Origin of the sequence: Novosphingobium sp. B 225 (assembly GCF_002198665.1) — a bacterium.
Lineage (GTDB): Bacteria > Pseudomonadota > Alphaproteobacteria > Sphingomonadales > Sphingomonadaceae > Novosphingobium.
Map to the genome: position 1 here is coordinate 1 of NZ_MWLM01000002.1, position 50,008 is coordinate 50,008.

45 protein-coding genes, 1 tRNA gene and 1 pseudogene are annotated in these 50,008 nt (G+C 60.1%); 39 read left to right on the forward strand and 8 right to left on the reverse strand.

The window, feature by feature from the left end:
* Positions 1 to 1,800 (reverse strand): alkyl/aryl-sulfatase (locus MNBBLIKP_RS00025; RefSeq protein WP_088306465.1); only part of this gene is annotated, 1,800 nt, incomplete at its 3' end.
* 165 nt (positions 1,801 to 1,965) lie between these two features.
* On the opposite strand from MNBBLIKP_RS00025, the gene MNBBLIKP_RS00030 reads away from it, so the two are divergent.
* The 14 genes from MNBBLIKP_RS00030 to MNBBLIKP_RS00095 all read left to right on the forward strand — a co-directional run bounded on the left by MNBBLIKP_RS00030 (position 1,966) and on the right by MNBBLIKP_RS00095 (position 13,727).
* Positions 1,966 to 2,520 (forward strand): peroxiredoxin, encoded by a 555-nt coding sequence (locus MNBBLIKP_RS00030; protein WP_088306513.1) that lies wholly within the window; start codon positions 1,966 to 1,968, stop codon positions 2,518 to 2,520.
* A gap of 90 nt (positions 2,521 to 2,610) precedes the next feature.
* Positions 2,611 to 3,093: a 2'-5' RNA ligase family protein gene (locus MNBBLIKP_RS00035; RefSeq protein ID WP_254912850.1), complete on the forward strand. Its 483-nt coding sequence runs from the start codon at positions 2,611 to 2,613 to the stop codon at positions 3,091 to 3,093.
* A 67-nt stretch (positions 3,094 to 3,160) separates the two neighbouring features.
* Positions 3,161 to 3,237 (forward strand) — tRNA-Met (locus MNBBLIKP_RS00040).
* 355 nt (positions 3,238 to 3,592) lie between these two features.
* Entirely contained in the window at positions 3,593 to 3,886 is a 294-nt protein-coding gene (locus MNBBLIKP_RS00045) for a BufA1 family periplasmic bufferin-type metallophore (protein ID WP_088306466.1), read from the forward strand.
* A gap of 239 nt (positions 3,887 to 4,125) precedes the next feature.
* Positions 4,126 to 5,025, forward strand: coding sequence for an MNIO family bufferin maturase (gene bufB / locus MNBBLIKP_RS00050; protein ID WP_088306467.1), 900 nt, complete (start codon positions 4,126 to 4,128; stop codon positions 5,023 to 5,025).
* On the forward strand, positions 5,012 to 5,758 hold the full coding sequence (locus MNBBLIKP_RS00055; RefSeq protein WP_254912851.1) for an HvfC/BufC family peptide modification chaperone: 747 nt from the start codon (positions 5,012 to 5,014) through the stop codon (positions 5,756 to 5,758). Before bufB ends, MNBBLIKP_RS00055 begins: the two co-directional genes overlap by 14 nt.
* Complete coding sequence (locus MNBBLIKP_RS00060; RefSeq protein ID WP_088306468.1) at positions 5,759 to 6,217, forward strand: DoxX family protein; 459 nt, start codon at positions 5,759 to 5,761, stop codon at positions 6,215 to 6,217.
* Positions 6,214 to 6,738 (forward strand): sigma-70 family RNA polymerase sigma factor, encoded by a 525-nt coding sequence (locus MNBBLIKP_RS00065; protein ID WP_088306469.1) that lies wholly within the window; start codon positions 6,214 to 6,216, stop codon positions 6,736 to 6,738. Before MNBBLIKP_RS00060 ends, MNBBLIKP_RS00065 begins: the two co-directional genes overlap by 4 nt.
* Positions 6,739 to 6,743: 5 nt before the next feature.
* The gene (locus tag MNBBLIKP_RS00070; protein ID WP_088306516.1) at positions 6,744 to 7,388 is read left to right on the forward strand and encodes an NrsF family protein; all 645 of its coding nucleotides are present in this window, start codon (positions 6,744 to 6,746) and stop codon (positions 7,386 to 7,388) included.
* Between the two features lie 211 nt (positions 7,389 to 7,599).
* Positions 7,600 to 9,738, forward strand: coding sequence for an FAD-dependent oxidoreductase (locus MNBBLIKP_RS00075; protein WP_254912852.1), 2,139 nt, complete (start codon positions 7,600 to 7,602; stop codon positions 9,736 to 9,738).
* Complete coding sequence (locus tag MNBBLIKP_RS00080) at positions 9,738 to 11,009, forward strand: NupC/NupG family nucleoside CNT transporter (RefSeq protein WP_254912853.1); 1,272 nt, start codon at positions 9,738 to 9,740, stop codon at positions 11,007 to 11,009. The genes MNBBLIKP_RS00075 and MNBBLIKP_RS00080 overlap by 1 nt, the downstream gene beginning before the upstream one ends.
* Positions 11,010 to 11,012: 3 nt before the next feature.
* The gene (locus tag MNBBLIKP_RS00085; protein ID WP_088306472.1) at positions 11,013 to 11,618 is read left to right on the forward strand and encodes a CDP-alcohol phosphatidyltransferase family protein; all 606 of its coding nucleotides are present in this window, start codon (positions 11,013 to 11,015) and stop codon (positions 11,616 to 11,618) included.
* Positions 11,611 to 12,429 carry a sterol desaturase family protein gene (locus MNBBLIKP_RS00090; RefSeq protein ID WP_088306473.1) on the forward strand — a complete coding sequence of 273 codons (819 nt, stop codon included), beginning with the start codon at positions 11,611 to 11,613 and terminating at the stop codon, positions 12,427 to 12,429. Before MNBBLIKP_RS00085 ends, MNBBLIKP_RS00090 begins: the two co-directional genes overlap by 8 nt.
* A gap of 134 nt (positions 12,430 to 12,563) precedes the next feature.
* On the forward strand, positions 12,564 to 13,727 hold the full coding sequence (locus tag MNBBLIKP_RS00095; protein WP_254912854.1) for an XdhC family protein: 1,164 nt from the start codon (positions 12,564 to 12,566) through the stop codon (positions 13,725 to 13,727).
* A gap of 26 nt (positions 13,728 to 13,753) precedes the next feature.
* Here the strand turns inward: MNBBLIKP_RS00095 and MNBBLIKP_RS18185 are convergent.
* The 4 genes and pseudogenes from MNBBLIKP_RS18185 to MNBBLIKP_RS00115 form a co-directional block, all read right to left on the reverse strand.
* A pseudogene (locus MNBBLIKP_RS18185) lies at positions 13,754 to 14,257 on the reverse strand (nucleotidyltransferase family protein); the annotation flags it as partial.
* On the reverse strand, positions 14,254 to 16,506 hold the full coding sequence (locus MNBBLIKP_RS00105) for a xanthine dehydrogenase family protein molybdopterin-binding subunit (RefSeq protein WP_254912855.1): 2,253 nt from the start codon (positions 16,504 to 16,506) through the stop codon (positions 14,254 to 14,256). The pseudogene MNBBLIKP_RS18185 and the gene MNBBLIKP_RS00105, both read right to left, overlap by 4 nt.
* Positions 16,506 to 17,060 carry a (2Fe-2S)-binding protein gene (locus MNBBLIKP_RS00110; protein ID WP_303395816.1) on the reverse strand — a complete coding sequence of 185 codons (555 nt, stop codon included), beginning with the start codon at positions 17,058 to 17,060 and terminating at the stop codon, positions 16,506 to 16,508. The genes MNBBLIKP_RS00105 and MNBBLIKP_RS00110 overlap by 1 nt, the downstream gene beginning before the upstream one ends.
* Before the next feature lie 128 nt (positions 17,061 to 17,188).
* The gene (locus MNBBLIKP_RS00115; RefSeq protein ID WP_254912856.1) at positions 17,189 to 17,869 is read right to left on the reverse strand and encodes a glutathione S-transferase; all 681 of its coding nucleotides are present in this window, start codon (positions 17,867 to 17,869) and stop codon (positions 17,189 to 17,191) included.
* Between the two features lie 105 nt (positions 17,870 to 17,974).
* Between MNBBLIKP_RS00115 and MNBBLIKP_RS00120 the strand changes: the two genes are divergently transcribed.
* Positions 17,975 to 18,163 carry a hypothetical protein gene (locus tag MNBBLIKP_RS00120; protein WP_088306479.1) on the forward strand — a complete coding sequence of 63 codons (189 nt, stop codon included), beginning with the start codon at positions 17,975 to 17,977 and terminating at the stop codon, positions 18,161 to 18,163.
* 761 nt (positions 18,164 to 18,924) lie between these two features.
* On the opposite strand, the gene MNBBLIKP_RS00125 is transcribed toward MNBBLIKP_RS00120, so the two are convergent.
* Positions 18,925 to 20,205 (reverse strand): TetR/AcrR family transcriptional regulator, encoded by a 1,281-nt coding sequence (locus MNBBLIKP_RS00125; RefSeq protein WP_088306481.1) that lies wholly within the window; start codon positions 20,203 to 20,205, stop codon positions 18,925 to 18,927.
* Between the two features lie 256 nt (positions 20,206 to 20,461).
* On the opposite strand from MNBBLIKP_RS00125, the gene MNBBLIKP_RS00130 reads away from it, so the two are divergent.
* From MNBBLIKP_RS00130 to MNBBLIKP_RS00235, 22 genes are all read left to right on the forward strand, one after another.
* On the forward strand, positions 20,462 to 22,771 hold the full coding sequence (locus MNBBLIKP_RS00130; protein ID WP_088306482.1) for a TonB-dependent receptor: 2,310 nt from the start codon (positions 20,462 to 20,464) through the stop codon (positions 22,769 to 22,771).
* 21 nt (positions 22,772 to 22,792) lie between these two features.
* The gene (locus MNBBLIKP_RS00135; protein ID WP_140420473.1) at positions 22,793 to 24,118 is read left to right on the forward strand and encodes a serine hydrolase domain-containing protein; all 1,326 of its coding nucleotides are present in this window, start codon (positions 22,793 to 22,795) and stop codon (positions 24,116 to 24,118) included.
* Complete coding sequence (locus MNBBLIKP_RS00140; protein WP_217896634.1) at positions 24,115 to 25,449, forward strand: DUF1254 domain-containing protein; 1,335 nt, start codon at positions 24,115 to 24,117, stop codon at positions 25,447 to 25,449. The genes MNBBLIKP_RS00135 and MNBBLIKP_RS00140 overlap by 4 nt, the downstream gene beginning before the upstream one ends.
* 51 nt (positions 25,450 to 25,500) lie before the next feature.
* Positions 25,501 to 26,523 carry an alpha/beta hydrolase gene (locus MNBBLIKP_RS00145; protein ID WP_254912857.1) on the forward strand — a complete coding sequence of 341 codons (1,023 nt, stop codon included), beginning with the start codon at positions 25,501 to 25,503 and terminating at the stop codon, positions 26,521 to 26,523.
* Positions 26,524 to 26,573: 50 nt separating this feature from the next.
* Positions 26,574 to 27,182, forward strand: coding sequence for an alpha/beta fold hydrolase (locus MNBBLIKP_RS00150; protein WP_176399575.1), 609 nt, complete (start codon positions 26,574 to 26,576; stop codon positions 27,180 to 27,182).
* Between the two features lie 136 nt (positions 27,183 to 27,318).
* Positions 27,319 to 28,083 carry an SDR family NAD(P)-dependent oxidoreductase gene (locus tag MNBBLIKP_RS00155; RefSeq protein ID WP_088306489.1) on the forward strand — a complete coding sequence of 255 codons (765 nt, stop codon included), beginning with the start codon at positions 27,319 to 27,321 and terminating at the stop codon, positions 28,081 to 28,083.
* A 53-nt stretch (positions 28,084 to 28,136) separates the two neighbouring features.
* Positions 28,137 to 28,484, forward strand: coding sequence for a nuclear transport factor 2 family protein (locus tag MNBBLIKP_RS00160; RefSeq protein WP_088306490.1), 348 nt, complete (start codon positions 28,137 to 28,139; stop codon positions 28,482 to 28,484).
* Between the two features lie 167 nt (positions 28,485 to 28,651).
* Positions 28,652 to 29,593 (forward strand): LysR family transcriptional regulator, encoded by a 942-nt coding sequence (locus MNBBLIKP_RS00165; protein ID WP_088306491.1) that lies wholly within the window; start codon positions 28,652 to 28,654, stop codon positions 29,591 to 29,593.
* 212 nt (positions 29,594 to 29,805) lie between these two features.
* The gene (locus MNBBLIKP_RS00170) at positions 29,806 to 30,240 is read left to right on the forward strand and encodes a GlcG/HbpS family heme-binding protein (RefSeq protein WP_176399576.1); all 435 of its coding nucleotides are present in this window, start codon (positions 29,806 to 29,808) and stop codon (positions 30,238 to 30,240) included.
* Positions 30,241 to 30,245: 5 nt separating this feature from the next.
* Positions 30,246 to 32,009, forward strand: a complete 1,764-nt coding sequence (locus MNBBLIKP_RS00175; RefSeq protein WP_088306494.1) for a CocE/NonD family hydrolase — start codon at positions 30,246 to 30,248, stop codon at positions 32,007 to 32,009.
* Positions 32,009 to 33,160 (forward strand): acyl-CoA dehydrogenase family protein, encoded by a 1,152-nt coding sequence (locus MNBBLIKP_RS00180; RefSeq protein WP_088306495.1) that lies wholly within the window; start codon positions 32,009 to 32,011, stop codon positions 33,158 to 33,160. Before MNBBLIKP_RS00175 ends, MNBBLIKP_RS00180 begins: the two co-directional genes overlap by 1 nt.
* 26 nt (positions 33,161 to 33,186) lie before the next feature.
* Positions 33,187 to 34,689: a flavin-containing monooxygenase gene (locus MNBBLIKP_RS00185; RefSeq protein ID WP_088306496.1), complete on the forward strand. Its 1,503-nt coding sequence runs from the start codon at positions 33,187 to 33,189 to the stop codon at positions 34,687 to 34,689.
* On the forward strand, positions 34,686 to 35,447 hold the full coding sequence (locus MNBBLIKP_RS00190; protein WP_088306497.1) for an SDR family NAD(P)-dependent oxidoreductase: 762 nt from the start codon (positions 34,686 to 34,688) through the stop codon (positions 35,445 to 35,447). The genes MNBBLIKP_RS00185 and MNBBLIKP_RS00190 overlap by 4 nt, the downstream gene beginning before the upstream one ends.
* Before the next feature lie 25 nt (positions 35,448 to 35,472).
* Entirely contained in the window at positions 35,473 to 36,402 is a 930-nt protein-coding gene (locus tag MNBBLIKP_RS00195) for a VOC family protein (protein WP_176399577.1), read from the forward strand.
* A gap of 43 nt (positions 36,403 to 36,445) precedes the next feature.
* Entirely contained in the window at positions 36,446 to 37,288 is an 843-nt protein-coding gene (locus MNBBLIKP_RS00200; RefSeq protein WP_088306500.1) for a fumarylacetoacetate hydrolase family protein, read from the forward strand.
* A gap of 2 nt (positions 37,289 to 37,290) precedes the next feature.
* The gene (mhpA, locus tag MNBBLIKP_RS00205) at positions 37,291 to 38,766 is read left to right on the forward strand and encodes a bifunctional 3-(3-hydroxy-phenyl)propionate/3-hydroxycinnamic acid hydroxylase MhpA (protein ID WP_088306501.1); all 1,476 of its coding nucleotides are present in this window, start codon (positions 37,291 to 37,293) and stop codon (positions 38,764 to 38,766) included.
* A 41-nt stretch (positions 38,767 to 38,807) separates the two neighbouring features.
* A complete protein-coding gene (locus MNBBLIKP_RS00210; protein ID WP_217896635.1) occupies positions 38,808 to 39,749 on the forward strand; it encodes an SDR family oxidoreductase in 942 nt (313 codons plus the stop codon).
* A gap of 73 nt (positions 39,750 to 39,822) precedes the next feature.
* Positions 39,823 to 40,890 (forward strand): aromatic ring-hydroxylating dioxygenase subunit alpha, encoded by a 1,068-nt coding sequence (locus tag MNBBLIKP_RS00215; protein WP_088306503.1) that lies wholly within the window; start codon positions 39,823 to 39,825, stop codon positions 40,888 to 40,890.
* A 175-nt stretch (positions 40,891 to 41,065) separates the two neighbouring features.
* The gene (locus tag MNBBLIKP_RS00220) at positions 41,066 to 43,228 is read left to right on the forward strand and encodes a TonB-dependent receptor (RefSeq protein ID WP_088306504.1); all 2,163 of its coding nucleotides are present in this window, start codon (positions 41,066 to 41,068) and stop codon (positions 43,226 to 43,228) included.
* 106 nt (positions 43,229 to 43,334) lie between these two features.
* Positions 43,335 to 44,042 carry a CoA transferase subunit A gene (locus MNBBLIKP_RS00225; protein ID WP_088306505.1) on the forward strand — a complete coding sequence of 236 codons (708 nt, stop codon included), beginning with the start codon at positions 43,335 to 43,337 and terminating at the stop codon, positions 44,040 to 44,042.
* The gene (locus MNBBLIKP_RS00230; RefSeq protein ID WP_088306507.1) at positions 44,042 to 44,683 is read left to right on the forward strand and encodes a 3-oxoacid CoA-transferase subunit B; all 642 of its coding nucleotides are present in this window, start codon (positions 44,042 to 44,044) and stop codon (positions 44,681 to 44,683) included. Before MNBBLIKP_RS00225 ends, MNBBLIKP_RS00230 begins: the two co-directional genes overlap by 1 nt.
* A gap of 15 nt (positions 44,684 to 44,698) precedes the next feature.
* Positions 44,699 to 45,280, forward strand: a complete 582-nt coding sequence (locus MNBBLIKP_RS00235; protein WP_088306508.1) for a malonic semialdehyde reductase — start codon at positions 44,699 to 44,701, stop codon at positions 45,278 to 45,280.
* Between the two features lie 204 nt (positions 45,281 to 45,484).
* Here MNBBLIKP_RS00235 and MNBBLIKP_RS00240 read toward each other — a convergent pair whose 3' ends face one another.
* Complete coding sequence (locus MNBBLIKP_RS00240; protein ID WP_088306509.1) at positions 45,485 to 46,243, reverse strand: DUF6118 family protein; 759 nt, start codon at positions 46,241 to 46,243, stop codon at positions 45,485 to 45,487.
* A gap of 10 nt (positions 46,244 to 46,253) precedes the next feature.
* The gene (gene traA / locus MNBBLIKP_RS00245; protein WP_088306510.1) at positions 46,254 to 49,148 is read right to left on the reverse strand and encodes a Ti-type conjugative transfer relaxase TraA; all 2,895 of its coding nucleotides are present in this window, start codon (positions 49,146 to 49,148) and stop codon (positions 46,254 to 46,256) included.
* Positions 49,149 to 49,321: 173 nt separating this feature from the next.
* On the opposite strand from traA, the gene MNBBLIKP_RS00250 reads away from it, so the two are divergent.
* Positions 49,322 to 49,624 carry a conjugal transfer protein TraD gene (locus MNBBLIKP_RS00250; protein WP_088306511.1) on the forward strand — a complete coding sequence of 101 codons (303 nt, stop codon included), beginning with the start codon at positions 49,322 to 49,324 and terminating at the stop codon, positions 49,622 to 49,624.
* Positions 49,625 to 49,646: 22 nt separating this feature from the next.
* Positions 49,647 to 49,907: a conjugal transfer protein TraD gene (locus MNBBLIKP_RS00255; protein ID WP_088306512.1), complete on the forward strand. Its 261-nt coding sequence runs from the start codon at positions 49,647 to 49,649 to the stop codon at positions 49,905 to 49,907.
* Positions 49,908 to 50,008 lie beyond the last annotated feature (101 nt).

A 50,008-nucleotide genomic window follows, 5' to 3' on the forward strand; every position in this document is an offset into this window, starting at 1 on the left:
GGTGGGGAGGGGCTGCATGCGGTTGAACATCACCGTGCCGGTCAGTTCCACCCCGGCGCTTTCCTTGCGTTCGGGCATGACCAGGTTGATCCCCAGCTTGCGCCCGCCCAGCTTGGCCGGATCGAACCGTGTTGCCACCGTATCGAGCAGCAACTGCGTGGGGACCCCGGCGATCATGTCTGCACTGCCGGTCGCAAAGCCGCCCTTCAGCGGATCGCGCAGTTCCCGCGCGGCCTGCAGGAACTGGTTGCGCCAGATGCCGCTTTCGGCCTGATAGCCCTGTTGTTCAAAGCTGTCGGCCAGCAGCGCGCGCGCGGCCTTGTTGGCGGGATCGGCGAAGACCAGCTGGCTGAGCAGGTCGCTGGACCAGCGGTAGTCCCCGTCTGCCATCACCTTTCTGGCCAGCCCCAGCACTTTGGCCGCGCCGCCCATCGCCGCAACGCTGCGCTTGGCGCGTTCGGCCGGGGGCCAGGGGTTGAGGTTGGCCGGGTTGGCATCATACCAGCCAAGGTAAAACTGATAGACCGCTTTCGAATTGTGGCTGTAAGTGCCGTAATAGCCGTGGTTGTACCACTGTGCGGCCAGCTCGGCGGGCTGTTTCACCTGTTCGGCGATTTCCACCATCGTCTCGCCCTTGTTCATCAGGCGGACGGTCTGATCGTGGAGGTAGCGATAGTTGTCACGCTGGCTGGCGAGCATTTGCGTGACCTCACCCTGGCCAAAGCGCGGCCAGCAGTGGCTGGACAGGACTACATCGCTGCGCTGGCCGTAAAGCCGCAGCGCTTCGTCCAGAAAGCCCGCCCAGGCGTGGGTGTTGCGCACTTTGGCGCCGCGCGGGGTGAGGATGTTGTGGAGCGAGCAGGTGCTCATCTCTGCTGACAGGAACGCCTTTTGCGGGACGATATAGACGTTGAGCTCGCTCGGCGCCTCGCTGCCCGAGACGATCTGGAATTCCAGTGGCACGCCATCGACCGTGCGGGTCTCTCCGGTCTTGCTGATCGTATCGGTCGGCGCGATCAGCGTGGTTTCGCCGCCGGCCACGCCCATGCCGATCCCGCTGCCCATCTGGCCCTGCGGCCCGGGCTGGATTCCGCCGCCGAACTGGAACAGCGCACGCCGCCCCATTGCCGGGCCGGCCATGACGTTTTCGGATGCGGCTTCGGCCATGAAGTGTTCGGGGGCGATGATCGCCACTTTGCCAGCGGCCACGTCTGCCTCGTTCACCACGCCGCGCACGCCGCCGTAATGATCGGCATGGCTGTGGCTATAGATCACCGCGGTCACCGGGCGCGTGCCGAGCTGTTCGTTGACGAATTTGAGCGCGGCGGCGCCCGTCTCGCGGTCGGTCAGGGGATCGACCAGGATCCAGCCGGTCTGGCCCTGGATCACGGTCATGTTCGAAATATCGAACCCGCGCACCTGCCACACGCCGTCGGTCACCTTGAACAGGCCGTGTTTGGCCAGGTACTTCATCTCGCGCCACAGCGACGGGTGAACGCTGGGCGGGGCATCGCCCTTCATCCAGTCATAGGCGGCGATGTTCCACACCGGCTTGCCCTTGGCATCGCGGATCAGCGGATCGGCGGGAGTGGCGATGTAACCGCGCGTGGCAAAGTCCGCATCGCGCCCGTCATCGCCGGGCAGGGCGGAGGCCGCTGCCTGCTGCGCCGCCAGCGTTGCGGCAGAGGCGGGCTTGGGCTTTTCGCTGGCCGCGCCGGGTGCAGGCGCAGGCGCGGCGGCCATGACCAGCGGAGCCAGCGAAACCAGCGCCAGCAAGCGCGCGCGATAGGGGTGCAACATGATCCTCTCCTGCAACTGTTTTGCCACAGCTTGGGGCGAGGAGGACCCTTTTGGCAAGCAGGGATGTTAATCGAATATATCGATCAAACTAACCACATTCAATTGTTGGAGCGATTTGTTCGCGATGCCTATCTGATTTTCAAGCCAAGCAGTGGAGCAAGCGTCATGATCAATAGCACCATCCCCGATGTCACCTTGAAAACCCGCATCCGCGACGAATCGCTGGGCGGGCCCAATCCCTTCCGCTGGAAGGATATGCCCGTGCGCGAGGAGTTTTCAGGCAAGAAGGTGGTCGTCTTCTCGCTCCCGGGGGCGTTTACGCCCACTTGCAGCAACGAACAGTGCCCCAATTATGAACGCCTGTATGACCTCTTCAAGGCCGCGGGTGTGGACGAAGTCTATTGCCTGTCAGTCAACGATGCCTTCGTGATGTATCAGTGGGGCAAGAGCCTCGGGCTTGAAAAGGTCAAGCTGCTGCCCGATGGTTCGGGCCACTTCACGCGGCGGATGGGCATGTTGATCAACAAGGACCACCTGGGTTTCGGCATGCGCAGCTGGCGGTATGCGATGATCGTCGATGACAACACGGTGACTCACTGGTTCGAGGAGCCCGGCATCAACGATGGTGGCAGCGATGCCGACCCTTATGGCGAGACTGCCCCTGAAAAACTTCTGGCAGCGCTGACCGAAGACAGCCTGCTTCCCGCACAGGCGGCCTGAGCCGCCGTGGCGCAGGTGGCAGGGCCGTCTCCCCCTCTCCCCCCACAGGCCTCGCCGCCTGCGCCTTTTATCGTCACCGCCGAACTGCCAGTGGACATCTTTTCCTGGGCCAATGGTCTGCGCGCCGAACATTTTCCTCGGGACCGCAATCATCTGCAAGCCCACGTTACCCTGTTCCACTCTTTCGCACCCTCGCTCAGGGATGAACTGCCGCGCTTCCTGGCGCGAGTGGCGGGCGAATATGCAGCGCCGCGCGCGGACCTGTCCGGTTTGATGGACCTGGGACAGGGGACCGCGCTGGCGCTGCACAGCCCAGGCATGCTCGCGGTGCGCGATTTCATCGCCGGCCACTTCTGGCAAATGCTGACCCGCCAGGACCAGGGTGGCAAGCGGCTGCACATCACAATCCAGAACAAGGTTGCACGCGAAGCAGCGCTGAAGCTGCAGCGCGAACTGGCTCCGCGCCTCAAACTGCGGTATTTCGCCTTCACTGGCCTAGGTCTGCACATCTACCGCAACCCGCATTGGGAGGCGGTGGGGACCTGGCGCTTTCGCGGCAAACAGGGTAGTTGACCAATCGCCCCGCGCCCCCTATGTGCGCCGCCTGTCCAGCGCACCGGCGCTGTCAGATGCCTTTTGGGGCGGAGTAGCTCAGCTGGTTAGAGCAGCGGAATCATAATCCGCGTGTCGGGGGTTCGAGTCCCTCCTCCGCTACCACTAAAGCGATTTAAAAGATTTTTTGAAAAGTTAATTTTCGCGGATCAAATCGCGAGACGGCGTTCTTTGCAGCTTTCACGGTCGGCCATTTTTCTCAGCTGAATTGCTGATCATCGCTCCGCTGTGCTGCAACTGTGCGAAGCATCCGGCTGCCCTGTGCTGGCCTTCAAGCCTGCCGTTCAATCGGTTGACGCCTGATTGTTGTTCCGGAGGTCAGAGCGGACTTCGATTTGATCATATCCATGGCCGACGTCGAAACCAAGAATTTCGTTCCGCCTGTAACCAACCGCGCTGACCATTCGAACTGGACATTGTGAGAGCCGTAAGCCTCGCATCCCATTCGAAAGGAACTGCCATGAAGACCCCCAACGGTATCGCTGCCGCGGCTTCGCTTGCTGCCGCTGCCTTGCTTGCCGCTTCGCCTGCATCGGCCGCTGGCGAGCAGGCTGCGGCCAAAGAAAAGTGCTACGGCGTGGCGCTCAAGGCCAAGAACGATTGCGCTGCAGGACCTGGCACCAGCTGCGCCGGCACCTCGACTGTCGATTACCAGGGCAATGCCTGGAAGTTTGTTCCCGCTGGTACTTGCGTGAAGCAGGGCGGATCGCTGACTGCCCGGGCGGGCCATGCTAAGCCCGTTCCGCGCGCATAACTGACCCGGTTTGGGGGGTGATGCGATGAACGGCACCCAACTTCAGCTCTCGCGTATCGCCGCAGCACCTGTTGTTTGCGTTGTGCGACCAATGGCGGAAGCGAACGGGCAGGATGTTGAATTGGCTGCACGTGAAACGTTACTCCCAAAGGTTGGAACGATTGCAGGGCTGTCGCCCTGCAGCCGCTCCTTCCGCCGTCCAGCAGGGGTTTGGCCTTGGGGTCGGGGTGCTGGCTGACATGAAATCCCCGGCACAATTGCCCCCTTTGCCAGGAATTGGCCTGAAGCCCGAGCACTACGCGCAGGCTCTTCAGTCCGCGTCAGCCAGCATTTCCACTCCACTTGCCGCACCGGCCTGGCTCGAGGTTCATCCGCAGAACTATTTCGGCGCAGGCGGCCCGCCGCATCGTTGGCTTTCGGCGGCCTTCGAAGCCTATCCCATTAGCTTCCATTCGGTTGGCCTCTCGCTCGGCAGCGCCAGCGGGGGCGATACGACAGAACTCGATCAACTGGCACAGCTGTGTGCCCGTTATGAGCCAGCCATGGTTTCGGATCATCTCAGCTGGAGCGGCAGTGCGAGCAACCGCTATCCTGACCTGCTACCGGTGCCCTATACCGATCAGACGCTCGGCCATTTTGCCGCTCAGGTCGGGCGGGTCCAGGATCGCTTGAAACGCCGCATTCTGATCGAAAATCCATCGCGCTATCTCGCATTTGCCGGGGATGAAATGGACGAGGGCGATTTTCTGCACTTGCTGTGTGAGCGCGCAGGCTGCGGTTTGCTGCTCGACATCAACAACATCGAAGTTTCCGCAACCAACCTTGGATTCGATTCGGTGGCGATGATCGATGGAATTGATCCGGACCTGGTTGGCGAGGTGCATCTCGCCGGGCATGCCCGCGAAGACTTTGGCGATAGCATGCTGTTGATCGACGATCACGGTTCGGCAGTTTCCGAATTAACCTGGGCGCTGTTCGCGCGCTTCGTCAGGCGTGCCGGGCGGATCCCTGTTCTGATCGAATGGGACACCGCCGTGCCCGACTATGCGATCCTCCTTGCCGAAGCTGCCAAAGCCGAAGCAATCATGCGCGAACATGCGCACTTCGGGCCGCAGGACCAGGCTTATGCTTGCGCTTGAACAGCTTCAGATATCCATGATGCAGGCACTTGACCACGGGCCTGATTTCCTGCCGGAGCATTTGTTTGCAGGCTCCCAAGAGCGGATACTGGCTGGGATGAAGGTCCACGCCAACACGATTTCTCACGCACGGCTGGTCGCGCTTGAAGATACGTTTCCCCGTACCAGGGAATGGCTTGGGCATGGCCCTTTCAACGCACACTCCCGGCTGTACCTTGAGCAGCGGGGAGTGACCGGGCGGGCGCTGGCAGGCATTGGCGAGTTGTTTCCGGACCATCTGGCCGAGCACGGCGGGGATCTCTTGGCGATTGATCTGGCCCGGTTTGAATGGCTTTGGCTTGAAGCGTACCATGCCGCCGAGGCGCCATGGCTCCGTCTGGCCGATCTGGCCGGTATCGATCCGCAGGCGCTGGTGGAAATCGCGGTAACAGCGCATCCTGCGGCGTCGGCAGGCTGCTTCGCCCCGGCGGTAAGCCAACTGATCGGCGTGGAAGTGCCAGGTCTGGCCGATGCCCATGCGATCCTGCTCACCCGGCCCGACGGGGAAGTACTGGTCACTCCAGCAACTGCGGCAATGGATGCGATCCTTTCCGCGGCGAAAAATTCGGTATCCATCGGTAACCTTTTGGCTGGCCAAGGCGAACCTGACTGCAAGAACCAAATGGTGCCCGATGGTGTGATGTCGGCACTCATCGCGCTGCTTGAAGCGGGTGCCCTGCAACAGGTCGATTGAATGAAACAGATGTACGCATGGTATGACCGCGCCGTTGCATTGGCCAGCAATTGCATGATGCAGAATTTGACACTGCTCTTTACGCGTATTGTGCTCGCGGGCGTGTTCTGGCGATCGGGACGGACCAAAGTTGATGAAGGCAGCTGGTTTTCGATCAGCGAGAGCACGCACTTCCTGTTTCAGGAGGAATACAAGAACGTGCCGCTGCCGAGCTATCTTGCCGCTGTCATGGCTACAGTTTCAGAGCACTTGTTCCCGATCCTGCTGCTGTTTGGCCTGTTTACGAGGCTTTCCGCGCTGGCCCTGCTTGGCATGACGCTGGTTATCCAGATCTTTGTCTATCCCGAGGCCTGGTGGCAGGTCCATTCGTTGTGGGCGGCGCTTGCACTGGTGTTGATAGTGCGTGGCGGCGGAAGCGTTGCGCTTGATGCACCCTTGATGCGCCGACGGACCGCATGAAGGCGGACGAGCTTTCGCTGGCCCGCCTGATGGTGATGGCTCAGGCTGGCGACAAGCAGGCCTATTGCACATTACTGAACGAATGTCAGGTTTGGCTCCGGCGCTATTTCGGGCGGCGCGTGGCTCCGGGGCAGTTGGACGACCTTGTCCAGGACACTTTGTTTGCGCTTCATCACAAGCTCGCCACGTGGGATTCGACCCGCGCGTTCATGCCATGGCTAGCGGCGATCGCGCGGTATCGTTGGGTCGACCATCTGCGGAAAATATACCGTGCGGACGAAATCGAATTGGCCGTCGATCTGGCAGAAGTCGATGAAGAACCGGCAATTGCGGCCCGGATCAGTCTGGAACGGCTGTTCGCTCAATTGCCTGATGCCCAGGTCAGGGCGATCGAACTGGTCAAGATCGAGGGGCTGTCCGTGTCCGAGGCGTCAAGGGCCTGTGGGCAAAGCGAAAGCCTGATAAAAGTGAACATTCACCGGGGGCTCAAGCGGCTTACCGCGTTGATCGAGAAAGCGTGAAGAAGATGCCTCGAGATACCAATACCCTGATCGCCCAATTGGTCGCGGACCTCGATCCGGTTCGTCCGCTGCGCTTTTCAAGCGGGCTGGGTTCGGCGCTGGCCGGGCTTGGCATAACGCTGGCCGTGGTCGCCTTGCTGTTTGGTTTTCGCCATGATCTTGGCACTGCCAGTTCCGATCCGGTCTTTCTGCTGGCGGCCGGGTTGTTCCTGGTGCTTGGGCTGGCTTCGGCAATTACCGTGGTGATTATGTGTCGCCCCCGTGTGGGTAGCGATTATGACGGTTGGATCTGGGCAGCAGCCACGGCAGCGCTCTTGCCGATTGCTGCGGCGATCGTCTTGACTGGGAGAGGAGTTGGTTCGGTTTCGTCCGCAGCGACCGGGCATGGCCTGGCTTGTCTGGCTTCGGGCTGCGCACTTTCGATCCTGACTTTCGCAATCCTGGTCTGGTGGCTGCGACGCGGTGCCCCGACTTCGCCTGAACGGGCCGGGCTGTTGACAGGCATAGCGGCAGGCAGCTTTGGCATTTTCGCTTTCACGTTCCACTGCACCTTCAGCGATATTGTCCACATTGGGCTGTGGCACAGCGCAGTCGTAGTGGTCAGCGCCGCGATTGGCAGGCTGGCGGTGCCCAGGCTCGTTCGCTGGTAATACTTCCACTGCGCAAAGAGCGGACAAGGCATTTCTGGCTGCACTGGCGGCCGGTCACTGGCTGAACTGCCGTGACGCAGCTTTCCTGTTGTCGTAGAGCCGTGAGTGCATACTAATGCGCGCGGTACGTCTGAAATGGCGGTTGCATGTTGGAATGTGCGGGGCATTCTACGGCCCAGGATCGGCAACTATCTTGCCAGGGAGTAATCCGTTGAAACGCATCGTTATTGCTGGGTTGTTCCTGCTTGCTCTGGCCGGGTGGTTTCTGTTCGATCTGGGGCAGTACCTTACCCTCGATGCGCTCAAGACGCAGCAATCTGCGATCGATGGCTACTACCGCGCCAACCCGCTGCTGGTCGCGGCGGCATTTTTTGCCGTTTACGTGATCCTGACAGCCTTGTCCGTGCCGGGCGCTGCGATCCTTACTCTTGCGGCGGGCGCCATCTTTGGCGTGGCCACAGGGACGCTGATCGTTTCCTTTGCCTCCACTATCGGCGCGACATTGGCATTCCTGGCGTCGCGCTATCTGTTCCGCGATGGCGTCCAGGCGCGGTTTGGGGAACGGCTGCGCGGCGTGAACGATGGAGTGGCGAGAGACGGGGCCTTTTACCTTTTTTCGCTGCGGCTGGTGCCGGCATTCCCGTTCTTCCTGGTCAATCTGGCGATGGGGCTTACCCCGATCCGGACCTGGACCTATTACTGGGTGAGCCAGGTAGGCATGCTGCTGGGCACGGTTGTCTACGTCAATGCCGGAACCCAGCTGGCGCGGATCAAAGCCTTGTCCGACATTGCTTCGCCCGGCTTGCTGGCGTCGTTTGTCGCCCTGGGTTTGCTGCCCTGGGTGGGGAAGTGGATCATGGCGCTGATCAAGCGGCGGCGGGTCTATGCGCGCTGGTCAAGGCCCAAACGGTTCGACCGCAATCTGGTGGTGATCGGTGCAGGCGCGGCCGGGCTGGTTTCATCGCTGATCGGTGCGACCGTGAAGGCCAAAGTCACACTGGTCGAAGCGTCAAAGATGGGCGGCGATTGCCTAAACTATGGCTGTGTGCCGTCCAAGGCGCTGATCAAGTCGGCACGCATTGCCGAGGCGATCCGGCGTGCCGATCGTTATGGCCTGCGAGCGGGCGATCCGCGCTTCAGCTTCAAGGCTGTGATGCAGCGGGTTCACGATATCATCGCTGCAATCGAACCGCATGACAGCGTTGAACGCTACACCGGCCTGGGGGTCGATGTGGTTAAGGGCTATGCCAAGATCGTCGATCCCTGGACGGTCGAGATCGCACGCGAAGATGGCACCATTCAGCGGCTGACGACCCGCTCGATCGTGATCGCCGCCGGGGCTGAACCGTTGGTTCCGGATCTGCCGGGCCTGGCCGGATCGGGCTATCTCACCAGCGATACCCTGTGGGAAGAATTTGCCCGACGCGATGCCATGCCGCAGCGGATAACCGTGCTGGGAGGCGGGCCGATCGGCTGCGAACTGGCCCAGGCTTTTGCCCGGCTTGGCGCCGAGGTGACCCAGGTCGAACTCGCCGGGCGTGTGTTGATCCGCGAAGACGAAGACGTGTCTGCGCTGGCCCGCAAGACGCTCGAGGATTCCGGGGTGACCGTGCTGACCGGGCACAAGGCGCTGCGAGTCGAAGGCAAGAGCCTGATCGCGGCTTCAGGCGACGCCGAGGTAGCGATCGGCCACGATGCGCTGATCCTGGCCATTGGCCGCAAGGCGCGGCTCAGCGGCTATGGGCTGGAAGAGCTGGGGATAGAAACCGGCAAGACCGTGGTCACCGATGAATACCTTAGCACGATCTATCCCAACATCTTTGCCGCCGGTGACGTGGCCGGGCCATATCAGTTCACACATACCGCGGCCCATCAGGCATGGTTTGCCAGCGTCAACGCTCTGTTCGGCCAGTTCAAACGCTTCAAAGCCGATTACCGGGTGATCCCTTGGACCACTTTCATCGACCCGGAAGTTGCCCGGGTGGGTCTTAACGAACAGGAAGCGGCAGAACAGGGCGTGGCACACGAGGTGACCATATACCCGCTCCACGAGCTTGACCGTGCGATCGCCGAAAGCGCCACTGAAGGCTTCGTCAAGGTCCTCACTCCACCGGGCAAGGACCGGATTTTGGGTGTTACCATCGTCGGCGATCATGCCGCCGAGCTGCTCGCCGAATATGTTCTGGCGATGAAGCACGGGCTGGGCCTGAACAAGATCCTGGGGACAATCCACACCTATCCCACCATGGCCGAGGCGAACAAGTTTGCAGCCGGCGAATGGAAGAAGAAGCATGCGCCGCAAAAGCTTCTGAAACTGGTCGAACGCTATCACACCTGGCGGCGGGGTTGATGCCGATGGCAGTCGTGCAGCAGGGCCAGGGCCTGATCGGGATCGCGCTGATCCTGTTGCTGGCGTGGGCCTTCTCGGAAAACCGCAAGGTCCTGCCCGGCTGGCGCTGGGTCGGCGGGGCGATCGCCATGCAGGTCGTACTGGCGCTGATCGTGGTGCGGGTTCCGGCGGTATGGAGCGTGGTTGACGGCATCAACCGGGGCGTGACCGCGATTGAAACCGCGACCCTGGCCGGATCGAGCTATATGTTCGGCTATCTGGGCGGCGCGCCGATCCCCTTCGTGCTGCGGCCCGGCAGTGAGCAGCCAATGGTGATCGCCTTTCAGATCCTGCCGCTGATCATTGTCTTTTCGGCGCTCACGGCCTTGCTGTGGCATTGGGGCGTGCTGCGCGCGGTGGTCAAAGGCCTGTCCTGGGCACTGCGCAAGACGCTGGGGGTTTCCGGGGTGGTTGGGCTCAACGCCGGGGCCAACATCTTCCTTGGCGTGGTTGAAGCGCCGCTGATCGTGCGGTCATATTTCGCGAAGATGACGCGGTCCGACCTGTTTGCGGTCATGGTCCTGTCCATGGCCAATATCTCGGGCGCGCTGCTGGTGCTCTATGCGACCACGCTGGCCAAGCAGCTGCCGGATGCGGTGGGGCACATGATCGTCGCATCGTTCCTGTCGCTGCCTGCCGCGATCCTGATTGCGCGGATCATGGTGCCGGGGGAGGGCAGCCAGCAACTGGCGGAGCCAGACGCCGAGGTTGAATATGAAAGCACCATGGACGCGATCATCAAAGGGACCATGGACGGGGTCCAGCTGGTTCTGGCGGTGATCGGGATCATCATCGTGATTTTCGCGCTGGTCAATCTGACCGATCAGATCCTGGCCAACCTGCCGTGGATTGCGGGCGAGGCGATCACGGTCAAGCGGACGTTCGGCTGGCTGTTTTCCCCCTTTATGTGGGCAGTAGGCGTGCCCTGGGCCGAAGCGGGGACCGCCGGATCGCTGATGGGAACCAAGGCGATCCTCAACGAATATGTCGCCTACATGCAGTTTGCCGGGCTGCCAGATGCGGCGCTTTCGCTGCGGAGCAAGCTGATCGTCACTTATGCACTGTGCAATGTCGCCAATCTTGCCAGTGTCGGCCTGCTGGTATCGACGATTTCGACCCTGGCCCCGGCGCGGCGCAAGGACGCGGTCAGCCTGGGCATGAAAAGCTGGATCGCCGGCAACCTCGCTTCGGCCATGGGCGCAGCGGTGATCGGTCTGGTAACCCCGGTCTAGCTGATGTTCGATGCCAAACTCCGCCCGCTGATCGATCCGCCGCTCAATGCAGCCGGGCGCTGGCTGGCCAAAATCGGCATCGGTGCGAATGCAATCACGCTTGCAGGGATCGTGCTGGGGATCGGCGCGGGGATCGCGGCGGCGCGGGCAGACTTCGACCTTGCCCTGCTGCTGATCCTGGCCAACCGGCTGCTGGACGGATTGGACGGCGCCGTCGCCCGGGCCACCCGGCTGACCGACTTTGGCGGTTACCTCGACATTGTTGGCGATTTCACGTTCTACGCTGCTGTGCCGCTAGGCTTTGGCTTGACGGCACAGGCCAACCAGCTTGCAGCGCTGGTCTTGCTGGCCAGCTTTATCCTGACCGGGATCAGCTTTCTGGCTTTCGCAACCATCGCCGCCAAGCGCGGGCTGGAGAGCCAGGCCCATGGCCGCAAGAGCTTCTTCTACAATACCGGCCTGGCGGAAGGCACCGAAACGATCATCGTCTTTACTGTGATGGCGCTCTTGCCGCAGCATTTTGCGGCGCTTGCCTTTGGCTATGCCGGGCTGTGCCTGCTAACCGTGCTGCAACGCACGCTGATTGCCTGGCAGACCTTTGATGGATGATGTCCTGACCGGCCAGCCAGAGGCGATCCGAACCGCGGTATTTTTGGCGATCTTCGCGGTAATGGCCGGTTGGGAAGGGATCGCGCCGCTGCGCCGTTCCCCGTTATCCAAGCGGATCCGTTGGAGCAATAACCTGGCGCTGCTACTGACCGGCAACCTGCTGCTCAAGCTGCTCGTGCCGGTTACCGCTACCGGCTTTGCCGCATTGGCAGAGGCCCGCGGCTGGGGCCTGCTTGGTCAGGTCAACTGGCCGGGCTGGCTGGAATTGGCGCTGGCTTTCACAATGCTCGATCTGGCGATCTATGCCCAGCACCGGCTGTTTCACGTCGTGCCGCTATTGTGGCGAGTGCACCGCGTTCACCATGCCGATACGGCGTTCGACGTAACCACTGCGCTGCGGTTCCATCCGCTTGAAATTGCGCTTTCCATGGCGATCAAACTGGCGATGATTGCCCTGATCGGAGCCAGTGCCGAGGCTGTGTTGCTGTTCGAGATCGTCCTGAACGGCGCGGCAATGTTCAACCATGGCAATGTCACCTTGCCTCCCTGGCTGGAACGCGGGCTGCGCCGGGTGATCGTTACGCCCGATATGCACCGCATCCACCATTCAACCCTGATGGACGAGGCGAACAGCAATTACGGATTCAACCTGTCTTGCTGGGACCGGCTGTTTGCCAGCTACACGGCAGCTCCCAGCCGCCCGCAAGACAGCATGCCGATCGGGCTCGACCAATTTCGCAATCCTCGTGAAGCATGTATCGATCGCTTGTTGTTGCAACCCTTTACCCGGTCATCTTCGGTTTCAAAGTGAGGTGCTGGAGATCAATCCTCCTACTCAAGCAAACGCTCCTGATCGCAACCCGGTTGGGCCGGGACCAGGGCCTGGTCAGCGTAGGCGGTTAGAGCAGGTCGCAGCCAGGGCAGCTCCAGACCTGCTTTCAGCCTTTGTCTGATCCACTGACTGTTCGGACACTGCACAATGGGGCTGACTGCCAGCCCTCCTGCCGGCAACCGATCAAAATCATCCCGCATCACAGCGGCGGCTGGACAGCAATCCTGTTTTCCGAAAACATCGCTCTCTTGCATCCGACAAGGGAACATCCAGCTTTGACACATCGCCGCCATGAAGACATTGCTGATGATATCCGTCCGCTATTGTTGGGACAGTCATCCAGCCTGAATCGCTTTGCCATTGCGACTTTGGTTGCTGTCGATGGGCCTGCGCCGCGCGATGTCGGGGCGCAAATGCTGATTACTGATGAGCAGCGCTGGGGGTTTCTATCCGGCGGCTGTGTCGAAGATGATGTTGCCCGCCATGGCCGGGAAGTCATCGCCAAAAACAAGCACCGCCTGCTCCGCTATGGCGAAGGCAGCCCTTGGTTCGATATCAAGCTGGCCTGCGGTGCGGGTATTTCGATTTTGGTAGAGCCAGCGAGGATCGATGATCCTGCGATTGCCACGCTGCTCGCTGGCTATCGCGACCGGAAACCCGTGGTCTGGCAAAGCGATGGTGAAACGCGCGTTGCTCGATATTTCGAAAGGACCAGCCCGTGCTTGCCGCAATGGAATGGCACAAGCTTCTTTGCGCATTTTGAACCGCCGTTGCGGCTGGTCATCATAGGCAGCGACGCAACCGCACTGGCGTTGGCGGGTCTCGCGCTGCATTTCGGGACTGAAACGGTGCTGGTTGATCCGGGAGGACCCGTGAATGCGCCCTTTGCCGGGCTGCGTTACCAGCGTTCAGCCGATGCCCAAACACTCCCGCTGGATAGCTGGACTGCCGTAGCGGTGGTCACCCACGATCGGGAAAGTGATGAGAGCATGCTGGCAGCAGCCTTGGCGTCGGATGCCTTTTATGTCGGCGCTATCGGTGCGCGCAGCCGCCTGCCAAGCCGGATTGAGCGATTACAGCAGCAGGGTGTCAGTACAGCGGGCATTGAACGGCTGCGCGCCCCCATCGGGCTTCACGGCTTTGGCAAGTCACCGCAGGACATTGCATTGTCGATCATGTCCGAAGTGATGCGCGACTTCCACAGCCGTTCGGCACAGGCCAGTGCGGCGGGCGTGTCTATGTCCAGCGTGGCACCTGCATCAGTGGTCGGCAGATAGCCAAGCTTCGCACCGGCTCTGCGCAGCAGCGACCCTGCTCCCGCATCGCCGGTCAACGCCATCAGATCGGCCACTGCCGCGCTGGCAAAGGCGACCGGATGACCGGGCACATCGCCGCGAAAGGGGCGGGCGGCATAGCCTGTGCGTTTGGCAAGATCCGCCAGTTCTCCGCACAGCGTGCAGGGCACCAGCGGCATGTCGCCAAGGAACAGGAACAGTCCCTCCCGGTCATGCGGCAATGCTGCGATCCCGGCGCGGATGGAGGCTGAAATGCCCTGCGCCCAATCGGGGGCATGGACCACCGTGCATGGCAATCCGGCCAGCGCGGCCGCTATCGCAGGATAGTCTGCGCCGGCCACAACAAGGGTTTCACTGAATCCAGCGGTGCAGATTGCGCCTGCGGTTCGCCTTAGCACGGGCTCTCCAGCCAGATCCGCCAACAGCTTGGGCGCGCCGAACCGGCGACTGCCACCAGCCGCAAGGATCAGCGCGGACCAGTTGTTCAGCGTCGTCCCGGGGCGCTCGTTCAAGCCTTGGCCTGCGTAAGCAAGGGCAATTGCCTGATCCGCTTGCCGGTCACCGCGAACAGTGCATTGGCAAGTGCCGGCGCAGCGGGCGGCACACCCGGTTCGCCAATTCCGCCCATGGGCGCCCCGCTGTTGAGGAAATGGATGTCATGCACCGCCGGTGCATCGGCAAGTTTCAGGATCGGGTAATCGGTCAGATTGCTCTGCTGCACTACGCCCTGTTCAAGCGTGATGGCTTCCCCAATCGCCGAAGACAGCCCCATGATTGTGCCGCCTTCAATCTGAGCCGCCGCAGCATTGGGGTTAACAATGCTGCCCGCGTCAACCACCGTTGTTACCTTGAGCACCTTCGGGCTGCCATCTTCCTTGACCGACGCCTCGATCACGTGCGCGACGATGGTTTTGAAACTTTCGACAATCGCAACACCGCGCCCGACGCCTGCGGGCAAAGGCGTGCCCCAGCCGCTGCGCTTGGCCACTTCATCAAGCACCGCCAAATGGCGCGATCCGGGCTTCAGGTGCTTGCGGCGAAACTCGACCGGATCAGCTTTTGCTGCATGGGCCAGTTCATCCATGAAGCTTTCATTATAGAAGCCTTGCTGGGTTGAATTGACCGACCGCCAGGCGCCTGCCTGCTGGTTGGAAGCATATTCATAGTACCGCCGCGCGACCACTGGCAGGTCGTAGATGAAAGTGGTCTCGGACTCGGCGCTTTCGGGCTGGCCGTAATCGTTCGAGAAAGCCGCAATCTTGCCATCCGTGCCGATGGCGGCCCTCAGGATTGCAGCACTTTGTGGACGATAGGCCCCTTGCGCCACCTCTTCCTCGCGGCTCCAGATCAGCTTCACGGGATAGGGCAGCTGCATGGCAAGCATGGTCACCTGCTCGACAATTTCCATGTACATCGGCAGTCGCCGCCCGAAACTGCCGCCGATCAGCATGGGATGGAAGGTAACATTGTCGGCATCCAGCCCGGCAACCTTGGCGGCGAACATTTTCGAGGCCAGCGGATCCTGCATCCCGCCCCACAGGTTGAGCTTGCCATCCTTGAAGTGAGCGGTCAGCGCGAACGGCTCCATCATCGCATGATGCAGGAAGGGGACCTGATATTTGGCCTCGATCGGCTTTGCACCCAGCGCGGCCTTTACATCGCCTTCGCCGGCTTCGTCAGCAGGCTCACCCTTGGCGAACAGATCATCATAGGCCTTGAAGATCGATGCGGTCGAAATGCCTGCATTGCCGCCATCGCTGAATTGTGGCGAAAGCGCACGCAGCCCGCCCAGGGCCGACCAATAGCCCTTGGCGATCACGGCAACGGCATTGTCGAGCTTGATGACTTTTTCGACGCCTTTCACTGCCATCGCCGGGGCTTCATCAACCGAGGTCAGCTTGCCGCCACGCACCGGAGCCGCCATGATCGTCGCGACGCGCATATCGGGAACGGTGAAGTCCATGCCATATTGCGCGCTGCCATCGACCTTTGCGGGCAGATCGAGCCGCGGCACCGAGGTCCGCATCAGCTTGTAATCCTTGGGCGACTTTAGCTGCGGGTCACTGTCGAGCGATAGTGCGGCGGCGGCAGCGGCCAGTTCGCCATAGCGCAAGGACTTGCCCGATTTGGCGTGCAGCACCTTGCTGTCCGCTGTGGTCAGCTCTGCTGCGGGCACACCCAGCCGCTCTGCCGCAACCTCGATCAGTGCCAGCCGCGTTGCAGCGCCAACCTTCTGGAAAGTGACTTGCCCGGTATAGCGCAGCGCCGAAGATCCACCGGTGATCTGCAAGTCCATCGAACGCGCGATCAAGGACATGAAGGATTGCGGAATGCCGGCTACGATGCCTGACTGGCCAGACATTTCACCCAGGAAACCGCGCGCGAGCCCGGTATTGGCAAAGCCCGGTTCGCCAGGTGCAGAAACCAGGCGCACTTTGTCCCAGGCCGCGTCCAGTTCCTCGGCGAGCATCTGAGCGAGCCCAGTGTTCGAGCCCTGTCCGATATCAGTGTGCGGGGAGTAAATGGTAATCTGATCGTCTTCGGCAATCTTCAACCAGGTGGCAAAATTATGCTCGCCCTTGCCGGTGGTCAGCGCGGCCGCCTTGCTCGCGGCGCGGCTATCGCTCAGCTTGATCCCGAACAATCCGGCACCAGCGACCGCCACACCACCGATCAGAAAGGCGCGGCGTTTGAAGCCCTTTTTCTTCGCCGGCGTCGGCGCGGCAGCTTCAGCAAGGTTCGGAGTGGGACTGTCAGCCATCATCCAGCTCCATTCTGAGCGGCGGCGGCAGCCTTGCCGGTCGCGGCATGGATTGCCTTGCGGATGCGCGGATAGCTGCCACAACGGCAGATATTGGTCATCGCTTCGTCAATCTGCGCGTCGCTTGGGCTGCCAGTCTGCTGGATCAGCGCGACAGCCGCCATGATCTGTCCGGACTGGCAATAGCCGCATTGCGGGACCTGGGTATCGATCCATGCCTGCTGCACCCGGTGGAGCGTGCCGTCAGCGGATTTAAGGCCTTCAATGGTGGTCACCGATTTGCCAGCGACATCGCCGACGGCGATGCTGCAGGAACGCATGATCTGCCCGTTTACATGGACCGAGCAGGCGCCACAGGCCGCAACGCCGCAGCCGAATTTTGTGCCGGTAAGGCCAATGTCCTCACGCAAAACCCACAGCAACGGGGTGTCCGGTTCGGCGTCCACGGATACTGCTTTACCATTCACCTTCAGGTTGATTGACACATCCTGCTCCTTCCGCCGCTCCCAATAACGTGCCGGGTAGCACCTTATCATCACCGGAGCGACGGTCACTTAAATCACAACCTCAAATTTGCGCCATTGGTTCTGACGGGGAACAGGCAAGTTGAGCTAGGCAGCCGAAACGTGCACGATTTGGTCCCAGCCAACCGATGTTGTGTCCTGATGGCTCCCGTTGGTTTTCAGCGCATCGAAGCCGGTGTAAGCAAAACCGGTCGATCGCCTGGCACCCACGGCGTGACCCGAAGCATGATCATGTTGAAAAGCTCTGACGAGAGATGATCGGCCAGCCAAACCTTCAGGCGGAGCAGCGGTTGATCGCTGAACCACTCATGATCGACGGCAGCGAACTGTCGCACGAATGGCATAATCGCGGCGTCGGCCAAAGAGCGCGCAGGTCCGCAAAGCTGGCTTGTGCGGCCGAGGCGGCTATCCAGTTCCCGCAAGAACTCCATACCCATCGCACGATGTTTGAGCGGATCAACGCCGTAACGCTCAGGGTACTTATACCGATCGAGGTCATGCTTGAATGGTCCATCGTTCCGCTCGATCAATGCAGGGTTATCGCCTTCCAGCCAGTCTTCGGGGTCCCGCTGGGCAAGGGCCCACCGCATGATGTCGAGACTTTCGTCGATGATTTCACCATCCGGTAGGACAAGCACGGGAACCGTCCCTTTGGGTGAAGCAACAAGCATCGACTCGGGCTTCGCCGAAAGCCTTACTTCGCGCAGTTCGCAGCCTGTGCCGCTGACGACAAACGCCAGCCTTGCCCGCATCGCGTAAGGGCAGCGTCGAAAACTATACAGGATCGGGTCCATCTGGCTGGCATTGGCATCATGGATCATGCGATGGCGCTCGTGCATCGAGTGACTTTAGCGCCAAGAATATAGAGATCGGCAATGGGCACTTTGAATAGCCCACAGATTGCTGGACGCCTTTGATTCTGATTTTGAGGTCAGGAGGAGGTGATGGGGAAGCCCAATTTCAGTGGTGATCTCAACCGTGATGCGGTGCTGCAATTCAACATCATCGACTGTGCTCCGCTCAGCCGGGCCCACGATCTTGAGCACTCGATGAGCCGACGCGGCAACTGCCATGACAGTGCAGCCGGGTTTCAGGGCGCGTATGGCAGTGTGGGTGAGCATGTTGGTATCTGAAAACACAGTACCATCATATCAACGCGCTGGCCGGGGCCTGGATGATGCGAAACGCGTCAAAAAATAAGCCATAAATCAATGTAAATCAGCCATTTATAGGAAGATTCGAGATTGATCGGGAATGGCTGAAATTAGGTTGTTGGTCGGGGAGACAGGATTCGATGTTTTCGGTTAAATTTATAAAATATAACAAACATATGAAAACGAAAAATGGCAGTTACCTGCTCGGTTACCAACACCGAAATTGGCTGGAAATGGATCCATGTTTGCCAATCCAGTCAATTTTTTCGACAGCGCAGCCCTACCATCAAGGACGGCACCCTTGCAACTTCGCGAAGCAGACGGAGGCCCTGCGCGCGCGCAGGTGCGCCAGCGGGCATCCGGCAATGAGCGAGGCAAGAGTGCCTGCGGGTCAATACCAAAAATGCCGCACCCTCAGGAGCGCGCAGCGCGGGACAGAGTGCGTCAATCCGACCTCCCGCTCAATCAAACGCTCCTGATCGTTACCCGGATGGGCCGGGACCTGGGGCCCGGTTCGCATCTGCGAATGGTGCAGCTTGCCCGCCAGGACTGCATTTCGCTGCTTCGGGCACTTGTCTGAATTCACTGACTTTTCGGACGTTGGCCCCACCTACTCGGGCTCATGAAAGCCGCCCTTCGCTTCAAGCATTGCCGATGGCAGTTGTGGCCGCCGCCTCAGCGAAATTGCGGTGCATTTGAGATAGCTAGGTCAAGGAAATTCCAATCTGGCGCTCTCGCGCTCAAGTGATCGGCTTCAAGCCCAAGCGCAGCACATCGACAACCTCGCAGGCGACGTCGATCATGCGATCCTCGCTGATCGACACAAGACCCTTGGCGAGCCAGTTTACACCGCCGATGTGGATTAGGTGGAGCGTCTTGCCATCATGATCACGCAAGGCATCGCATTCCTTCAGCCGTTTTCGCTGGATTGAGCCAATCTTCAGCAGCCACTGAACATACTCTTCGTGTGCCTTGTGGCCTTCATCGTCCAGTTCAGGGATCCCAACAGAAGCGCGGAGTGGTGCGATATCGGGTCGCAGCTGCGCCAGGGCCGTGCTGCGCAAGTAATCGAGGTGCGCCTCGGCCTGATCCTCACCTCCTTCGGCCCGGTGATCGTACTCGCTATAGATGTGCTTGATGATGTTCCGGGATCGTTCGTGACAGGCAGACAGAAGGGTCTGTTTGTCGCCGACATGGTGGTAGAGGGTGCGCTTGGTTGCACCCAACTCTGCCGCGATATCGTCGAGCGTGGTTGAGGAAACGCCGCGCTGGTTGAACAGGCGCGATGCCGTGATCAGTATCTCCTCGCGCTTCGCTCGCGCCTGACCCTCCCGGTCGAAGGCTCTGACATTGGTAGCGAGCAAGGGCGTAAGATCGATCAGTTGCACAGGGATCGGCCGGTTCCGGTCCTTGGCCCAGCCGTTCAGCAGCAGGTCAGTAGTTCCGGTAACAAGCCGCGCAAGGTCCGGCACGGCATCGCCAAGTGGGCTGATCGTGGCCCTGAACTGTGTCCATGCCCTGATCATGCCGAGGTGCTGCACAATGCTGATGATGGTTCGCGCAGCAATTTCAGGATCGCAGGCGCGCAATTCGCAGCGATTGACGCCTTCGCGCAGAATGTCGGCAATCATTGAGACAACCGCTTCATAGCGTTCGAGTACTGCCGTTCGCTGTTTGACGCCGAGCATGCCGACTTCGGACAGCGCGATGACATCGATATGTTCGCGGCCTGCGATCTTGAGGACGAATTCGACAAGCTTTTGCGAAGCATCGCTCGGTTTCGATCGGATCGCCTCGGCGGTCTCGGCCATGGTGTCGCATGAACGACAATAGACCTGGAAAACCAGGTCCTCCTTGGACTTTGCGTAGTAGTAGAGGGCAGATCGCGTGAGCCCCATACAGGCCGCGATTTCCGGAAGAGATGAGGTTCCAACCCCAAAATTGGCAAGCTGCAACGCTGCCGAATCCAGGATCAAGTCATGGCGGCTGCGCCTGGTCGCGGATTCAATCTGGCTGGTCATCCGTCACGACTCTTACCTGCAAGGCGCTCCCATTCAGCTTCGACAGCGAACAACAGATAAGCACCGATTTGTCAAAATCGTTAGGGCAAATGCACATGGGGGGCAATTTTAAACTCGGCCGCTTTCGCAGATATCGCATTCGAGAGCTAAATGACACTCATTTGTCAAAACCCTCTTGTCATGCCCCTCATTGGGTGTAACACGACACCCATATGTCAAATTCGACCAATGAGTCGAACCCAGCAGGGAGGGAAACATGAGGGTACTTCGCAAGGTCGCATTTGGTTCGACTTCGACGATTGCAGTGCTTTTTGCTGCGGCCAATCCTGCGCACGCTCAGGCGGCTGACGAGGCAGCGGCAAGCGGCGACGAAATCGTCGTGACGGCGCGTCACCGCGATGAACGGGCGCAGGACATACCCGTGGCCCTGTCGGTCGTCGGTGGTGACCTGCTGACCAGGACCAACACCACCAGCGTCGCCGATTTATCCAAGCTGGCGCCCAGCCTGAGCTTTCAGGGTTATAACCCGCGCAACACCAACCTCAACATTCGCGGCCTTGGCAACAACATCGCGATCGCCAGCGATGGCCTCGATCCCGGGGTCGGATTCTATATCGACGGGGTCTACTACAACCGCCCCGGCACCGCTGCCTTCGACCTGATCGATATCGAGCGGATCGAAGTCCTGCGCGGCCCTCAGGGAACGCTGTACGGCAAGAACACGACAGCTGGCGCGATCAGTGTCACCACTGCCAAGCCCAAGTTTAAGTCCGAGGTGAATGCCGAAATGACGGTCGGCAACCTTGGCTTTCTGCAGGGCAAGGCTGCAATCAACCTGCCGCTGGTCGACGATCAACTCGCGGTGCGCCTTTCCGGCTCGGTAACCAGCCGTGACGGCACCCTGATCAATCAGTTTACCGGCAAGAAGCTCAACAACCGCAACAGCTATCTGCTACGGGGGCAGCTGCTGTTCACGCCCGGATCAAACGTTTCAGTGCGCTTGATTGGCGACTACGCTAAGCAGAAGCAGGACTGTTGCGCTCAGGTACTCGCTGATATCGTTGCCCCGGCCAACGGCAAGAACTTCCGCACCATCGCCGGCCTGTTCGGCTATACGCCAGTCATCGATCCCTTCGCGCGCGTAGCGGTGAATGACCGGGCGCCCTTGATCGAAAACGAAAGTGGCGGCGTCTCCGCGCAGATCGATATCGAGCTGCCCGGTGCCACACTCACTTCGATTTCCGCATGGCGCTTCTGGAACTGGACCCCGCAAGGTGATCTCGACTTCATCCCGCTGAGCGCCTTCGCCGCGGCCGACAATGCCGACCGGCAAGACCAGTACAGTCAGGAACTGCGGATCGCTTCGACCGGCAGCAACAAGGTCGACTATGTGGCCGGGCTCTTCTTCTATGATGAAACCATCGATCAGCACCTGACCGTCAGCTATGGTTCGGCCGCGACCCAATTGCTGGTCAGCCAGGCGCTACCCGGCTTTATTTTGAGTGGGGTAACAAAAGTCGATACCAACCGCTATCGCACCACCAGCCTGGCCGCTTATGGCCAGGCGACGATCCATCTGACCGAAGCACTCAGTCTGACAGGCGGCTTGCGGTATTCGCATGACAACAAGAGCGGCCACTATTCAGCAGTCGCTTCGGGGGGGCTGCCGCTCGCCGGACCGCTCGCCGCGTTTGCACCACTCCGGGCGGCCTTTGCTTCGAGCGGCACCTTTGATGTGCAAAGTAAGGTCGGAAAGGTCTCGGGCGCGGCAAACCTGTCCTACCGCGTCAACAACAACGTCCTGGTCTATGCGAACTACTCGCGTGGCAATCGTTCTGGGGGCCTCAACCTCACCCAGCTTGCCAGCGGGATCAGCCCGGTCGTGGCGCCCGAGTCGATCGATTCCTATGAACTGGGACTCAAGACCACCCTGCTGGATAACCGCGTTACCTTCAATGTGGCCGGTTATCTGCAGAATGACAGGAACTACCAGGCAACGGTGGCCGATCCGGCTCGCCTTGCAGTCGTTTATCTCTCGAATGTCCCCAAGGTTCGCTCGAAGGGCTTCGAGATCGACATGCAAGCCCGGCTTGCGGACAATGTCTCGGTCTATGGCGCCCTGGCTTACACAGATGCAAAGATCATCGACCTTCCTGCCAGCGCCTGCCCGCTCGAACTAAGCAATCAGAACACCTGCGACCTCTCTGGCTATCCGATCTCGGGGATTCCAAAGTGGAGCGCCTCGTTCGGCGGAGAAATCAAGCAGCCGGTTACGGTCTTTAGCGCGCCGTCGGAGGCCTATCTCGGTTTTGACTACAGCTACCGCTCAACCGTGAACAACGGCGGGTATTCTGCGGCAACTCAGCTTGAACCGCTGCACCTGGCCAACGCCCGAATTGGAGTGCGGGCGCTCAATCGGCGAATGGATCTGTCAGTTTGGGCGAAGAACCTGTTCGACAAGCAATACTTCTCGGACATTGTTCCAGGGGTCGGCAATACCGGCCTGCTGACAGCCCAACTCGGCGATCCGCGCACATATGGCGTGACCCTGCGGTTCCATTTCTGAGCCGTGGGCGAGATGAGGCCAATGGTACGGCGCTCGATTGCACTCGCGGTAGCGGGCGCGATGCTGGCGCCTGCGGTACCCGTCGCCGCGGGCAGCGCAAAACAGGCCGCGCACGTGCGAACCGCCGTCGCCGGCTTCGATGCCGCTCGCCTGCAGGAGCTGGACACGGCCCTGTCGGGCGTCGTTGCTAAGGGCGATGTGCCGGGTCTGACCTATATGCTAGTCCGACACGGCAAGGTCGTGGCGTTTAACTCGTTCGGCCAAGCCTCACCCGCACGCGGTCTTGAGCAGTCTAACCAGACCATCTTCCGGATCTTCTCGATGACCAAGCCGATTACCGGCGTGGCCATGATGATGCTGTACGAAGATGGCAAGTGGAAGCTCGACGATCCGATCACCAAGTTCTTGCCGGAAATGGCCAACCTCAGGGTCATTTCCGGTGTCGATCCCTCCGGCAAGCCGATCACCTTGCCGGTCAAACGCCCGCCGACCATGCGCGAGCTGATGAGCCACACGGCCGGTTTCGGCTATGGGCTACTCGGCCGCAATCCGGTCGACGACATGTTCCGCGCGCGTGCTGTCAACGGTTCGAAAAATCTGGCCGAAGTGGCGGCCAAGGTGGCCGACATTCCGCTCAAGTTCCAACCCGGCGAGGGTTGGGATTACAGCATCGCCGTCGATCTGCAGGCGCGGATCGTCGAAGTGATTACCGGTGAAAATTATGGCGCCTATCTCCAGCGCCGCGTGCTCGGCCCGCTAGGTATGAAGGACACCGCCTTCTATGTTCCGGCTGAAAAAGTTGGCCGCTTCGCCGATCTCTATGGCCTTGATCCCAAGAGCGGCAAGATCGTCCTCTTGCCTCCAAGCTTTGCCCCAAACTTCAATTTCACTGATCCCAATCGCCAGCAGTCTGGCGGCGGCGGACTGGTTTCGACCGCCAGCGACTATGGCCGGTTTTGCCAGATGATCCTCAACGGCGGGAAGTTGGGCAAGGTCCGCTTGCTCAAGCCCGAAACGATCGCACTGATGGGGCAGGATGTCATTCCACAAGGCGTGCGGCCCGACAACGGCCTGGTTGGAGGCATGGGGACCACGGCTTTCGGCTTTGGTCCGGGTGTGGGTTTCGGCCTCGACTTCATGGTGATCAAGGATCCGAAATCCGCGCGCCTGCCGGTCGGGAAAGGCACTCTCAGCTGGGGCGGTGCAGCTGGAACCTGGTTTTGGATCGATCCTGAGAATGACCTCTACTTCATCGGCATGATCCAGCGTCTGGGCGGTTCGGCCGGGATGACCGATCTGCCCGGTTTGTCGCAGCGACTGGTCTATCTGGCCATGACCCAGCCATGAAGGTAGCTGCACAAATGGATCGCCGCGCATTTCTGGCTGTAACAGGAGCGATTGCCATGCTGCCCGCAGCACGTGCCCTTGCCGCGCAGGGCGATCTGAAAGGCGCAGCGCGCGAAGCGTGGATTTATGCGTTGCCGCTGATCGAAATGGCGAACACGCGCCAGGCGCAATCACCCGGACTCGTGGTCAACCGGTTCCATCATGTCCGCAAGTTGACCGATCCGTCGCGCAGACAGGTTACTGCCCCAAACAACGATACGCTGTTTTCCAGTGCCTGGTTCGATCTGTCTCAAGGGCCGGTTACCCTGACCGTCCCTAACGGCGGGCACCGCTATCTCGCCGTTCAGCTGCTCGATATGTACACCAATACCAACGCTTGCATTTCCAAGCGGACCTTTAGCCGCGAGATTGGGCCGGAAGGTGGAACCTTTACTTTGGTCGGCCCGGGACAGCGCAGCAAGGGACCCAATCCGATCCACCTGGCCACGCCACATGGCTGGGCACTCGCGCGGATACTGGTCGATGGGCCCGATGATCTGAACGCTGCCTGCGCGGCGCAGGACTTACTCAGTTTGAGCGGCCCTGCCATTCCCGCGGCAGGGGGCTACGCGCGCCGCAACGCCGCGCCTGCGGACTATTTCACAAGCGCGGCCCGGTTGCTGCAGTCCGATCCACCGCCCAGGCAGGATCGCACAGCGCTGGCCCGCTTCGCGGCCCTGGGGCTCAGACCCGGCAAGCCGTTCGATCCCGGCAGGCTATCCGCCAGCGACTTGGCCGAGATCGAGGCCGGGATTGCCGAAGCCCGCAGCAAAATCGTATCCGCAGGCAAATCCGCCCACTTCATTGACGGCTGGAGCTATCCAAAGGCCAATCTAGGCAATTTCGAACAGGACTATGACTATCGCGCCATTGTCGCGCTGGTCGGGCTTGCGGCCAATACGCCGGAGGAAGCCCTATACCTTTCGCCGCAAGGTGAGAGTGGCCGCCTGTTCACCGATGATGGGCCCTACAGGCTGCAGCTGCCTACGCCGCCGCCGGTCGAGGCTTTCTGGTCGCTGACCATGTACGAGGCGACTGATGAAGGTCAGCTCTATCTTACGGCAAACCCGCTCGACCGTTATTCGATTGGGGATCGAACCAAGGGCCTGCGCACCAACTCCGATGGCAGCCTCGACATTTGGATCAGCCGAAGCGATCCGGGCGGCGACCGAACTGCCAACTGGTTGCCTGCGCCCGCGAGCGGTCCTTTCAGTCTAAGCTTTCGGGCCTACTGGCCACGGGAGGAATTCCGCGATGGGCGCTATCGGTTGCCGCCGATTGAACGGGTCTGACGAAAAGGGAATTCGATGGCGCAAACTAGGCTGGATCGACGCGAATTTGGTTTGGGGGTTATCGCTAGCGGTGTTGCGCTTGGTCTGAGTGGCACGTCCCGGGCCGGACCAACCGGGACTGCAGCGAAGCCAGATCGCTTCGCGCTGGTTGATCACGAACTGGTCGAAGCTGCGCGAGCGCTGCCAGACTTTACCGTCGATGCCAAATCGCTTCCGATCATGCGCGGGCTGCCTGCCAGGCCGATTGCACCGGCTCCTGCTCCGCAGCCCCTGTTCCGCACCATTCCCGGCCCAAAGGGCGCGCCCGATGTCCGGATCATGGTCATCGATGGCACTGGCGGAAAGCCGGATAGTCCCGCCTATCTGCACATGCACGGTGGCGGCTTTGTTGGTGGGCGGGTGGATCAGTATCCGGCAGCCTATCAGGCGCTGGCACAAGCGAGCCAATGCCTGATTGTCTCAGTCGACTATCGACTAGCTCCGGAAACGCGTTTCCCCGGTGCACTGGAAGACAACTACGCGGCGCTACGCTGGCTGCACGGCAATGCCGCAGCTCTTGGCATCGATCCGAAGCGCATTGCAATCGGCGGTGAGAGTGCCGGGGGCGGTCATGCGGCTATGCTGGCAATTGCCGTGCGCGATCGGGGAGAGTTCCCGATAGCCTTTCAGCTGCTGGTCTATCCGATGCTCGACGACCGCACCGGATCGACTGTCGCGCCGCCTGCACACGTTGGGCAATTCGTGTGGAACGCCGGGTCCAATCGGTTTGGCTGGGCGGCGCTGCTGGGCCAGGCTCCCGGGTTGACGACGGTTCCCCCCGGTTCGGTCCCTGCCCGGGTCGTCGATCTGGCCGGCCTGCCTCCTGCGTTCATTGCGGTGGGCGGGCTGGACCTGTTTGCCGCTGAGGATATTGAATATGCCGCCCGTCTCAATTCCGCTGCAGTTCCGGTCGAATTGCTGGTTGTGCCGGGAGCCTATCATGCCTTCGACGGACTGGTGCCGAATGCGCGGGTCTCGCGCCAGTTTCGCGCTGCAATCGTCGATGCGCTGAGGCGCGGCATGGGCATCCAATGACCGAAATGACTCACTGCCTCACTCGCAGAACAGCGTTAGGGACAATTGCCATGACTCTGGCGGTGCCAAGTCAAGTCGCCGCAACCAGCTCTGCTTGGCGGCTCGCAGCGTCAAGTCGGTTGATTTCGTACCGGAGCGATGCCGAGAGCGATCCTATCACGGTCGAAGTGCTGCTGCGGGGCAAAGGACCGCTGGTTGTGCTGCTACCTTCGCTGGGCAGGGGGGCAAGCGATTTCGACGACCTCTCGACCCGGATTGCGGCCGCCGGGTTCCAGACAGCAGCCATCAATCCGCGAGGGATCGGCGCAAGCAAGGGACCCGCGGCTCGGACGCTGGCTGACTATGCCCGGGACACCTTCGAAGTGATCAAGGCCGTGGAAGGGAAGCACCCCATCCAACCCTTGGTGCTGATTGGGCACGCCTTCGGCAACCGGCTGGCGCGGGCCTTTGCCTCCCAATACCCCGAGTCAGTCTCGAGCCTGATCCTGCTCGCATCGGGAGGTCAGGTCGCGATTCCTCCCACCGTAGCGAAGGCGCTCTTTGATGTGTTTGATACATCGCAATCGCCCGAGCCGCACATTACCGCAGTGCGCACAGCCTTCTTCGCGCCCGGCCTTGCCGGAACAGCCAGAGAAGCTTGCGCAGCTTGTTGTCGGTAGGCTTGGAAAACCGAAAGCAAGAACGGGATATCCGCGCCAATAGGCATTCGTCATGACTGCCATAAACCGGAACAATTTTCTGCGAAGCAGTGGCTGAGTTACGGGCTGGCTTCGATCAGCGCTGGAGGGGATTGTTATGTCGGATCTGGATGGGAAAGTGATCCTGATTACAGGAGGTGCAGGCGGTATCGGTACGGCATCCTGCCAAGTCCTTGCTGGCGCAGGCGCAAAATTGGTGATCAGCGATATTGCCGTGGAGGCCGGACAGGCAATTGCCGATGCGATTTGCTCCAAGGGTGGTGAAGCGATTTTCATGCGGGCCGACTTGTCGTCGGAAGAAGCGATAGAGGCGTTGGTCGATCGGACTGTCAGTCACTTTGGCCGGATCGACGGCGCTTTTAACAATGCCGGGCTCGAACAGCACAATACGTCAATTGATCAACTTTCGCTCGCGCAGTGGAACGCGGTGATGCAGATCGATCTCACGGCGGTGTTTCTGTGCATCAAGCACCAGGCGCGCGCCATGCTTGCCAACGGCGGCGGAGCAATAGTCAACACGGCGTCAGGATTGGGACAAATCGCAATTCCCAATGCCGGGGAATATGTCGCCGCCAAACATGGCGTGATCGGGGTCACCCGCGCTGCGGCGGCCGACTTCGGGGCAAAGGGCATCCGGGTAAATGCAATCCTTCCGGGCATCGTGCGCACGCCGATGATCGAACGGCTAAGTCAGGATCCCGCCTTCAGTGGCCACATCGATGGGCTCAGGAAAAGGCACATGATGCAACGCTTTGCCGAGCCGACCGAAATAGGAGAGGCGGCAAGATGGCTTCTCTCGGACCGTGCATCCTTTGTGAACGGCATTGCTCTGGCCGTTGATGGCGGTGCACTGGCCAACTGAAGCCGACGGTCGCGGAGTCAAGTTTCTCGTTCAGGATTCGGAGAGTATTTCAGATGCAATGGTGGTCCGACTATTTCGAAGATGTCGATACAATGGATGCGGACAGGTTCGGCATGTGGTTCGCTGAAGATATCACTCTGCACTTCAACAACCATCCGCCGATCCTCGGACGCGAAGCCGTGCTGGGTTTTCTCAAGTCGTTCACATTGAACTTCAAGAAGCTGCGTCATCGGCACGGTGATCTAATCGGCGACACCGATCGTGCAGCTGGCGAAGCAATCATCACGTTTACGCGCAATGACGACCAGGAGTTCGAAGTTCGCGGTGTGACAATGGTTACGCGCAAAGAAGGCCTGTTTAGTCGCATGGCGATCTACGCTGATTTTTCAGATCTATATTGAGAGAAGAATACTCTAAAAATCATGAGTTTGTTGATGATTTGAAGTGACGCGAAGATGTGCCGTAAGACTCGACTCGGCAAGACCGCTGGGCTAGCCTTGACCAGCTTGAACGACGCGTAGTCTGCCGGCTTCGCAGCCATAAAGATCGGCAGGCGGTTTGGGAAAAGATGCACTTCGAAGGGCTCGATCTTAATCTCCTCGTCGCGCTGGATGCGCTGCTGAGCGAGCAAAGCGTCACTCGCGCAGCTTCGCGCCTTTGCGTCACGCAACCCGCAGTCAGCGTTGCGCTGCAAAAGCTGCGAGTGCAATTTTCGGACCCTTTGCTGGAACGTGTTGGCAGACGGATGGAGCTGACGCCTTTTGCCAGGGAATTGGTGATTCCGGTCAAGGAGCTTCTGCATCAGATCCGCACTGTGGTGGAAAGCCGCTCCGGCTTTGACCCGCAATGCGATAGCCGCAATTTCCGGTTGCTGATGTCAAGCTCGATCGCCGAGATTTTTGGAGTTCCGGCACTGCGGGAACTGCGCGGGGCCGCGCCAAACGTTCATTGCCAGGTCGATGTGTTCGTGGCGCCGGATATGCTTCGCCGATTGCAGGACGGTGAGATCGATCTGTGCATCCAGGTCTTCCAACCAGGCGTCTGGGAGCAAGTCTCGGATATTGAATCCATTTCACACGAAGCCTTGTTCTCCGATCACTATGTACTGGTGGGCGATGCATCTAACCGGCTTCTCGCCAATGGATTAGATTTTGACGCCTTTTGCCGGATTGATCACATCGAAACCCGGTTCGGGGGCAATTTGATGAGCTTGCCCGAGCGCGGCCTTGCTGGCATTGCAAAGCGTCCGAAGACGCCTTTAATCGTTCCCACCTATAACCTGGCCATTGCTGCTGTGCTGGGTAGTCAGATGACCGCGATTGTACCAAGCCGGGTTGCCGGGGCACCTTGGCTTCAAGACAAGCTCTCCATTGTCGAGCCGCCCTTCGAGATTGGCCCGCTTGAGCAGCACATGATCTGGCACAAACGCAATGACAATGACCCAGGCCATTCCTGGTTCCGTGGTTTTCTGGGAAATTTTGGAGCTAGAAACATGACGCCGGTTGTCTGATCCGGTGCGGCGCTAAGATTGCTTCAGCGCGATAAGCTTCAACAATAGCACACATAAAAACAAACCATTTCTCACCCTTCAGCGCGCTGCCTAGCGTTTTGGAACCGATGGGCTGGCAAATTCAGCTGAGGGGCTGGCACTTGCTCCAATCGGCAAATCATCAGGCGGCGCGGATGTTTGCCCATCCGTGCACAGGGATCGAGGACACCACAATGAGCTCCGCAACCGATATTACCGTTACCGCTGCGAACCTCTCGCTTGCTGCAGCTCAGAAGGCGATTGCGGCCGGTGTCAGCGCGGCGGCCGAGTTGGGGATACCAATGAGCCTGGTCGCGGTTGACCGGGCCGGACAGATTGTCGCCTCGGCCCGTATGGACGGGGCCAGTGTCATGACCTCGGACATCGCTTTCAAGAAGGCATGGACAGCTGCCATGGCGGGCGCACCCACTGCCTATGTGATGAACTTCGTCACGAGCGATCAGGGTTCGACCATGTCGATGCCGCAGGTCAGCAATTTCACCGTCATTGCGGGTGGATTGCCGGTTTCGGTGGGCGGAGGCTGCGTCGGCGGTATTGGTGTCAGCGGGGCCAGTGCCGACCTGGATCTCAAGGTTGCCGAGGCCGCACTTGCCGGTCTGGCGGACTAAGTCACGTGTTCGCACAGAACTGGGAGGTTTCCCGGCGTGAGCATGGGGTGATTGCACAGCTTGATGTGCTTATCACCATGTCGGACGGGGTGCGGGTAGCGGCCCAGATATTTCGACCGACGACGCCCGGGCGGTTTCCGGCAATCCTCGGTGTGCATGCCTATGATGCCGAAATGCAGTATGCGCCTTCGCGCCCACAGGCGGTTCAGGGCAAGAACGCTCAGGCCGAGGCGGGCGATCCCCAGTTCTTTGTCCGGCGCGGTTATGTCCATATCATGGTCAATGCGCGCGGCACGGGCCGTTCGGAAGGCGAATACGGCCATTATAGTCCACGCGAAGTCGAGGACGTGGTCGAGGTCATTGCCTGGATCGCCGAGCAGGACTGGTGCGATGGCAACGTTGGCATGTTCGGGGTTTCCTATTTTGCAGTCTGCGCAAAACAGGTCGCTGCACAGAACCCGCCGGCACTGAAGGCGGTCTTCGCGCCATATGGCTACACCGATTTCTACCGCGACAAGTTCTACCATGGCGGCATTCTTGCCCACAGCTTCCTGACGAACTGGTCCAGGCATCTGGCCGGAGTGAGGGTCAAAGGCTGGTCGTGGGACGCCCTTGGCAAGGACGAATACGAACGGCGCCTTGCAATGCTGCGAGCCGATCGTGAAATACTGGCCGTGCCTGAACTGGCAGGTGCGATCGCCGCTCCCGACAAGGGGGCCAATCCCCTGATCGTCGACGTGCTGATGAACCCACAGGACGGACCCTATTGGCAGCAGCGCAACCCGATCCTGGAAGACATAAAGGTCCCGATCCTGATCGGTTCGTCATGGGACATGTACTTCCTACACCTGCCCGGGGAATTCCGCGCCTGGGAACGGATCACAGCGCCCAAGAAGATGATCGTCGGTCCACCGATCTATCTTGATCGACCGATCTATCAGTACGCATTTGAATCGCTGCGATGGTTCGATCACTGGCTGAAGGGCAACGATACAGGATTGATGGATGAGCCTGATGTTCGCCTGTTTGTTACGGGCGGCGAAGGCTCGTGGAAGTCGGGCGAAAGTTGGCCTCTGCCTGAAACGGTGTGGCACCCTTTCTACCTTCATGGCCGGGGGCTGCTTAGCGAACACGAGCATTGGCCTCACGAAGGGGGCAGCAGCTATGAGGACAACAGCTACAATGCGCGGGGAGGGGTAGCTTTCGCTTCACCGCCGATGGTGGAGCGCACAGAAGTTATCGGGCCGCTGACCGCCACGATCTATGCCTCGACTACCCAGCCTGAACTTCTGTTGTTCGCTTCGCTTTGGGATATCGACCCATCTGGCAACCAACGGCTACTCACACGTGGCTGGCTCAAGGGCTCGATGCGCAAGGTCAACATGGAAAAGTCGCGGCCCTGGCTGTGGCAGTACGACTTCACGCAACCAGAGCCCGTTGCCACGGATGGGCCGCAACGCTTCGATATAAATCTGGTTCCGACAGCCAATGTCTTCGAGAAGGGGCACCGGATTGGTTTGCGTATCAGTTCTTCGGATCAGGACCCGGTCGATAGCTTGTTCGACATGTTGGGGCAGGGGCACCTGCTTCTGCAGAGGTCTTCGTGGGTGACGATCTTCCATGACGCCGACCACCCTTCGGTGCTTCATGTACCGGTTACCTCAGGCAATGTGATCGGTACCTTCATGTCTGGCGGCGGGGGCGCGGCGAGGAAAGTCGAAGGATCCAAGGCAGCGCAAGGCAATAACACTTCGTGGGACAACTGGTGATGGAACAGGATATTATCAAAAAGGCCGAGAGCCTGCGCGATCTGATCGAGGCTGAAGCGGCAAAGCCCGAGAATTCCGGAACAATGTCGCCGGTTGTGGTTGAGGCCTTGCGCAAGCACGAGCTGTTCTGGCTGCTTGTTCCTGCGGATTTGGGGGGGCAGGATGTCGAGACTACCGCCTTCATAAGGCTGATCGAGGAAGTCGCCAGCTCCGACGCGGCGACGGCATGGACGTTGATGGCCAATTCTGTCGCGACGATGGTTGCGGCGGTCTATTCGAGCGATGCCCATATTGAGCGGATGTTCGGCGGTGCAAACAAGCCGATCATGGCATCGACCTATGCGCCAAGCGGACGGGCCACCTTTGCCAACGGCGTTTACCGAGCAGGAGGCAGGCACAGCTTTGGCAGCGGTATCGCGCATGCCGATTGGGTTTCCGGCGCACACATGGTTATGGATGGCGAGGCTCCGGTGATGCTGGACAACGGCATGCCCAAGGTCGTCGGTGCGTTCCTGCCCAAGGACCAGATTGAGCTTGCCGGAAACTGGGATGTTGTCGGGCTGCAGGCCACCGGCAGTTTCGACTATGTGGTCCCAGAGCAGGACATTTCGGCCGATTGGATCTTCAATCAACACTGGACCGAGCCGCAGCGGGAATCACTCGCTGCGCAGCTGGGTACTATGGTTGTCGTCTGCGCTGGCCATACTGCGGTCATGCTGGGAATGGCACGCCGCGCGCTGCACGAGGCGGCCCGGATCGCCAGTCAGCGCAAGCGTCTGCATTCGCCCGATTGCATCGCGACAACGCCGGTGTTCCAGAATGAGTTCATGAAGCACGAGGCGCTTTTCCAGGCGGCTAGGGCGCTGACTCTAGATACGTTCAGCCATGCCGACCGCTTGGCAGGCCAAGGCCAGGCCATGACCGATCTCGACCTTCAGCGCGTTCGTCAGGTTACGACCTGGACGCATGGAGTGTGCAAGGACGTTGTCGGCTTCGCCTATGGCTCGGTCTCGTCGTCGCTGCGCAATCCCAGCGTTCTGGGCAAGTACCTCGTCGATTCCTCGGTCGGCGCTCAACACATCATCGCCAATGCCATGTCCCTGATCGATGCGGCTCCGCCGATCATCGAGAATTGGGCGGGAAATCGGTGATCCGAAGCAATGCGGGAACGGCAAACATGAACAGCAAGCAGAATTCTTCGGCTACGGAAAGTCCGCTCCGCTTTGTCATCATAGGTGCGGGCATGGGCGGCATCCTGACGGCCATCAAGCTCAAGGAAGCCGGATTCAACAATTTCGTGATCGTCGAGAAGGGCGACAGTGTCGGGGGGACCTGGCGCGAAAATTCCTATCCGGGGCTGCACTGCGATTTCCCGTCGCACTTCTACAGCTATTCATTCTTCCATAACCCGAACTGGTCCCGCCGTTTTTCGCCGGGCGCCGAGATCCGCGACTATCTGGAAAGCGCTGCGCGCCACTTCGGGGTTCACGAGGCGATCCAGTTCAACATCAAGGTGACCGAGGGGCGCTGGGACGGTGCCGCCTGGACGCTGGAGCTTGAAGGCGGGCGCTCGCTCCAATGCGATGTGCTGCTGGCAGCGACCGGCTATCTCCATGTTCCCAATTTTCCAGACATCGACGGCCTCGACGATTTCGAAGGACCCAAGTTCCACACCGCGCAGTGGGATCATTCAGTCGCTCTGGAAGACAAGCGAATTGGCATTATTGGCACGGGATCGACCTCAACCCAACTGGTCGCCGAGTTGGCCGGTAAGGTCAGGAATCTTACCGTCTTCCAGCGTACTCCGCAGTGGGTCGTCCAGCAGGACAACCCGGCCTATTCCGAAGCCGAAAAGCGCGCATTCGCAGAAGATCCTTCGTTGCTCGTCAAGATGTACGAGGAGCAGAAGGCCGAGATGGTTGCGCTTGCCGACGGTGCGATCCTGGGCGGAAATGCCGATGCCAGGGCCTATCTGGTAGCGAACGTCCACGAGAACCTGGCGCGGGTGAAGGACCCGGAACTGCGCCGCAAGCTGACCCCGGACTATGAACCTGGCTGCAAGCGCATCGTGATTTCGCCCCGGTTTTATGAGGCGATCCAGGACCCAGGCTGCGAACTGGTGACCGAACCGATCGACAGGATCGAAGCAGGCGGGGTCAAGACCGTCGATGGCACCCTTCACGAGCTCGACGTGCTGGTCATTGCCACTGGCTACGACACCCAGGCCTTTTTCCGCCCGCTAAACCTGATTGGCGAGGACGGGCGGCGCACGGACGAAATCTGGCAGAAGCGTCCTGTCGCGTTTCGCACAATGACCATCCCCCACATGCCCAATTTCTTTATGGTTGAAGGCCCCTTCAGCCCGATCGGGAATGTCTGTGCGTTCCTGACTGCCGAGTTGCAGGTCGCGCATATCATCAAGCTTATCGAGGTCGTGGCCGAGCAGCACGTCGCTATCGCCCCGCGTGAGGACAAGACGGCCGAACTTCTGGAAACCTATCGGGACGCCGCCCGAACCACGATCTGGGCGACCGGTGGATGTGTCAGTTGGTACCAGGACGACGAAGGGGTTCCTACGCTTTATCCCTTCTCCAATCAGACCTTCGAAGCGGAGATGACAACTGACCCAGATCTGACCGAATATGTCCTAACGCCGCTATCTGGTCGAGACATGTCTTGAGCGGGCGGCTTGAAGGCAAGGTCTGCCTAATTACCGGTACCGGCGGCAGCATGGGCGGAGCGGCAGCCAGGCTGTTCGCCAGGGAAGGCGCAAAAATTGTAGGCTGTGATCTTAACCCCGATACTTCGCGAACCTGCGTGGAGGCAGTCCAGGCAGCGGGCGGCGAGATGGTTGCGTTGGAACCCTGTGATTTGCGTGACCCGGAAGCCTGCAGCGCGCTGGTGGCGCTGGCGCTTGAGTCCTTTGGCAAGCTTGACGTGCTCTTCAATAATGCCGCTGATGCGCACATTGGCTGGATAGAAGAGCTATCTACCGAGGCCTTCGCTGCCACGCTGGATGCCGAGGTCAATATCGTTTTCAATTTGACCAAGGCTGCGTGGCCGGCCCTTCAGAAGAAGGGGGGCTCAATTATCAACATGGCCTCAGTCTCGGCCTGGATAACTTACCAGGCGTTGCCGGGGCTGGCCCATTCGGCAGGCAAAGGCGCAGTGCTTTCGATGACGCGCCATCTGGCGCTCGAAGGTCGCCATCACGGCATCAGGGCGAATTCGCTCTCACCGGGATTAATTGAAACTGGAGCGACGCGCGAGCTTCTGGCTATGCCCGAATTTGCTGGACCGATGATCGACAAGATCATGCTCGCCCGGCCCGGGCAGCCGGAAGAGGTGGCTGCGGCTGCGCTCTTCCTCGCATCAGACGAAAGCAGCTTCATCACAGCGACCGACATTCGGATCGATGGCGGAACCACGGCTTGGTGATTGCTGCGCGAACTGGAGAAATATCATGCCGGTCCTTGGTCTTACAGGGTATGCGCTTGAAGTTCCCGATCTTGAAGTTGGTGCGGGATTTTACACCGATGCCGGGCTGACAGCTGAACGCACCGCGGATCAAGTGATTCTGCGATGCCGGGCTAGTGCTCAGCCCGTAGTGGTCCTGGCCCAGTCAGCGGGACCGATGCGGCTGCATCATGTCCGTCTGCGCGCCGAAGCGCTCGATGAGATCAAGGACCTGGTGCCGCGCCACGGGGGCACCGTGGTTGCGCCGCCCGAAGGTTTCGAATCCGAAGGTCTGTGGGTGCGTGATCCACATGGCGTGCTGTTCAATCTGATTGACTGCGCTGCTCTTTCCGAAGTCGTTGCCGAGCCGCCGTTTTCGATCAACGCCCCCGGCCGGATCGTCAGGGTACGTCAGTCGGCCATGCTTCCAGTAAGCAGCTATCAGCCAGTGCAGCCAAGGCGACTTGGTCACGTCGCGATGTTCACGCCCGATGTCATGGCCAGCGTCAATTTCGTCTGTCAGGCGCTGGGTATGGGGCTGGCCGACAGGGCGCAGGATATCGTGGCTTTCTGCTGCGCCACGCGCAACAGCGACCACCATGTTCTGGCCTTTGCAAAGTCGCCGGGGACGGGACTACATCATGCCAGCTTCCAGGTTGCTGACCCTGATGAGGTTGGCCGTGCAGGTCACGCTCTCGCCGAGAAGACTGGAAAGGGCCACTGGGGATTCGGTCGCCATACAATCGGATCGAACTTCTTCAATTACATCCAGGACCCTTGGGGGTCGTGGCTTGAGTATTACTCCGACATGGATTTCATCGACGACCATGCGCTGTGGCAGCCGACGAACTACGGCATGGAAGACGCCATGGCTAACTGGGGGCCGCCGGTCCCCTCGGATTTCGTTCATAACTATCAGGCCAAGACTACGGCGTGACAATTGAGGTCGCAGCCGTGAGCAACTTTTCGGGAGCAGCAGAATGAAGATTGGCCTGTTCGACACCGGCAAAGGCCCCGAAACCGGGCTGATAGAAGGCGACTGCATTTATCCGATCGGTGTCCCAGGCGGGATGATCGATCTGATCGGACAGTGGCCGCAGCTGCGGGATTCAATCGCCGCAAGGCGTGCAGCGGTGCCCGGCCTGCCCCTTGCATCGGTGCGTCTGCTTGCGCCGGTACCCAGACCAGGCAAGATCTTTGCGATCGGGCTCAACTATGCGGATCACATAGCCGAAAGCGGAATGGGTACGCCGCCGCAGCAGGTCTGGTTCACCAAGGCGGCAACTTCGGTGAACGGACCGTTTGATCCCATCCAGATCGCAGTGGGCGGAGCCAACGTCGACTACGAGGTCGAGTTGGTTGCAGTCATCGGCCAAAGTGGCAAGCACATCAGTCGGGAGGACGCCTCGAACCACGTCTTCGGCTATTGCGTTGGCAATGACGTGACCGAGCGTGCCTGGCAGCACGCCACGCCGCAGTGGTCATTGGGAAAATCGTTCGACACGCATGCGCCAATCGGTCCGTGGCTCACCACGGCAGATGAAGTTCTCGACCCGCACACGCTTGATATCAAGTGCCTGGTCAATGGCGAAGTGCGCCAGGCATCAAACACCCGCAACCTTGTCTTCGATCTCTGGGATCAGATCGCCCATCTTTCGCAGGCGATGACGCTCGAAGCGGGTGACCTCATCTTTACAGGCACACCTGGCGGTGTGGGTGCGGCGATGAAGCCACCACGCTTCTTGTGCCCAGGGGACGTGGTTCGATGCGAGATCGAAGGGCTTGGGGCGATTGAGGCCCCCATGCGTGACGAGAAGGTCTGAATATGCCGGGTTATGATTGCGATGTGCTGGTTGTCGGTGGTGGGCGAACTGGTGTAACACTTGCGCTGTTTCTTGCGTCCGCGGGTGTATCGACGCTCGTCGCTGAACGGGAAGCCGCTATCTATCCTCTCCCGCGTGCCGCCCACATCGATCATGAGGTTGTGCGCATCCTGCAGAATGTCGGCGTGGCCGAAGAGGTCATGGCGAGCAGCAAAACAGGCGGCCGGTATGAGTTTTTGACCGCTGACCGGCAAGTGCTGCTCAGTTTCGACTGGACCGAGCCGGGGGCGTCGGGCTGGCCATTTTCGAACATGATCCACCAGCCTTCGCTTGAGGCCGCGCTGCGCATGCGTCTCGCTGGGCAGGCGAAAGCGCAATTGCAAACTCAGTCGACCTTTATCGCTTTGAGGTGCGACGAAGAGGGCGTTGAAGCCAGTTTCGAGACCCCAGACGGTCCGAGGATCATCCGCGCACGCTATCTGGTCGGAGCTGACGGGGCGCGTAGCCCGGTGCGCGAGGCAGCGGGGATCGAAATCGACGACCTGGGTTTCGACGAACAATGGCTGGTAGTCGATACCATCGTCCTTGATGCATCCCGTTTGCCTGACCGCAACTTGCAGATCTGTGACCCGGCAAGGCCGACCACTTGCGTGCTGATGGGCAATGGCCGTCATCGCTGGGAATTCATGATGAAGGAAGGCGAACAGTCCGACGCGGTGCTGCAAGATTCGTTCATCGCCGAATTGTTGCGACCCTGGGACGTTGACGGCGCCGTGAGCATAGAGCGCAAGGCGGTTTACCGTTTCAACGCACGGCTGGCGAAGCAATGGCGGTCCGGACGGGTCCTGCTGGCCGGTGATGCTGCGCACCAGATGCCGCCTTTCGCCGGACAAGGGATGTGTTCGGGGCTGCGCGACGCGGCCAATCTCTGGTGGAAGCTCGCCGACGTGATCGACGGCGTGGTAAGTGCTGACGCGCTGGACGCCTATCAGGCCGAGCGTGAGCCGAACGTTCGCGGAATAATCGAGATGGCAATCTTCATGGGACAGACCGTGTGTGTCGCTGACCCGGAACAAGCCGCCGCACGCGATGCGGCCATGCTGGCTGACCGCGCTGCGGGCAAGAGTCCCGACGGCGCGACGTCCTATCCACCGATCAGTGCGGGCCGGATCCTGCCGGGTTCCGAAGGGGCGGGTTCCTATTTTCCGCAGCCTTGGTCGCGCGGCGACCAGCCGACGCGCCTGGACGAGGTAACCGGTCCCGGCGCCATTCTGTTGTCGCGCGTCGCCATGGTGGGCTCCGGACAAGGAGGCTTACGGATAATGCTGACGTCAGATCCAGCACTGGCTTTCTGCCAGGCCGAGCTTGAAGGCTGGCTCGATCGCCATGGCGCAAAAGCCGTCCTCGTCCGCCCTGATCACTACGTTTTTGGCACCGGGACCGGCGAACAATTGCTGCACGCCTGGGCTTCGGCCTGATCTTTACAAATTCGTGAGCCGAATCAGCGAAGGGATTCAATTTGACCAAGCCACAAGACATCGCGCAGCCAGTTGGGAAGGGGCAGTCCGGGGAACCCAAAAAGGTACTGCTGGTCGGTGCGACCGGCTTTCTTGGCGCGAAGATTCTCGCAAATCTGGCGCAAGACACCAGCGTCAAGGTCTCTGCCATGTCGCGCAAGGACCGGCCCTTCGACGCCGCGACGTGCGTCGAATGGGTTCGCGGCGACCTGATGGATCCGGCATCGCTGGACAAGGTGCTGGCCGGCGTGGACGTCGTGGTGAGCTCTGCCAATGGCTACATGAAAGAGAGCATCGAGACAGACTTTCAAGGAAACAGAAATCTGGTTGATGCGGCCAAGCGGGCCGGCGTTGGCCGGTTCGTCTTTCTCAGCATCGTCGCCTGCGAGAAGGCGGTAGATGTGCCGCACTTCCATGCCAAAAAGGTCGCCGAAGACCTCATTGTCGAAAGCGGTGTTCCATACATTTTTGTCAGGGCCCCGGCCTTCCTCGACCAAAGTGCCGACTACGTAGCGGACGCGGTCAAAGCGGGGCGGTTCTATGCAGTCGGGGACAAGACGACCCGCTGGTCCTATGTGCTGACCGACGATCTTGCCGCCAATCTGGCCAGTGCAGCCAGCAACCCAGGCGCCGAGATTGTCAACCAGACGATCGACATTGGATGGCGCGACGGTCCCAAGAGCCAGGAAGAGTTAGCGCGGATCATTTCCCACCTTCTCAACAAGCCACTATCCATCTGGACTGTGCCCTGGATCGTCTTCCGGCTGCTGGCGCGCCCGGTAAGGCTGTTTTCGGAGCTGGGCTTCGATCTGATGCAGATGTTCCTTTTCTTTCGAAAGGGCGAATTCGTGTCCGAGATTTCGCGTCAGGAACAGTTTTTCGGTCCCGCGCCAACTTCGCGTGACGCGATCGCTCGCTGGGCAAAGGCGAATTCGCTGATCTGAACCGCTTTGTCGCCAGGTCGCGCCAGGCCTGCAACACGTGCGTCGTTTTTGAAACCCCATCAAGGAGCAGATCATGTACCCACTTGAGACCGGTAGCTTTGCCCCTCGCAATCATTGGTATGTCGCTGCATGGTCATCGGAAATCACGCGATCACCGATAGAACGCATCCTGCTCGGGGATTCGGTTGTTTTCTTCCGGACCACTGACGGTGCAGTTGCGGCACTTGCCGGAATTTGCCCGCACCGCGGATTTCCCCTCGCCAAGGGCGAGCTGATTGCCGACGAGATTGAATGCCCTTATCATGGGTTGCGGTTTCGGGCAGATGGCGCCTGCACTCTTGTTCCTTCCCAAAAGGTGGTGCCCGGGGCTTGCCGCTTGCGGACCTATCCCGTCACCGAGCGCTGGCAATGGGTCTGGATATGGATGGGGGACCCCGAGCTGGCCGACGAAGCCCTGATTCCGGATCATTTCGAAGCCAAGTTGACGGACCCGGAGTTTCGCTGCGCAGGCGGTAACTATTTCGACGTACCAGGGCGATACGTACTCCTCCATGACAACCTTCTGGACCTCAACCACGTCCCGTTTCTTCATAAAGGAACCTTCGGCGGTGACGGCGGAGGCGCGATCCAGATTCCCGAAGTAACCTCGGGAGAGAACTGGATTTCCTGTACGTTCACGCAGCCAGCGATTGATTGCCCACCGTTTCTTGTTGAACTTTTGAGCTATTCCGGTCTCGTCTCGCGCAAGTACGTCAGCTATTTCTACGCGCCATGCCTGCACGTCATACTTGATTCAATCAGCGCACTGGATGCCGAAACGGGCGAAGCAAAGCCGCTTGGCGCATTGCTTCACATCCATGCCGTGACCCCGGCAACCGAAAGGAGCTCCCACTACTTCCAGGGCGAGGGGCAGAATTTCTCGCATACCGAGCCGTGTCTGTCGAAGGCGTTTCGCTCAAGCGAGATGGTTAAGGCGGCGTTGGAGGAAGACGTGTCTGCCGCGATCGAGATCGAGAAGAGCATCGAGCTCACAAATGGGACTTTGCCAGAAATTCTTTTGCTTGCGGACAAGGCTGCGGTCCTGGGGCGCAGGATGATCCAGGGTCTGATCAACCAGGAGAAAACAGCAGTACGGGGCTGAGAGTCAGGTCCCTGTCTGGCCGCCGATGCACCTGCAGCCAGAGTGCTTGGCTGAGTGCTGAATCAAGGATAATTGAACGGTATTCCCGGCATAAGAAATAACAATTTTCGGACCTGCACGGCACCTCCTACACCGAATCAAACGGCTCTCGTGAAGAGCCTTGGGAGGATCTGCGATGAAAGTGACCATGCCTGCGTCCGTTTGCATTCTGACTCTGGCCTTTTGCCTTGCGCAGCCAGCCTTTGCTCAGGAGTCCGACACAGCGGCACCCAAGGACGAGACTGCGGGGGGATTGGATGAAATCGTAGTAACTGCGCAAAAGCGCGAAGAGCGGTTACAGAATGTACCGGTCGCCGTGACGGCCTTCTCGGCAGACTCGCTTGAAGGTAAAGGCGTCCGGACAATGACGGACCTGGGCATGGTTACGCCGGGTCTAGTTTTCCCGACTTCCGGGATCGGCGGCTCGCCCCGCATCCGGGGCGTTGGCACCCAAATTTCCGTTGCCGGCAACGAGAACTCGGTCGCGACCTATGTCGATGGGGTCTATTTCCCTTCTGCCGGTGCCAACGTCATGGCGTTCAACAATATCCAGCAGGTTGCGGTCCTTAAAGGGCCGCAAGGAACCTTGTTTGGTCGCAACGCAACCGGCGGTCTCATTCAGATTACAACACTCGATCCAGGCGGTGCGTTCAATGGCAATGCTGAGATTGGCTATGGTAACCGCGATACGATCAGCGGAAATGCCTATCTCGGCGGCAGCCTCTCAGACGGATTGGCTACCGATCTGGCGGTCAGCTACAAGAACCGCCGCGACGGCTTCGGCACGAACCTGTTCAATGGACAGGATGTCGGAGCGTCTGAATCGTTTGCCGCGCGCAGCAAGTGGAAGGCAAAGCTGGGGCCTGACACAAGCGCAACGGTGATCCTGGACTACACCCACATCAAAGGCAGCTTTCCTGCTTACCGACCGGCTCCCGGGACCTTGCCATTGACCGGAGTAGCGTTCGCTGGCGACAAGTTTGACGTCAATTCCGATGTTCAACCGCTGTCGGACAGCGAAGATTATGGGGTCAGCCTCAATCTCAGCCACGACTTCGGCGGGGCCAAGCTTGTCAGCATTTCGGCGTACCGTCACGGCGACTGGAAGTTCGCATTTGACTCCGAATCCCTGCCGCTCCCGATCGTGAGTGCGAGCGGGACGGTTCCGGATCGGATGTACAGCCAGGAGTTGCAGCTGGTTTCGAGCGGCCAGGGATCGCTCAACTGGGTTCTGGGGCTCTACTATTTCAATCGCAAGAGCGGCTTCGTTCCGGCTCAGTTGCAGGCCCCCGCACTTGGCTTCATCCAGGACTTCACCACCCGGCAGAACACTGAGTCCTTTGCCGGTTATGGCCAGGCGACCTACAAGATCAGTGATCAGACCGCTGTTACGCTCGGCCTGCGACTGACCACTGAAACGAAAAGTTTCGCGGCAAACGGAGTGTTCCATTCGCTCGCTCCAGTCTTCGACGCTCCGCTCGGCCCGACCGCACGCAGCGACAAGGTGACCAAGCTGACCTGGCGAGCGGCGATCGACCATCACCTTAATCAGGATGTGATGATTTATGCCTCGTACAATCGCGGCTTCAAGAGCGGAGGATACGATCCGACCAGCGTTGCGGTCGCTTCCTATATCCGACCTGAAGTGCTCGATGCGTTCGAGTTGGGTCTAAAGAGCGAGCTGCTCGATCGCCATCTGCGCATCAATGGCTCGGCATACTACTATGATTTCAAGGATATCCAGCTCAACACGTACATTAACGGACTGCCGGCAGTGTACAACGGCAGGCAGGCCAAAACCTATGGCTTTGATCTGGATGTTACCGCTATGCCCGCGACAGGACTGACCCTGACTGCCGGCCTAGGCTATGTCCATGCCCGGTTTGAGGACTTCCTGATTTCGCAGACTGCGGCGCTTCCCGCCGGGGGAATTACCCAACTGCCTGACGGCAGTGCGAAGGGCAGGCGTTTGCCCAACACGCCGGATTGGACGGTCAATCTTGGTATCGAATACAAAGTGCCGCTGGGCGAAGCGGAGCTGACATTATCGGGCGACTACTTCCACTCCAGCAAGTGGTTCTCGGCTCCTGAAAACCGCAGCCAACAGCCAGCCTATTCGCTGGTCAATGCCTCGGCCAAGCTCTCATTTGCCGACGATCGTTACAGCCTGATGTTTTGGGGCAAAAACTTGGGCGATGTCGCCTATGCCAGCCAGCTTTTCAATCAGGTACCGGTTGCGGACGTTGTGGCCTTCGCTGACGGCCGGACCTTCGGTGTCACCTTTGGGGCCAAATTCTGATTGAGCGCCTTCAGGGGGACGAATTTCGTGTGGCGCGAATTCTCTTCGCGTCAAACGAAGGCCGCTCGTTTCTAACAGTTGCGTAGTCCATTGAAGTTCGGATGAAATGACGAAGCTGTTCTCAGATGCAAAGTCAGCGCTCGAAGGGCTACTGCACGACGGGATGCTGATTGCCGCTGGCGGATTTGGGCTGTGCGGCATTCCATCGCTCTTGATCGATGAGGTCGCGGAAAGCGGGGTCAGTGGCCTTACCATTGCCAGCAACAATGGCGGGCTTGATGGTGAGGGGTTGGGCAAGCTGCTGCGCTCGCGTCAAATCCGCAAGATGATTGCCTCCTATGTGGGCGATAACAAGGAATTCGAACGACAGTACCTTGCCGGTGAGGTCGAGATCGAATTCTGCCCACAAGGCACATTGGCAGAGCGGATGCGGGCTGGTGGCGCAGGCATCCCGGGTTTCTATACAAAAACCGGGGTCGGGACGTTGGTGGCTGAAGGCAAGGAAACCAAGCACTTCGACGGAGAAGAATACATCCTCGAGCGCGGCATTCTGGCGGATCTGGCCCTGGTAAAGGGGTGGAAGGCCGACACTGCGGGCAACGTGGTGTTCCGTAAAACGGCGCGCAACTTCAACGTGCCCGCCGCCACTTGCGGACGGATCTGTGTAGTAGAAGTGGAAGAGGTCGTGGAGCCTGGTGCACTGGCTCCTGACGGAATTCATTTACCGGGAGTCTACGTCCATCGTTTGATCGACGGTGGCCAATACGAAAAGCGAATTGAATTTCGCACTGTTCGTCAGCCGGCTGCAGCCTGATGCCCTGGGACCGTGATCAGATGGCCGCCAGAGCGGCGCAGGAGCTGCGCGACGGATACTATGTAAATCTGGGCATCGGCATTCCGACACTGGTTGCCAATTTTGTTCCCGAAGGCATGAACGTTACGCTTCAATCGGAAAACGGGATGTTGGGCATTGGGCCTTTCCCCTGGGAAGGCGAAGAGGACGCGGACTTGATCAATGCCGGCAAGCAGACGATCAGCGAGCTGTCTCACTCAGTCTATTTCGATAGTGCTCAAAGCTTTGCCATGATCCGGGGAGGCAAGATTGATCTGGCAATCCTGGGCGCAATGGAAGTTTCCGGCCAGGGCGACATCGCCAATTGGATGATACCCGGAAAAATGATCAAGGGTATGGGGGGAGCGATGGACCTCGTCGCCGGGGTCAGGAAGATCATCGTGGTGATGGAGCACTGCGCCAAAGACGGCAGCCCGAAATTCATCCCAGAGTGCACCTTGCCGCTTACCGGCCTCAACGTCGTGGACATGATTATCACTGACATCGCAGTTTTCGAGCGTCACAACAGGGCAGGCTGTTTCGACCTTGTGGAATTGGCGCCTGGTGTCAACGCGGCGGAAGTTGCTGCGAAGACAAGCTGTACCTACTCGATTTCGATGTGACGTAGATCTCAAGCTATGGATGACGCTCTGATCCGCAAGATGTTTCTTGAAGCTCGCTCGCAGAACGGCTGGATCGAACGGGATGTGGCGCCAGAGAAGCTGGTTGAAGCTCACGACATCGCCAAGTTGGCTCCAACATCTGTGAATGGCCAACCTATGCGGCTGGTTGTTTTGCGCTCCAAAGCAGCGCGGGAACGACTTCGCCCTTCGCTACCACCCAGTAACTATGCAAAGTTGCTGGATGCTCCATTGGCATTGATCGTGGCCTACGACGTTCATTTCTATGACAGGCTGGAGGCCTTGTTCCCCCACAACCTATCGGTCGGAAAGCTGTTTGAGGGGGATAGACTGGCCGCTGAAGAGACGGCCTTTCGCAACGGCTCGATGCAAGCTGCCTACTATATCATGGCACTGAGGGCCGTTGGCCTTGACGTCGCGCCGATCTCCGGGTTCGACAAGAAAAAAGTTCAAGAGGAATTCTTCGGCGGGACAACATGTGAAGTCAATTTCCTTTGCGGAGTCGGCCATGGCGATCCCGAGATGCTTTTCGACAGACTTCCAAGGTTGAACTTTGAAGAGATATCTAGCGTTATTTAGAGTCCCATTTCCTGATAAGGCAATCATGCGATGCTCGGTCAGAACATGTCCATGGCTGCGTTTTCGCCGATCCTGCTTTGCAGATGGATTGCCATGAACAACGTGCGGTTTGTATTCAGGCGACTTGCTGGTCTTGGTGAAGCTGACCGATAGAGTCTGCATCGGCAATTTTGGACTTTGGGCTGCCGTTCCGGGGCGTCCAACCTAGCGGTCAATCGAAACTTGGCATCTTACGGCTCTCCCGGTCTTGCGGGCTGCGTCCTTGCATTGCTGGATCGCTATGCGATTCGCGCCATAAGTTGCTGTCGCGTCCGATATGGCCGCCCACACCGGCGGGTTTTCGGAGCGTATCAGCCGGATGCCCGCATCAACGATGGTCGGCTCGCCAAGCGTGCGCCTTGCCATCCGCTCAGGAAGTTGCCAACTTTCCGGAAGTTCGCGGGCAATGATCCCCGGCAGGAACGACATCAATGCCGCCGCCAGCGCAGCGCCGGCACCGAAGAACCAACGCTCGCGCCTGACCTGTTCATCGCGCCGGGCCGCACTGCCAAACGCTTCTGACACGCTCCGTTCGAGCCCGCAGGCCGCAATCCGCCATTGCTGGATGGTCGCTTCATAGTCGCTGCGCGCCGAGCGGGCAGTCTGCTCGATCCGCTTGCCCATGTCCTCGGGCGTGATCTGCAAGGCAGGCATCTGCCCGATGGCCTTAAGGCTCTGGTCCATCGCCGCGAGGTTCGAGGTCATACCTGACAGCGTTGCACCGTAGTCGGGGATCACGATGTCGGCGCGCTCGGCGGCGAGATGCTCGACCGCGCGGCGCATCAGTGCGAGCTGGTGCTCAAGCCGAGTGAATGCCTCGGTGGCAGGATCTGAGGGCGCTTCGGTTTGGGCGGTCACCACATTATCGGGATCGTCGTCCGGCTCGATTGGCAGTTCCACTTCGCCGTCATCATCTTCTTGCATGTCAGTTCTCCTAGAGGCTCATCCCGAAATTTCGGGAGCGTTCGAGCGTCAGTGTTTTGGTCAGTTCGCGCTCCAGGCTGCGCTCGCCCTGGAGTTCGATGCCGAGTTCCTTGGCCTTGTGGCGAAGGTGCTTTTCGAGTTGCGGATCGCGCTCGATCCCCTTGGCGAGAGCAGCCATGCGCTCGGCCAGCTTGCCTGCACCTTCGCGGTCACCATCGGAGCGCAACTGCTCGCGTGCCGCGCCAAGCTGCTTCCAGTCGCTTACGAACCGCTCGGCCCGCTGGACTGGGTCGCTCCGCGCTTCGGCCTCGTGGTTCATGGCGCGCATGGCGGTCTGGCCGCGCCCCTCAGCAGCCTCGCTCGCCAGTTCTGAACCACGGGCAAAGGCGCTAGCCAGATCGGTCGAAGCATGGGGCCGAATTGCATCCAGCGACTGCCCCGCGCGCTCCAGGGCAAGACTCTGATGCGGCAGAACAGGCTGGCCACGATCCTGTGTCTGAGCGACGTCCTGATAAGCGCGCGCATAACGCTCGACCGCACGGCGCTCATCGCTGACGGGCAAGCGCGGGGCGGGGGCATTTTCCAGCCCGGCTGACTTTGGCCGAAAGCCGTCGAAGATCCCGCGCACCTTTTCGGGAACCTTGCGCACCATTTCAGCAATGCGTTCGCGGAACGTGATGCCGCGCCGCTCGGCAAATTCCTTGGCCGGATCGGCTTGGGCGTGATCGCTCGCCATGTCCTTGGCCCGCTCGCGGCCGAGTAGTCGGACCAGCTTTGATTGATCGGCAAAGTCATCTTTGCCGTAGTGCAGGTCCATCCCATCGCGGTGCCGCGAGAACGCAACATAGCTGGCATGGCTGTCCATGCCGGGCGTTGCGAGGACATGGCTGCGATCAACTGTCACCCCTTGCGCCTTATGGATCGTTGCGGCGTAACCATGATCGACATGGGCATAGTCCTTGGTGTCAAACGCGACCTTCCGGCCATCGTCGGTGCGCACTGCCAGACGTGCCGGATGCGCCGCATAAACGGTGCCAAGCGTACCGTTCTTGATCCCGAGGCCGCGCTCGTTGCGCAGGAACATGATCCGGTCGCCGGACGCGAACTGGCGATCGCCGCGCGCGGTCTCGATGGTCGCATCGTTGCCCAGATCGCCTGCCCGACGCATCTGGGAACGCGCCATCAGGTTGAGTTCGCGAACCTCGTCATTGGTGTGAGTGAGGATGATCCGGCTGGCCGACGAATCACTCTGCCGCGCGCCATCCCATCCCTGGATCAGCGCCTCGCGTGCGGTCTCGCGGGTGCTGGTCAAGTGGACCATGCCGTGCTCGTCATAGGCCCGGATCGCTTCCCCGGTCCGGCCCGTCGCGAGGTGGCGCGTGGCATCGCGCTGCCAGCCATTATGCTGACGCCGGATCTCAGTGATTTCGACCCCGCCGTGGCGCTCATGGAGAGCACGGAAAGCGGCCCCGGATTCGATCGCCTGGAGCTGCTGCGGATCGCCGACCAGCACCACCTTGGCGCCTGCATCGGCTGCGCGGGAGAGCACGCGCTCCATCTGCCGGGTGCCAACCATCCCGGCCTCGTCGATCACCAGCACATCGCGCGAATTGAGTAGGTCGTTGCCCTTGCTCCAGGCATGTTCGAGGCTGGCGATAGTTCGCGAGGCGATCCCCGATCCGGCTTCGAGGTTCTCGGCAGCAATGCCCGACAGAGCCGCACCGCGCACCGCATAGCCCGCGTGCTCCCAGGCCTCACGGGCGACGCCCAGCATCGCGCTCTTGCCGGTACCGGCATAGCCCACGACCAGAGCCAGGCCGCGCTTGCCAGCGACATGTTCGAAGGCCGCGCGCTGTTCCCCGGAGAGCGTCAGGCCACACACTTCGAATCGTTTCAAGGCCCTCGCTTGCTGCTCCGCACTGACCTGGTGGCGCTCTCCTTCAAAGAGCTTATCGGCAGAACGCTGCAACCGTTCCTCGGTCTCGATCATGGCCCGCGAAGTGAACCGCTCCTGCCCGCTTCCATCTGTGCCGAGCAGAATCAAATCGGGGGAGGCGCGTACTACACTGAGCGCAGCATCGAACTGCTCCTTGCCGTCGCTATGGCGGTGAATGAACGCGGCGAGATCGCGCGGGGTGAACGTCGCCTGATGGTGGGTGATCGCATCCATAGCGAGCACCGGGTTGGCGATGATCCGTTCCCCATTACGCTGTGCGATCGCGCGGTGTTCCTCGATCCGTTCGGCTTCGAGCCCGCGACCACCGATCCGCGAGGCGGCGGGGCCGATCTTGTCCTGAGGTTCGAGCGCAATGCCCTGGTCTGCGAGACAGCGATGATCGATCCGCGCATCGATATCCCGCTCCGCAAGCGCACGGTTGACGTGATCGGCCCAGCGCTCGCGCCATATCTCGATCAACTCGCTGCGGTTCCACTCGCGCACCTTGCCGCCGAACCTGTCGCCGATGACCTCGCGCATCGTCAGCATGACATGGGCGTGCGGTTTTGCCTCTCCGTCCTTGCCAATATCCCAATGGACGTTGAGATCGGCGATCATGCCTTCGGCAACGAACTCTGCCTCGACGAATTCGCGTGCGAGCTCGATCGCGTCCTCTTGGGAAAGCTCGCGGGGGAGGGCGAACTCAACCTCCCGGGCGAGCTGCGCGTCCTTGCGCTTTTCCGCCTTCTCGACCGCGTTCCACAGTCGCTCCCGGTCGGCGAGCTCGGGGTTCGCACCTTCGGGCAACAGCACTTCGGAGTGCACGACCCCGGCCTTGCTGGTGAAGTCGTGGTCGCGATCGATCCGCTCATCGTGCAGCCGCTCGCCCGCACGGTAGGCGGCAGCGGCCACGCTGCTGCGCCCGCTTGAGCGGCCGATCACTTTCGCGCTGAAGTGGAAGATTGCCATAACGGCAATCCAGTTACGCCATCGAAGCCGCGTCGGCACGACGTATAAGCGCGCCCTCTCTCGAAAATTTCTCGCTCGGAACTCAGCCGTATCAGACTGTCCCACTGACCTTGCTGCATTGGGACCAGTGCAGCCGTATCATCGGCGCATCACCTCCAAACGGAGACAATGGAATGCGCAAACCCCGCGATATCGATTCGGAGCTGAAGGCGCTCGCCGACAAAGCGAGACAGCTAAAGGAGCGGCGCGTGCGCCAGCTTGGCGAGCTGATCCTGGCGACCGGCGCTGATGTGCTCGATCCCGATGAACTGGCAGGCGCACTGCTCGATGCAGCGGGCAGCGACAGCGCACAAAAGGAGGGCTGGCGCAGACGCGGCGCGGCGTTCTTTCAAGGCAAGGGGAACAAGCCTTCGCGTGGAGCTCAAGACAAGCCGAACGGCGCTGCTGCGCGCGACAGCGGCGCGGCATCGGCTTGAAGCGAGGAAGGCGAGGACCGACATGCGCGACTGGCAAGTTCAACGCCGCGAACGAACCCGCCTGCTAATCGAGCTCGGCGGGTTGGTCGTAAAGGCGGGGCTGGTTGAACTGGCCGATGACGACCGCGCTGCGCTCTACGGCGCATTCCTGACGGTCGCGGCAAAACTGCGTGGGGAGGAGGGAGCCAATGCGCTGGTGCTGTTCCGCCGCAAAGGCAAACGTGCGTTCGACGCTGAAGCAGACAGCGCAAAGCGCCCCGGCGGAAGTCCCGCCGGGGCGTAATGCGGCGCTACTTGGCCTGCCGCTTCCTGGGCTCGTCCGAGGTGGCTTCCTTGGCCTTGGCGAGGAAGTCGACCTGCTCGGCGATGATCTCGCAGCCATAA

What these genes read in the sequence shown, in the direction of transcription:
- MNBBLIKP_RS00030 (WP_088306513.1), top strand. Translation starts at nt 1,966, where the DNA reads ATGATCAATAGCACCATCCCCGATGTCACCTTGAAAACCCGCATCCGC.
- MNBBLIKP_RS00045 (WP_088306466.1), top strand. Translation starts at nt 3,593, where the DNA reads ATGAAGACCCCCAACGGTATCGCTGCCGCGGCTTCGCTTGCTGCCGCT.
- bufB (WP_088306467.1), top strand. Translation starts at nt 4,126, where the DNA reads ATGAAATCCCCGGCACAATTGCCCCCTTTGCCAGGAATTGGCCTGAAG.
- MNBBLIKP_RS00055 (WP_254912851.1), top strand. Translation starts at nt 5,012, where the DNA reads ATGCTTGCGCTTGAACAGCTTCAGATATCCATGATGCAGGCACTTGAC.
- MNBBLIKP_RS00060 (WP_088306468.1), top strand. Translation starts at nt 5,759, where the DNA reads ATGAAACAGATGTACGCATGGTATGACCGCGCCGTTGCATTGGCCAGC.
- MNBBLIKP_RS00065 (WP_088306469.1), top strand. Translation starts at nt 6,214, where the DNA reads ATGAAGGCGGACGAGCTTTCGCTGGCCCGCCTGATGGTGATGGCTCAG.
- MNBBLIKP_RS00070 (WP_088306516.1), top strand. Translation starts at nt 6,744, where the DNA reads ATGCCTCGAGATACCAATACCCTGATCGCCCAATTGGTCGCGGACCTC.
- MNBBLIKP_RS00080 (WP_254912853.1), top strand. Translation starts at nt 9,738, where the DNA reads ATGCCGATGGCAGTCGTGCAGCAGGGCCAGGGCCTGATCGGGATCGCG.
- MNBBLIKP_RS00085 (WP_088306472.1), top strand. Translation starts at nt 11,013, where the DNA reads ATGTTCGATGCCAAACTCCGCCCGCTGATCGATCCGCCGCTCAATGCA.
- MNBBLIKP_RS00090 (WP_088306473.1), top strand. Translation starts at nt 11,611, where the DNA reads ATGGATGATGTCCTGACCGGCCAGCCAGAGGCGATCCGAACCGCGGTA.
- MNBBLIKP_RS00105 (WP_254912855.1), bottom strand. Translation starts at nt 16,506, where the DNA reads ATGGCTGACAGTCCCACTCCGAACCTTGCTGAAGCTGCCGCGCCGACG.
- MNBBLIKP_RS00115 (WP_254912856.1), bottom strand. Translation starts at nt 17,869, where the DNA reads ATGCACGAGCGCCATCGCATGATCCATGATGCCAATGCCAGCCAGATG.
- MNBBLIKP_RS00120 (WP_088306479.1), top strand. Translation starts at nt 17,975, where the DNA reads ATGGGGAAGCCCAATTTCAGTGGTGATCTCAACCGTGATGCGGTGCTG.
- MNBBLIKP_RS00125 (WP_088306481.1), bottom strand. Translation starts at nt 20,205, where the DNA reads ATGACCAGCCAGATTGAATCCGCGACCAGGCGCAGCCGCCATGACTTG.
- MNBBLIKP_RS00130 (WP_088306482.1), top strand. Translation starts at nt 20,462, where the DNA reads ATGAGGGTACTTCGCAAGGTCGCATTTGGTTCGACTTCGACGATTGCA.
- MNBBLIKP_RS00135 (WP_140420473.1), top strand. Translation starts at nt 22,793, where the DNA reads ATGGTACGGCGCTCGATTGCACTCGCGGTAGCGGGCGCGATGCTGGCG.
- MNBBLIKP_RS00140 (WP_217896634.1), top strand. Translation starts at nt 24,115, where the DNA reads ATGAAGGTAGCTGCACAAATGGATCGCCGCGCATTTCTGGCTGTAACA.
- MNBBLIKP_RS00150 (WP_176399575.1), top strand. Translation starts at nt 26,574, where the DNA reads ATGACTCTGGCGGTGCCAAGTCAAGTCGCCGCAACCAGCTCTGCTTGG.
- MNBBLIKP_RS00155 (WP_088306489.1), top strand. Translation starts at nt 27,319, where the DNA reads ATGTCGGATCTGGATGGGAAAGTGATCCTGATTACAGGAGGTGCAGGC.
- MNBBLIKP_RS00160 (WP_088306490.1), top strand. Translation starts at nt 28,137, where the DNA reads ATGCAATGGTGGTCCGACTATTTCGAAGATGTCGATACAATGGATGCG.
- MNBBLIKP_RS00165 (WP_088306491.1), top strand. Translation starts at nt 28,652, where the DNA reads ATGCACTTCGAAGGGCTCGATCTTAATCTCCTCGTCGCGCTGGATGCG.
- MNBBLIKP_RS00170 (WP_176399576.1), top strand. Translation starts at nt 29,806, where the DNA reads ATGAGCTCCGCAACCGATATTACCGTTACCGCTGCGAACCTCTCGCTT.
- MNBBLIKP_RS00180 (WP_088306495.1), top strand. Translation starts at nt 32,009, where the DNA reads ATGGAACAGGATATTATCAAAAAGGCCGAGAGCCTGCGCGATCTGATC.
- MNBBLIKP_RS00185 (WP_088306496.1), top strand. Translation starts at nt 33,187, where the DNA reads ATGAACAGCAAGCAGAATTCTTCGGCTACGGAAAGTCCGCTCCGCTTT.
- MNBBLIKP_RS00195 (WP_176399577.1), top strand. Translation starts at nt 35,473, where the DNA reads ATGCCGGTCCTTGGTCTTACAGGGTATGCGCTTGAAGTTCCCGATCTT.
- MNBBLIKP_RS00200 (WP_088306500.1), top strand. Translation starts at nt 36,446, where the DNA reads ATGAAGATTGGCCTGTTCGACACCGGCAAAGGCCCCGAAACCGGGCTG.
- mhpA (WP_088306501.1), top strand. Translation starts at nt 37,291, where the DNA reads ATGCCGGGTTATGATTGCGATGTGCTGGTTGTCGGTGGTGGGCGAACT.
- MNBBLIKP_RS00215 (WP_088306503.1), top strand. Translation starts at nt 39,823, where the DNA reads ATGTACCCACTTGAGACCGGTAGCTTTGCCCCTCGCAATCATTGGTAT.
- MNBBLIKP_RS00220 (WP_088306504.1), top strand. Translation starts at nt 41,066, where the DNA reads ATGAAAGTGACCATGCCTGCGTCCGTTTGCATTCTGACTCTGGCCTTT.
- MNBBLIKP_RS00225 (WP_088306505.1), top strand. Translation starts at nt 43,335, where the DNA reads ATGACGAAGCTGTTCTCAGATGCAAAGTCAGCGCTCGAAGGGCTACTG.
- MNBBLIKP_RS00230 (WP_088306507.1), top strand. Translation starts at nt 44,042, where the DNA reads ATGCCCTGGGACCGTGATCAGATGGCCGCCAGAGCGGCGCAGGAGCTG.
- MNBBLIKP_RS00235 (WP_088306508.1), top strand. Translation starts at nt 44,699, where the DNA reads ATGGATGACGCTCTGATCCGCAAGATGTTTCTTGAAGCTCGCTCGCAG.
- MNBBLIKP_RS00240 (WP_088306509.1), bottom strand. Translation starts at nt 46,243, where the DNA reads ATGCAAGAAGATGATGACGGCGAAGTGGAACTGCCAATCGAGCCGGAC.
- traA (WP_088306510.1), bottom strand. Translation starts at nt 49,148, where the DNA reads ATGGCAATCTTCCACTTCAGCGCGAAAGTGATCGGCCGCTCAAGCGGG.
- MNBBLIKP_RS00250 (WP_088306511.1), top strand. Translation starts at nt 49,322, where the DNA reads ATGCGCAAACCCCGCGATATCGATTCGGAGCTGAAGGCGCTCGCCGAC.
- MNBBLIKP_RS00255 (WP_088306512.1), top strand. Translation starts at nt 49,647, where the DNA reads ATGCGCGACTGGCAAGTTCAACGCCGCGAACGAACCCGCCTGCTAATC.